The 56161-nt window shown below is 61.0% G+C and carries 55 protein-coding genes (2 of these 55 only partly in view); 23 read left to right on the top strand and 32 right to left on the bottom strand.

All coding sequences use genetic code 11. The annotated features are described in order from the left end of the window. Positions 1 to 1911, top strand: the 3' portion of a protein-coding gene (gene pta / locus ABTV87_RS04530; RefSeq protein ID WP_007959085.1) for a phosphate acetyltransferase. 189 nt of this gene lie to the left of the window's left edge; the window shows 1911 of its 2100 coding nt (coding positions 190–2100); its start codon lies beyond the left edge, outside the window; its stop codon occupies positions 1909 to 1911. Between the two features lie 4 nt (positions 1912 to 1915). Continuing rightward, positions 1916 to 2821, top strand: a complete 906-nt coding sequence (locus ABTV87_RS04525) for an acyltransferase (RefSeq protein WP_433899050.1) — start codon at positions 1916 to 1918, stop codon at positions 2819 to 2821. 468 nt (positions 2822 to 3289) lie between these two features. Here ABTV87_RS04525 and cysN read toward each other — a convergent pair whose 3' ends face one another. The 3 genes from cysN to ABTV87_RS04510 form a co-directional block, all read right to left on the bottom strand. Continuing rightward, positions 3290 to 5188, bottom strand: a complete 1899-nt coding sequence (gene cysN, locus ABTV87_RS04520; protein ID WP_085666894.1) for a sulfate adenylyltransferase subunit CysN — start codon at positions 5186 to 5188, stop codon at positions 3290 to 3292. Between the two features lie 9 nt (positions 5189 to 5197). After that, the gene (gene cysD / locus ABTV87_RS04515; RefSeq protein ID WP_007953546.1) at positions 5198 to 6115 is read right to left on the bottom strand and encodes a sulfate adenylyltransferase subunit CysD; all 918 of its coding nucleotides are present in this window, start codon (positions 6113 to 6115) and stop codon (positions 5198 to 5200) included. Between the two features lie 148 nt (positions 6116 to 6263). Then, positions 6264 to 7022 (bottom strand): Nif3-like dinuclear metal center hexameric protein, encoded by a 759-nt coding sequence (locus ABTV87_RS04510; RefSeq protein ID WP_085608085.1) that lies wholly within the window; start codon positions 7020 to 7022, stop codon positions 6264 to 6266. A 103-nt stretch (positions 7023 to 7125) separates the two neighbouring features. Between ABTV87_RS04510 and algW the strand changes: the two genes are divergently transcribed. From algW to ABTV87_RS04495, 3 genes are all read left to right on the top strand, one after another. Further along, entirely contained in the window at positions 7126 to 8283 is a 1158-nt protein-coding gene (gene algW, locus ABTV87_RS04505; RefSeq protein WP_085608084.1) for a Do family serine endopeptidase AlgW, read from the top strand. 87 nt (positions 8284 to 8370) lie between these two features. Continuing rightward, entirely contained in the window at positions 8371 to 10476 is a 2106-nt protein-coding gene (locus ABTV87_RS04500; protein ID WP_433899049.1) for a TonB-dependent siderophore receptor, read from the top strand. 12 nt (positions 10477 to 10488) lie between these two features. Further along, positions 10489 to 11208, top strand: coding sequence for a DUF4198 domain-containing protein (locus ABTV87_RS04495; RefSeq protein WP_433899048.1), 720 nt, complete (start codon positions 10489 to 10491; stop codon positions 11206 to 11208). A 48-nt stretch (positions 11209 to 11256) separates the two neighbouring features. On the opposite strand, the gene hisC is transcribed toward ABTV87_RS04495, so the two are convergent. The 10 genes from hisC to ABTV87_RS04445 all read right to left on the bottom strand — a co-directional run bounded on the left by hisC (position 11257) and on the right by ABTV87_RS04445 (position 19208). After that, complete coding sequence (gene hisC / locus ABTV87_RS04490; RefSeq protein ID WP_433899047.1) at positions 11257 to 12309, bottom strand: histidinol-phosphate transaminase; 1053 nt, start codon at positions 12307 to 12309, stop codon at positions 11257 to 11259. Positions 12310 to 12311: 2 nt separating this feature from the next. Next, entirely contained in the window at positions 12312 to 13637 is a 1326-nt protein-coding gene (hisD, locus tag ABTV87_RS04485; protein WP_433899046.1) for a histidinol dehydrogenase, read from the bottom strand. A gap of 124 nt (positions 13638 to 13761) precedes the next feature. Continuing rightward, on the bottom strand, positions 13762 to 14397 hold the full coding sequence (gene hisG, locus ABTV87_RS04480; protein WP_007953554.1) for an ATP phosphoribosyltransferase: 636 nt from the start codon (positions 14395 to 14397) through the stop codon (positions 13762 to 13764). A 127-nt stretch (positions 14398 to 14524) separates the two neighbouring features. Next, positions 14525 to 15790, bottom strand: coding sequence for a UDP-N-acetylglucosamine 1-carboxyvinyltransferase (murA, locus tag ABTV87_RS04475; RefSeq protein WP_007953555.1), 1266 nt, complete (start codon positions 15788 to 15790; stop codon positions 14525 to 14527). Positions 15791 to 15812: 22 nt separating this feature from the next. Then, positions 15813 to 16052, bottom strand: coding sequence for a BolA family protein (locus ABTV87_RS04470; protein ID WP_007953556.1), 240 nt, complete (start codon positions 16050 to 16052; stop codon positions 15813 to 15815). 115 nt (positions 16053 to 16167) lie between these two features. Then, positions 16168 to 16473, bottom strand: coding sequence for an STAS domain-containing protein (locus ABTV87_RS04465; protein WP_007953557.1), 306 nt, complete (start codon positions 16471 to 16473; stop codon positions 16168 to 16170). Next, positions 16470 to 17120, bottom strand: a complete 651-nt coding sequence (locus ABTV87_RS04460) for an MlaC/ttg2D family ABC transporter substrate-binding protein (RefSeq protein WP_085608079.1) — start codon at positions 17118 to 17120, stop codon at positions 16470 to 16472. The genes ABTV87_RS04465 and ABTV87_RS04460 overlap by 4 nt, the downstream gene beginning before the upstream one ends. 11 nt (positions 17121 to 17131) lie before the next feature. Beyond that, positions 17132 to 17599 (bottom strand): outer membrane lipid asymmetry maintenance protein MlaD, encoded by a 468-nt coding sequence (gene mlaD, locus ABTV87_RS04455; protein ID WP_007953559.1) that lies wholly within the window; start codon positions 17597 to 17599, stop codon positions 17132 to 17134. Next, entirely contained in the window at positions 17599 to 18396 is a 798-nt protein-coding gene (gene mlaE, locus ABTV87_RS04450; RefSeq protein ID WP_007953561.1) for a lipid asymmetry maintenance ABC transporter permease subunit MlaE, read from the bottom strand. Before mlaE ends, mlaD begins: the two co-directional genes overlap by 1 nt. Then, entirely contained in the window at positions 18396 to 19208 is an 813-nt protein-coding gene (locus ABTV87_RS04445) for an ATP-binding cassette domain-containing protein (RefSeq protein WP_007953564.1), read from the bottom strand. The genes mlaE and ABTV87_RS04445 overlap by 1 nt, the downstream gene beginning before the upstream one ends. 276 nt (positions 19209 to 19484) lie before the next feature. Between ABTV87_RS04445 and ABTV87_RS04440 the strand changes: the two genes are divergently transcribed. The 10 genes from ABTV87_RS04440 (at position 19485) to ABTV87_RS04395 (ending at position 26511) form a co-directional block, all read left to right on the top strand. Then, positions 19485 to 20459 (top strand): KpsF/GutQ family sugar-phosphate isomerase, encoded by a 975-nt coding sequence (locus tag ABTV87_RS04440; protein WP_007953565.1) that lies wholly within the window; start codon positions 19485 to 19487, stop codon positions 20457 to 20459. Next, complete coding sequence (locus tag ABTV87_RS04435; RefSeq protein ID WP_433899045.1) at positions 20460 to 20984, top strand: KdsC family phosphatase; 525 nt, start codon at positions 20460 to 20462, stop codon at positions 20982 to 20984. It begins immediately after the preceding gene. Between the two features lie 8 nt (positions 20985 to 20992). Beyond that, on the top strand, positions 20993 to 21565 hold the full coding sequence (lptC, locus tag ABTV87_RS04430) for an LPS export ABC transporter periplasmic protein LptC (protein ID WP_007953568.1): 573 nt from the start codon (positions 20993 to 20995) through the stop codon (positions 21563 to 21565). Further along, entirely contained in the window at positions 21552 to 22097 is a 546-nt protein-coding gene (lptA, locus tag ABTV87_RS04425; RefSeq protein ID WP_007953570.1) for a lipopolysaccharide transport periplasmic protein LptA, read from the top strand. The genes lptC and lptA overlap by 14 nt, the downstream gene beginning before the upstream one ends. Then, on the top strand, positions 22097 to 22822 hold the full coding sequence (lptB, locus tag ABTV87_RS04420; protein ID WP_007953572.1) for an LPS export ABC transporter ATP-binding protein: 726 nt from the start codon (positions 22097 to 22099) through the stop codon (positions 22820 to 22822). Before lptA ends, lptB begins: the two co-directional genes overlap by 1 nt. 186 nt (positions 22823 to 23008) lie before the next feature. Further along, positions 23009 to 24502, top strand: a complete 1494-nt coding sequence (locus ABTV87_RS04415) for an RNA polymerase factor sigma-54 (RefSeq protein WP_011332472.1) — start codon at positions 23009 to 23011, stop codon at positions 24500 to 24502. A 73-nt stretch (positions 24503 to 24575) separates the two neighbouring features. Beyond that, positions 24576 to 24884 (top strand): ribosome hibernation-promoting factor, HPF/YfiA family, encoded by a 309-nt coding sequence (gene hpf / locus ABTV87_RS04410; RefSeq protein WP_007953578.1) that lies wholly within the window; start codon positions 24576 to 24578, stop codon positions 24882 to 24884. An 11-nt stretch (positions 24885 to 24895) separates the two neighbouring features. Continuing rightward, positions 24896 to 25360 (top strand): PTS IIA-like nitrogen regulatory protein PtsN, encoded by a 465-nt coding sequence (ptsN, locus tag ABTV87_RS04405; RefSeq protein WP_433899044.1) that lies wholly within the window; start codon positions 24896 to 24898, stop codon positions 25358 to 25360. Between the two features lie 2 nt (positions 25361 to 25362). Beyond that, positions 25363 to 26220 carry an RNase adapter RapZ gene (rapZ, locus tag ABTV87_RS04400; RefSeq protein WP_007953582.1) on the top strand — a complete coding sequence of 286 codons (858 nt, stop codon included), beginning with the start codon at positions 25363 to 25365 and terminating at the stop codon, positions 26218 to 26220. 15 nt (positions 26221 to 26235) lie between these two features. After that, a complete protein-coding gene (locus ABTV87_RS04395) occupies positions 26236 to 26511 on the top strand; it encodes an HPr family phosphocarrier protein (protein ID WP_007953585.1) in 276 nt (91 codons plus the stop codon). A 39-nt stretch (positions 26512 to 26550) separates the two neighbouring features. Here ABTV87_RS04395 and ABTV87_RS04390 read toward each other — a convergent pair whose 3' ends face one another. The 6 genes from ABTV87_RS04390 to pmbA all read right to left on the bottom strand — a co-directional run bounded on the left by ABTV87_RS04390 (position 26551) and on the right by pmbA (position 31829). Next, positions 26551 to 27444: a ZIP family metal transporter gene (locus ABTV87_RS04390; RefSeq protein WP_085608078.1), complete on the bottom strand. Its 894-nt coding sequence runs from the start codon at positions 27442 to 27444 to the stop codon at positions 26551 to 26553. 30 nt (positions 27445 to 27474) lie between these two features. Then, positions 27475 to 28086, bottom strand: coding sequence for a superoxide dismutase (locus ABTV87_RS04385; RefSeq protein WP_045121714.1), 612 nt, complete (start codon positions 28084 to 28086; stop codon positions 27475 to 27477). A gap of 1 nt (position 28087) precedes the next feature. After that, a complete protein-coding gene (locus ABTV87_RS04380; RefSeq protein WP_007953590.1) occupies positions 28088 to 28528 on the bottom strand; it encodes a hypothetical protein in 441 nt (146 codons plus the stop codon). A gap of 27 nt (positions 28529 to 28555) precedes the next feature. Beyond that, a complete protein-coding gene (locus ABTV87_RS04375; RefSeq protein ID WP_007953592.1) occupies positions 28556 to 29932 on the bottom strand; it encodes a class II fumarate hydratase in 1377 nt (458 codons plus the stop codon). Further along, the gene (locus ABTV87_RS04370) at positions 29913 to 30320 is read right to left on the bottom strand and encodes a FagA protein (RefSeq protein ID WP_433899043.1); all 408 of its coding nucleotides are present in this window, start codon (positions 30318 to 30320) and stop codon (positions 29913 to 29915) included. Before ABTV87_RS04370 ends, ABTV87_RS04375 begins: the two co-directional genes overlap by 20 nt. 162 nt (positions 30321 to 30482) lie before the next feature. Beyond that, on the bottom strand, positions 30483 to 31829 hold the full coding sequence (gene pmbA / locus ABTV87_RS04365) for a metalloprotease PmbA (protein WP_039769277.1): 1347 nt from the start codon (positions 31827 to 31829) through the stop codon (positions 30483 to 30485). A gap of 108 nt (positions 31830 to 31937) precedes the next feature. On the opposite strand from pmbA, the gene yjgA reads away from it, so the two are divergent. Continuing rightward, positions 31938 to 32462 (top strand): ribosome biogenesis factor YjgA, encoded by a 525-nt coding sequence (yjgA, locus tag ABTV87_RS04360; RefSeq protein ID WP_007953598.1) that lies wholly within the window; start codon positions 31938 to 31940, stop codon positions 32460 to 32462. A 51-nt stretch (positions 32463 to 32513) separates the two neighbouring features. Here the strand turns inward: yjgA and tldD are convergent, their stop codons facing one another. The 8 genes from tldD to mreB form a co-directional block, all read right to left on the bottom strand. After that, positions 32514 to 33956, bottom strand: a complete 1443-nt coding sequence (gene tldD / locus ABTV87_RS04355) for a metalloprotease TldD (protein ID WP_007953601.1) — start codon at positions 33954 to 33956, stop codon at positions 32514 to 32516. Between the two features lie 5 nt (positions 33957 to 33961). After that, positions 33962 to 34822, bottom strand: a complete 861-nt coding sequence (locus ABTV87_RS04350; protein ID WP_433899042.1) for a carbon-nitrogen hydrolase family protein — start codon at positions 34820 to 34822, stop codon at positions 33962 to 33964. 58 nt (positions 34823 to 34880) lie between these two features. Further along, complete coding sequence (locus tag ABTV87_RS04345) at positions 34881 to 38684, bottom strand: YhdP family protein (RefSeq protein WP_433899041.1); 3804 nt, start codon at positions 38682 to 38684, stop codon at positions 34881 to 34883. A 75-nt stretch (positions 38685 to 38759) separates the two neighbouring features. Further along, a complete protein-coding gene (gene rng / locus ABTV87_RS04340; RefSeq protein WP_007953605.1) occupies positions 38760 to 40217 on the bottom strand; it encodes a ribonuclease G in 1458 nt (485 codons plus the stop codon). Between the two features lie 57 nt (positions 40218 to 40274). Further along, the gene (locus ABTV87_RS04335; protein ID WP_085608074.1) at positions 40275 to 40871 is read right to left on the bottom strand and encodes a Maf family protein; all 597 of its coding nucleotides are present in this window, start codon (positions 40869 to 40871) and stop codon (positions 40275 to 40277) included. Positions 40872 to 41073: 202 nt separating this feature from the next. After that, positions 41074 to 41565: a rod shape-determining protein MreD gene (gene mreD, locus ABTV87_RS04330; protein WP_007953608.1), complete on the bottom strand. Its 492-nt coding sequence runs from the start codon at positions 41563 to 41565 to the stop codon at positions 41074 to 41076. Then, positions 41565 to 42653 carry a rod shape-determining protein MreC gene (gene mreC / locus ABTV87_RS04325; RefSeq protein WP_240664978.1) on the bottom strand — a complete coding sequence of 363 codons (1089 nt, stop codon included), beginning with the start codon at positions 42651 to 42653 and terminating at the stop codon, positions 41565 to 41567. The genes mreD and mreC overlap by 1 nt, the downstream gene beginning before the upstream one ends. A 176-nt stretch (positions 42654 to 42829) precedes the next feature. Continuing rightward, positions 42830 to 43867: a rod shape-determining protein MreB gene (mreB, locus tag ABTV87_RS04320; protein WP_002555108.1), complete on the bottom strand. Its 1038-nt coding sequence runs from the start codon at positions 43865 to 43867 to the stop codon at positions 42830 to 42832. A 211-nt stretch (positions 43868 to 44078) separates the two neighbouring features. Between mreB and gatC the strand changes: the two genes are divergently transcribed. From gatC to ABTV87_RS04290, 6 genes are all read left to right on the top strand, one after another. Then, entirely contained in the window at positions 44079 to 44366 is a 288-nt protein-coding gene (gene gatC / locus ABTV87_RS04315; protein WP_007953612.1) for an Asp-tRNA(Asn)/Glu-tRNA(Gln) amidotransferase subunit GatC, read from the top strand. Between the two features lie 16 nt (positions 44367 to 44382). Next, complete coding sequence (gene gatA / locus ABTV87_RS04310; RefSeq protein WP_221533394.1) at positions 44383 to 45834, top strand: Asp-tRNA(Asn)/Glu-tRNA(Gln) amidotransferase subunit GatA; 1452 nt, start codon at positions 44383 to 44385, stop codon at positions 45832 to 45834. A 10-nt stretch (positions 45835 to 45844) separates the two neighbouring features. Then, on the top strand, positions 45845 to 47290 hold the full coding sequence (gatB, locus tag ABTV87_RS04305) for an Asp-tRNA(Asn)/Glu-tRNA(Gln) amidotransferase subunit GatB (RefSeq protein WP_102686864.1): 1446 nt from the start codon (positions 45845 to 45847) through the stop codon (positions 47288 to 47290). Between the two features lie 149 nt (positions 47291 to 47439). Continuing rightward, positions 47440 to 47814 (top strand): septal ring lytic transglycosylase RlpA family protein, encoded by a 375-nt coding sequence (locus tag ABTV87_RS04300; RefSeq protein ID WP_201819026.1) that lies wholly within the window; start codon positions 47440 to 47442, stop codon positions 47812 to 47814. A gap of 46 nt (positions 47815 to 47860) precedes the next feature. Beyond that, the gene (locus ABTV87_RS04295) at positions 47861 to 48922 is read left to right on the top strand and encodes a calcium/sodium antiporter (RefSeq protein WP_433899040.1); all 1062 of its coding nucleotides are present in this window, start codon (positions 47861 to 47863) and stop codon (positions 48920 to 48922) included. Next, the gene (locus tag ABTV87_RS04290; RefSeq protein ID WP_007953619.1) at positions 48919 to 49299 is read left to right on the top strand and encodes a carboxymuconolactone decarboxylase family protein; all 381 of its coding nucleotides are present in this window, start codon (positions 48919 to 48921) and stop codon (positions 49297 to 49299) included. Before ABTV87_RS04295 ends, ABTV87_RS04290 begins: the two co-directional genes overlap by 4 nt. Positions 49300 to 49308: 9 nt before the next feature. Here ABTV87_RS04290 and ABTV87_RS04285 read toward each other — a convergent pair whose 3' ends face one another. The 5 genes from ABTV87_RS04285 to kdgD all read right to left on the bottom strand — a co-directional run bounded on the left by ABTV87_RS04285 (position 49309) and on the right by kdgD (position 55868). Then, positions 49309 to 50250 (bottom strand): AEC family transporter, encoded by a 942-nt coding sequence (locus tag ABTV87_RS04285; RefSeq protein WP_007953620.1) that lies wholly within the window; start codon positions 50248 to 50250, stop codon positions 49309 to 49311. A gap of 179 nt (positions 50251 to 50429) precedes the next feature. Continuing rightward, a complete protein-coding gene (gene garD, locus ABTV87_RS04280) occupies positions 50430 to 51983 on the bottom strand; it encodes a galactarate dehydratase (protein ID WP_433899039.1) in 1554 nt (517 codons plus the stop codon). A gap of 11 nt (positions 51984 to 51994) precedes the next feature. Further along, positions 51995 to 53356 (bottom strand): MFS transporter, encoded by a 1362-nt coding sequence (locus tag ABTV87_RS04275; RefSeq protein ID WP_221534373.1) that lies wholly within the window; start codon positions 53354 to 53356, stop codon positions 51995 to 51997. 99 nt (positions 53357 to 53455) lie between these two features. Beyond that, entirely contained in the window at positions 53456 to 54895 is a 1440-nt protein-coding gene (locus ABTV87_RS04270; protein WP_221534374.1) for an aldehyde dehydrogenase family protein, read from the bottom strand. Positions 54896 to 54956: 61 nt separating this feature from the next. Continuing rightward, positions 54957 to 55868 carry a 5-dehydro-4-deoxyglucarate dehydratase gene (gene kdgD, locus ABTV87_RS04265; RefSeq protein WP_007953624.1) on the bottom strand — a complete coding sequence of 304 codons (912 nt, stop codon included), beginning with the start codon at positions 55866 to 55868 and terminating at the stop codon, positions 54957 to 54959. 236 nt (positions 55869 to 56104) lie between these two features. On the opposite strand from kdgD, the gene ABTV87_RS04260 reads away from it, so the two are divergent. Beyond that, a protein-coding gene (locus ABTV87_RS04260) for a phospholipase (RefSeq protein WP_258712911.1) crosses the window boundary here: on the top strand, positions 56105 to 56161 show its beginning. Its footprint extends 1242 nt past the window's final position; only the first 57 of its 1299 coding nucleotides appear in the window; its start codon is at positions 56105 to 56107; the stop codon falls past the right edge of the window.

The raw sequence follows: 56161 nt of genomic DNA, 5'->3' as shown, positions 1-56161 counted from the left end.
CCGCCGCAACCCTTGGGCCTGGCCCACGTCGAGCGGATGCTCGGCGATGGTCAGCTCGACGAGTTGCTCGAAGAAATCATCACCCTCTACCAGCAGGCCGCCATCGGCAAAGACGTGCTGGTCGTCGAAGGCATGGTGCCGACCCGCAGCGCCAGCTACGCCGCGCGGGTCAATCTGCACCTGGCCAAGAGCCTGGATGCCGAGGTGATTCTGGTCTCGGCCCCGGAAAACGAAGTGCTGACCGAACTGTCCGGCCGCGTCGAGTTGCAGGCGCAACTGTTCGGCGGACCGAAAGACCCGAAAGTCCTCGGCGTGATCCTCAACAAGGTCAAGACCGACGAAAGCATGGACGCCTTCGCCGCGCGCCTGAAAGAGCATTCGCCGTTGCTGCGCACCGGTGATTTCCGCCTGCTCGGCTGCATTCCGTTCCAGCCCGAACTCAACGCCCCGCGCACCCGCGACGTCGCCGACCTGATGGGCGCCCAGGTGCTCAACGCCGGCGACTACGAAACCCGGCGCATGACCAAGACCATCATTTGCGCGCGCACCATGCGCAACACCGTGGACCTGCTCAAGCCCGGCGTGCTGGTGGTGACCCCCGGCGATCGCGACGACATCATCCTCGCCGTCAGCCTCGCGGCCATCAACGGCGTACCGCTGGCCGGCCTGCTGCTGACCAGCGACACGCTGCCCGATCCGCGCATCATGGACCTGTGCCGTGGCGCCTTGCAGGCTGGCTTGCCGGTGCTGTCGGTGAGCACCGGCTCCTACGACACCGCCAACCTGCTCAACGGCCTGAACAAGGAAATTCCCGTCGACGACCGCGAGCGCGCGGAGATCATCACCGATTTCGTCGCCAGTCATCTGGATGCCAACTGGCTGCACCAGCGCTGCGGCACGCCACGGGAAATGCGCCTGTCGCCGGCGGTGTTCCGTTATCAATTGATTCAACGCGCCCAGGCCGCCAACAAACGCATCGTCCTGCCCGAAGGCAGCGAGCCGTTCACCGTGCAAGCGGCGGCGATCTGTCAGGAGCGCGGGATTGCCCGTTGCGTGTTGCTGGCCAAACCGGCAGACGTCGAAGCCGTCGCCCGTGCCCAGGGCATCGTCCTGCCGCCGGGGCTGGAAATCCTCGATCCGGATCTGATCCGCGAACGCTACGTCGAACCGATGGTCGCCCTGCGCAAGAGCAAAAGCCTCAACGCGCCGATGGCCGAGCAGCAACTGGAAGACACTGTGGTGATCGGCACCATGATGCTGGCGCTGGATGAAGTCGACGGTCTGGTCTCCGGCATCATCAACACCACCGCCAACACCATCCGCCCTGCGCTTCAGCTGATCAAGACGGCGCCGGGCTGCACGCTGGTGTCGTCGGTGTTCTTCATGCTGTTTCCCGAGGAAGTACTGGTCTACGGCGACTGCGTGATGAACCCGCACCCGAGCGCCAGCGAACTGGCGGAGATCGCCCTGCAAAGCGCCGACTCGGCCGCCGCATTCGGCATCACCCCACGCGTGGCGATGATCAGCTACTCCAGCGGCGAATCGGCCACCGGCGAGGAAGTCGAAAAAGTCCGCGAAGCCACCCTGCTCGCCCACGAACAACAGCACTCGCTACTGATCGACGGCCCGTTGCAATACGACGCCGCCGCCAACGAAACCGTCGCCCGGCAACTGGCGCCGAACAGCCAGGTGGCCGGTCGCGCCACGGTGTTCGTATTCCCCGACCTCAACACCGGCAACACCACCCACAAAGCCGTGCAGCGCAGCGCCGATTGCGTCAGCCTCGGCCCGATGCTGCAAGGCCTGCGCAAACCGGTGAACGATCTGCCGCGCGGCGCGCAGGTCGACGACATCGTCTACACCATCGCCCTGACCGCGATTCAGGCTGCCAACCGACCTCTGGATATCTGACCCGATGCTGGCTTTCCTCCCTGCCACCCTGCGCGGCGTGATCGCCGCGCTGCTGCTGGCGCTGAACACGATCCTGCTGTGCTCGTTCCTGTTTCTTGTGGCGCTGATTAAAGTGCTGCCGTTCGACCTCGCACGCCGCGCCTCGCGCTGGCTGATGAGCCACACCCACGAAGCCTGGATCAGCAACAACAAAGGCTGGATGAACCTGGTCCGCCGCACCCGCTGGCACCTCAGCGGCCTGCAAGGCCTGGACTATCAACACTCGTACCTGATCACCAGCAACCACCAGAGCTGGGTCGACATTCTGGTACTGCAATACGTACTCAACCGACGCATTCAGCCGCTGAAGTTCTTCCTCAAACAGGAACTGATCTGGGTGCCAGTCATCGGCCTGGCGTGGTGGACCCTGGGCTTCCCGTTCATGAAACGCTATTCAAAAGCCTATCTGGAAAAACACCCGGAAAAGAAAGGCAAAGACCTCGAAACCACCCGCAAGACCTGCGCGAAATTCCGCGACAACCCGGTAGGCATCTTCAACTTCGTCGAAGGCACACGCTTCACCGAAGGCAAACACGCGCAGCAGCAATCACCGTTCAAATACCTGCTCAAGCCCAAGGCCGGCGGCATTGCCTTCGTACTGGATGCGATGGGCGAACAGCTGGAATCGATCGTCAACGTCACCATCCACTACCCCGGCGGACGCCCTGGCTTCTGGGACCTGCTGTGCGGCAACGTCCGAGACGTAGTAGTGCACTTCGAAGAACTGAAAATCCCGCCGCAGTTCATCGGCAAAAACTACGACCAGAACGGCGAATACCGCCTGCAATTCCAGGGCTGGATCAACCAGCTGTGGCAAGACAAGGATGCGCTGCTCGAGCAGATGCACCGCGAATATCCCAACCGACGCTGATCTTCCGTGTGGGAGCGCCTGACGGTGGTTGGCTGTCAGGTGCTCCCCCGGAAGAGCAAAGCCCCCCTTCCCGCACCTGCTCTTCACCACTCAACACAATGAGCGTTAGCTCGAGTACCGCTCTTGACGTGCCGGCCCCTTCGGCCGGCTGAGTGGAGGGATTTATCCGGGGGTGGGAGCGCAGCGACCGTGCGGCGAAGCCGCATGCATCGAGAGGAGGTGCAGCGAAGCAAACCGTAGGCGATGCCCCCGGATGAATCCCGGAACGAAGGAACACCGAGCCAAAGCGAGGTGCCGAACGCCGGGGCCCAGCCTTTTGGTTACTTTTTGGCGTTTGAAAAAGTGACCCGCTGTAAGAGCGGAACCGCCAGCAGCAACACCCGCAGAAACGGATATTCACCCCAAACAACTCAAAAAAAAACCGCCGATAATCACTCATCGGCGGGCTTTTTCATTCGCAGCTAACGCTTAAATCGCGCCACGCTTACGCAACAGATCCAACACCTGCTTCACACTTTCATCCAGCGACAACGACTGGGTATCAATCACCAGATCAGCATCCAGCGGCACGTCATACGGGAACGACTCACCCGGAATGTTATCGCCACCCGCAGCATACAACCCTTGCGGATCACGCTCGGCGCAAACAGTCGGCGAAGCCTGAACATAAACCGTCAGCAAACGCTCCTTGCCAATCAGATCCTTCGCCTGCTCACGACCTTCAGCACTCGGCGCCACAAACGCCGCAAGCGTCAGCAGACCCGCCTCGTTGAACTGACGCGCCACATGCGCGGCACGACGCCAGTTCTCGGTGCGACCCGCGCGATCCTGCGGCAGCCCCTTGTTGAGGTCATGACGCAAATTCTGACCATCCAGCACAAACACCGCACGCCCCAGATCGAACAGCTTGCGCTCGACTGCATACGCCAAGGTGCTCTTGCCCGCGCCGGACAGGCCGCTGAACAGCACGGTAGCCGGTTGCTGACCGAAACGCTGAGCGCGCTCTTCGGTCGCTACATGGGCCAGTTTGCCGTGATGCGTAGCCGTACCGTGGGTCACCGGCTGAGCGACGATCATGCCGGCGCCGACGGTGCCGTTGGTCAAACGGTCAATGACGATGAACGCGCCAGTGGTGCGGTTGCTGTCGTAACCGTCGAGGGCGATCGGCGCGTCGAGCGCGATCTTCACCTTGCCGATTTCGTTGAGCTGCAACGCGCTCGCCGGGCCTTCTTCGAGGGTGTTGACGTCGACCTTGTTGACGATGCTGGCAATCGAGCCCGGCACGTAACTGGTGGCGCGCTTGATGTCGTATTTCTTGCCCGGCAGCATCGGCTCTTCAGCCATCCACACCAGCATCGCTTCGAAGCTGTCGGTCACTGGCGGAACGTTGTCGGCATGGACCAGCAGGTCGCCACGGGAGATGTCGATTTCGTCTTCCATGGTCAGCGTTACCGCCTGACCCGGGCCTGCGTGTTCCAGCTCACCTTCGAAAGTGACGATGGATTTCACGCGGCTGCTCTTGCCCGACGGCAGGACCACGACTTCGTCGCCCTTCTTGACGATGCCGCTGGCCAGGGTGCCGGCGAAACCGCGGAAATTCAGGTTCGGACGGTTGACGTACTGCACCGGGAAACGCAGATCGGTGAAGTTGCGATCGCCCGCCACTTCCACGGTCTCGAGAATTTCCATCAGCGACTGGCCGGTGTACCACGGCGAGCGCTCGGACTTGTTCACCACGTTGTCGCCCTTCAGAGCGGACATCGGCACGAAGTGCATGCTCGTCGGCTTCATCTTCAAGCCTTCGGCGAACTTCAGGTAGTCGGCCTTGATCGACTCGAACACGCCCTGATCGAAGCCTTTGAGGTCCATCTTGTTGATGGCGACAACGATGTGCTTGATGCCCAGCAGGGATGCGATAAAGCTGTGGCGGCGGGTCTGGGTCTGCACGCCGTAACGGGCGTCGACCAGGATGATCGCCAGGTCACAGGTGGACGCACCGGTGGCCATGTTGCGGGTGTACTGCTCATGGCCGGGGGTGTCGGCGATGATGAATTTGCGCTTGGCGGTGGAGAAATAGCGGTAGGCGACATCGATGGTGATGCCCTGCTCGCGCTCGGCCTGCAGGCCGTCGACCAGCAATGCCAGGTCGATGTCGTCACCGGTGGTGCCGACTTTCTTCGAATCGCGGGTGATGGCTTCGAGGTGATCTTCGTAGATCATCTTTGAGTCGTGCAGCAGGCGCCCGATCAGGGTGCTCTTGCCGTCATCGACGTTACCGCAGGTCAAAAAGCGCAGCAGCTCTTTACGTTCGTGCTGGCCCAGGTAGGCGAGGATGTCCTCGCTGATCAAATCAGATGCGTGCGACATGACAACCCCTTAGAAATAACCCTGACGTTTCTTGTCTTCCATCGAGCCTGCGCCATCGTGGTCGATGACCCGGCCCTGGCGCTCGGAAGTTCGCGTCAGGAGCATTTCCTGAATGATGTCCGTCAGGCTTTCGGCCTCGGACTCCACCGCGCCCGTCAACGGGTAGCAGCCAAGGGTACGGAAACGCACTTTCTTTTTGACGATGCGCGCCTTGTCCTCGTCGGACAGGTGCTCGAGGATGCGCTCGTCGTCGATCATGATCAGCGTGCCGTTCTTCTCGATCACTTCGCGTTCAGCCGCGAAGTACAGCGGTACGATCGGGATGCCTTCGAGGTAGATGTACTGCCAGATGTCCAGCTCGGTCCAGTTCGACAACGGGAACACACGAATGGATTCGCCCTTGTTGACCTTGCCGTTGTAGACGTTCCACAGCTCCGGACGCTGGTTCTTCGGGTCCCAGCGGTGTTTGCTGTCACGGAACGAGTAGACGCGCTCCTTGGCGCGGGACTTCTCTTCATCGCGACGGGCACCGCCGAAAGCGGCGTCGAAACCATGCTTGTCGAGCGCCTGCTTCAGGCCCTCGGTTTTCATGATGTCGGTGTGCTTGGCGCTGCCGTGGGTGAACGGGTTGATGCCCTGCGCAACGCCATCCGGGTTGACGTGGGTGATCAGGTCCAGGCCCAGTTCTTCGACCATCTTGTCGCGGAACTTGTACATCTCCTGGAATTTCCAGCGGGTGTCGACGTGCATCACCGGAAACGGCAGTTTGCCCGGGAAGAACGCCTTGCGTGCCAGATGCAGCATCACGGCGGAGTCTTTACCGATGGAGTACAGCATCACCGGGTTGTCGAACTCGGCGGCCACCTCGCGGATGATGTGGATGCTTTCCGCCTCCAGCTGTTTCAGATGCGTCAGTTTGTCGACCATGGCTACTCACGAAAGCTTTCTTATGAACGGCCAGCGGGCCGTGTTCGAGCGAGGAATCCTAGCACAGCGACCTCTTCTAATCAGGACGCCAACTAGATCGAAAGGGTATATGAATATGCCCGCCCGTTCGGGTGCTTTCAGGCAAAAGTCAGATCGGATTCGGGCAGTCGATGAAGATGTGCTCAAGGGCAAAACGCTTCGCCAGATAGTCGCCCAGCGCCTGTACGCCATAGCGTTCGGTGGCGTGGTGGCCGGCGGCGATGAAGCTGATGTCGTTTTCACGGGCGCTGTGGAACGTCTGCTCGGAGGCTTCGCCGCTGAGGAACAGATCGACGCCGGCGGCGATGGCGTTGTCGATGTAACCCTGACCGCCACCGGTGCACCAGCCGACCCGGCGGATCATCGCGCTGCCTTCGACCAGCAGTGGCTCGCGGCCCATGACTTCCTGCACTTTGCGGGCGAAGTCACGCGGGGTCATCGGCTCGCTCAGCGAACCGACCAGACCGACAATCTTAAGATTGTCCGGATCCAGCGGCCCTTCGACGGTGATTTCCAGCTGACGGGCCAGTTGCACGTTGTTGCCGACGTCCGGGTGCAGATCCAGCGGCAGGTGATAACCGAGCAGACTGATATCGTGCTTGAGCAGCGTCTTCAGACGGCGCTGCTTCATGCCGGTGATGCACGGGTTCTCGCCCTTCCAGAAATAACCGTGATGCACCAGCACCAGATCGGCTTCGGCCTCGACAGCGGCATCGAGCAGCGCCTGGCTGGCGGTGACGCCGCTGACGATGCGCATCACCTGCGGACGGCCTTCGACCTGCAGGCCGTTGGGGCAATAATCGGCAATTTTCGCACTGCCGAGGTAACGGTCGGCTTCTTCGACCAGGGTGCTCAGGGCGACGGCCATGAAAGACTCCTAAATATCCCGTTCAGAGGCACGCGCGGCCTCGTATAATGCGCGACATTATGGGCGGTCTGACCCCGCCTGCAACTTTTCCAGGACGTGCTTAATGCTCAAGGCGCTGCGTTTTTTCGGCTGGCCGCTGTTGGCCGGCGTGCTTATCGCTCTGTTGATTATTCAGCGTTACCCGCAGTGGGTCGGGCTTCCGAGCCTCGACGTCAACCTGCAACAGGCCCCGCAGACCACCAGCGTGCAGCAGGGGCCGGTGTCCTATGCCGACGCGGTGAGCATCGCCGCGCCGTCGGTGGTGAACCTCTACACCACCAAAGTCATCAATAAACCAAGCCATCCGCTGTTCGAAGACCCGCAGTTCCGCCGCTTCTTCGGTGACAACTCGCCGAAGCAGAAGCGCATGGAATCGAGCCTCGGCTCCGGCGTGATCATGAGCCCGGAAGGCTACATCCTGACCAACAACCACGTCACCAGCGGCGCCGACCAGATCGTCGTGGCGCTCAAGGACGGTCGCGAAACCCTGGCCCGAGTGATCGGCAGCGACCCGGAAACCGACCTCGCAGTCCTGAAGATCGACCTGAAAACCCTGCCTTCGATCACCGTCGGCCGTTCCGACAACATCCGCATCGGCGACGTCGCACTGGCCATCGGCAACCCGTTCGGCGTCGGCCAGACCGTGACCATGGGCATCATCAGCGCCACCGGCCGCAACCAACTGGGGCTGAACAACTACGAAGACTTCATCCAGACCGACGCGGCGATCAACCCGGGCAACTCCGGCGGTGCGCTGGTCGACGCCAACGGCAACCTCACCGGCATCAACACCGCGATTTTCTCCAAGTCCGGCGGCTCGCAAGGCATCGGCTTCGCGATTCCGGTGAAACTGGCTATGGAAGTGATGAAGTCGATCATCGAGCACGGTCAGGTCATTCGCGGCTGGCTGGGCATTGAAGTGCAACCGCTGACTCAGGAACTGGCCGAATCGTTTGGCCTGTCCGGACGTCCGGGAATCGTGGTGGCGGGGATTTTCCGCGACGGCCCGGCCCAGAAGGCCGGCCTGCAACTGGGTGACGTGATCCTGAGCATTGACGGCGAACCGGCCGGTGATGGCCGCAAATCGATGAACCAGGTGGCGCGGATCAAGCCGACCGACAAGGTCACGATTCAGGTGATGCGCAATGGCAAGGAGTTGAAGCTGACCGCTGAAATCGGCTTGCGTCCGCCGCCAGCGCCGGTGAAGGAAAAAGAAGAGTAAGCCTTTGTTCGCGTCATTGGCGCGAATAACAGACATTCTCAACAGGCATGTTATATTGTTTCAATTAACACATTGGAACAACATAACATGTCGTCTCGAAAAAAGGCCTCCCTCCTCGGCCTGACCCTTGGCCTGCTTGGCGATCCCGCGTTTGCCGATGAACCGCAAACGCTCGAACTCGACGCCATCAGCGTCACCTCCGATTACGAATCCCCTACCGGTCCGGTCAAAGGCTACCGCGCTACCCGCTCGTCCAGCGCCACCAAAACCGACACCGCAATCCGCGATATTCCGCAGGCCATCAGCGTGGTGCCCGCCAGCGTACTCAAGGATCTGGGCAGCACCAGCGTCGAACGCGCGCTGGATTTCGCCGGTGGCGTTTCAAAACAAAACAACTTCGGCGGCCTGACGCTTTACGAATACAGCGTGCGCGGCTTCACCACCTCCGAGTTTTACCAGGACGGCTTCAGCGCCAACCGTGGTTACCCGAGCACACCCGACGCCGCCAACATCGAGCGCATCGAAGTGCTCAAAGGACCGGCCGCCAGCCTGTACGGCCGAGGCGATCCGGGTGGCACGGTGAACATCGTCACCAAGAAACCGCAGCCCGAAGCTTTCACTACCCTGCAAACCAGTGCCGGCAGTTGGGATCGTTATCGCACCGCGCTGGACGTCAACACGCCGCTGGATGATCAGGGTGATGTGCTGTCGCGAATCAACCTCGCGGTCGAGGACAACAACAGCTTTCGCGATCACGTCGACAGCAAACGCGTCTTCGTCGCCCCCTCTTTCAGTTGGCAGTTGAACCCGGACACCAGCCTGCTGGTGGAGAGCGAATTCGTGCGTCATAGCTCGACTTTCGACCGCGGCATCGTTGCGCCAAACAATAAATGGAGCGGCGTCTCGCGCTCGACATTCCTGGGCGAACCGAACGACGGCAACATCGACAACCACAACAACAGACTGCAAGCCACGCTTGAGCACCACCTCAACGATGCCTGGAAACTGCGCCTGGCCAGCCATTACAAGGAAGGCAAACTGTGGGGATTCGCCTCCGAAAACCGTCCTTTGAATGCCGATGGCCACACAATCAACCGCCGCTATCGCGAGCGCGATACCAACTGGCACGACAGCATCACCCAGCTGGAACTGCGCGGCCTGTTCGACCTCGGTACCTGGCAGCACGAACTGCTGATCGGCAGCGAGTACGAGAACTTCCGCAAGAACGAGCGCGTCACCACCATCGCCGGCGGGCCTTACGCCATCGATATCTATAACCCGGTGTACGGCCAGCCCAAACCCAACGGCGCACGCTCCGGCACAGACTTTTTCGAACACGTCGAAAGCCATGCGCTGAACCTGCAGGATCAAATCGTCTTCAGCGAAAAACTGCGCGGGATGATCGGTGCGCGCTTCGAGCATTTCGACCAAAACATCGATGACCACAGCCGCAACACCACCAGCCGTCAGACTCACGACGCGCTCACCCAACGTGCCGGCCTGCTCTATCAACTGACACCGGACACCGGCCTGTTCGCCAACGCCTCGACCTCATTCAAACCGAACAACGGCCTCGATGCGGCTGGCAAATCCTTCGATCCGGAAGAAGGCGTGGGTTACGAAATCGGCATCAAGAACGAACTGTTCGATGAACGGTTAAGCAGCACCCTCGCCTTCTTCCATATCGACAAGGAAAACGTCCTCGCCCTCGACCCGGGCACCGACACCAGCCGCGCCATGGGCAAGGCCCGCAGCCGGGGTTTCGATCTGCAAGTCACCGGGCAAGTCACCGACGCCGTCAGGGTGATCGGCGCATTCGCCTGGATCGACGCCGAAGTCACCAAGGGTGATGCCGCGATTCCTGCCGGTAGCCGCATCCTCGGGGTGGCCAAACGCAGCGGCAGCCTGCTGGGTGTCTACGAGTTTCAGGACAGCCGCTTGCGCGGCTCGGATATCGGCGCGGCGTTCACCTACGTCGGTGATCGCTCAGGTGAGTCCGGCAGCGATTTCGAGCTGCCGGCCTATCACACCGTCGACCTGCTGACCCATTACAAGGCCAGCGATACCGTCACTCTCGGCCTGAACCTGAACAACCTGTTCGACGAAAAATACTACGAGCGCTCGTACAGCAACTACTGGGTCAACCCCGGCGAGCCGCGCAATTTCACGGTCAGCCTGACACTCAACCTGTAAAAGGACGTCACCATGCATTACGGCAAATCCCTGCTGCTCATCGCCGCGCTGTTCGCCACTCACGCCTCGGCCCACGGTTTGTGGACCGAACAACGACGCGGCAATATCGAAGTCGTCTACGGCCACGGTGCCGAGGACAATGCGTTCAAACCACAAAAAATCAGCGGGGCGTGGGCCTTTGACGCGAGCGGCAAGATGATTCCCGTCAGTGTGCAGCGCCTGGCGGATCACGCCCGCCTGCAACCGTTGAAACCGCCAGCGGTGTTGGCCGTGGCCCTGAACAACGGCATGTGGTCGCAAACCGCCGACAAGAAATGGATCAACGAGGGGCGCAGCAAAGTCCCGGGCGCCATAGAGTCGACCGAGACACTCAAGTACAGCCTGGCGATTTATCAGCCGGGAGCGAAGCTGCCTAAACTGGATCAGATCAAATTGCTGATTTTGCCGGAGGTCGATCCGCTGACCGTCGGGCCGGGGAAATCATTGCCGGTGCGTGTGTTGCTGGATGGCAAACCGGCCGCGGGCGTGAAGTTGATCGGTGACTACCGCAGCGCGCCGAATACCTTGAGCACTGAAACCGACAAGGACGGCCGCGCGCAGGTGCTGGTGCGTAATGAGGGATTGAATGTGATTGCGGCGCAGGTGGAAGTGCCGGTGAAGGACAGTTCAGAAGTGAGCAGCAGAGGGTTGTTCAGTTCGTTGACGTTCCTTGGCGAACCGCATCACGAATAAACCAGCGCTGATCCCTGCGGGACAAAACCCACAGGGATCAGCGTCGTTTCAGAGTTCGCCCAGACCGTCGATCAACGCCTGATTCTGCTCCGGCGTGCCGATCGAGATCCGCAGGAACTGGGCAATCCGCTCCTGCTTGAAGTGGCGCACGATCACGCCCTGTTCACGCAGTTTGGCTGCCAGCCCTGCCGCATCGTGTTGCGGATGCCGGGCGAAGATGAAGTTCGCGGCCGACGGCAGCACTTCAAAGCCCTTGGCCTGCAACTGCGCAACCACCCATTCGCGACTCTCGATCACCAGTGCGCAGGTCTTGTCGAAGTACTCGCGATCTTCGAACGCCGCCGCCGCGCCGACATTCGCCATGCGATCGATCGGGTAGGAGTTGAAGCTGTTCTTGATCCGCTCCAGCGCCTCGACCAGGTCCGGGTGGCCGACCGCCAGACCGACCCGCAGGCCCGCCAGCGAACGGGACTTGGACAGAGTCTGGGTGACCAGCAGGTTCGGATAACGGTCCACCAGGCTGATCGCGGTCTCGCCGCCGAAGTCGATGTAGGCCTCGTCGACCACCACCACCGAATCCGGGCTGGCCTTGAGGATCTGCTCGACCGCTTCCAGTGCCAGCAGGCAACCGGTCGGTGCGTTCGGGTTGGGGAAGATGATCCCGCCGTTCGGCTTGGCGTAGTCCGCCGGGTTGATCTGGAACTGCGCATCCAGCGGCACCGCATCGAAATCGATGCCGTAGAGGCCACAGTAGACCGGATAAAAGCTGTAGCTGATGTCCGGGAACAGGATCGGCTGATCGTGTTGCAGCAGGCCGTGGAAGATGTGCGCCAGCACTTCGTCCGAACCGTTGCCGAGGAACACCTGATTGCTTTGTACGCCGTAATACTTGGCGACGGCGTTCTTCAGCAGGTCACTGTTCGGATCAGGGTATAGACGCAGGTTGTCGTTGAGTTCGGTCTGCATCGCCGCCAGGGCTTTTGGCGACGGGCCGTACGGGTTTTCGTTGGTGTTGAGTTTGACCAGACGGGTCAGCTTCGGCTGCTCGCCAGGCACATACGGCACCAGATCCTTGACGAACGGGCTCCAGAATTTACTCATGTTCAGTTCCCCTTCACTTCGTCTTTGATGCGGTATTCGGCGCTGCGCGCGTGGGCGCTCAGCGATTCGCCACGGGCCAGGATCGATGCGGTCTTACCCAGATCGGAAGCACCGGCCTCGGAGCAGAAGATGATCGACGAACGTTTCTGGAAGTCATACACGCCCAGCGGCGAAGAGAAACGCGCGGTGCCGGACGTCGGCAGCACGTGGTTCGGACCTGCGCAGTAGTCGCCCAGCGCTTCGGAGGTGTGGCGGCCCATGAAGATCGCGCCGGCGTGGCGGATCTGCGGCAGCCAGGCCTGCGGGTCGGCGACCGACAGCTCAAGGTGCTCCGGGGCGATGCGGTTGGCGACTTCGATGGCCTGGGCCATGTCGCGCACGTGGATCAGTGCACCACGGCCATTAATCGAGGTTTCGATGATGGTCGCGCGATCCATGGTCGGCAGCAGTTTGTCGATGCTGGCGGCGACCTTGTCGAGGAACTCGGCGTCCGGGCTGACCAGAATCGCCTGGGCGTCTTCGTCGTGTTCGGCCTGGGAGAACAGGTCCATGGCGATCCAGTCCGGATCGGTCTGGCCGTCGCACACCACGAGGATTTCCGACGGGCCGGCGATCATGTCGATGCCGACCTGACCGAATACGTGACGTTTGGCAGTGGCGACATAGATGTTGCCCGGGCCGACGACCTTGTCCACCTGCGGCACGCTTTCGGTGCCATAGGCCAATGCGGCAACGGCTTGCGCACCACCGATGGTGAAAACGCGGTCGACGCCGGCGATGCACGCCGCCGCCAGCACCAGCTCGTTGACTTCACCGCGCGGGGTCGGCACCACCATGACCACTTCGGTCACGCCGGCGACCTTGGCCGGAATCGCGTTCATTAACACCGACGACGGGTACGACGCTTTGCCACCCGGCACGTACAGACCGGCGCGATCCAGTGGCGTGACTTTCTGGCCCAGCACCGTGCCGTCGGCTTCGGTGTAGCTCCAGGAGTCCTGCTTCTGTTTTTCGTGATAGCTGCGCACGCGAGCGGCGGCTTTTTCCAGTGCTTCGCGTTGCGGGACAGTGATGCGGGTCAGGGCCAGTTCCAGACGCTCGCGCGGCAGGATCAGGTCCGCCATCGAAGCGACTTCGAGGCCGTCGAACTTCTGGGTGAACTCGACCAGTGCCGCGTCACCGCGCTCGCGCACAGCCTTGATGATGTCCAGCACCCGCTGATTGACCGAGTCGTCAGACACACTTTCCCAGCTCAGCAGATGATCCAGATGATGCGCGAAATCCGGGTCAGCAGCGTTGAGTCGGCGAATTGCAGTCGGTGCGGTCATAGCGAGAGCCTCATAGGAATGGCAAAAACTCAGGCGCCCGAAACTACCATTCGATCCGCTTGGGCACCTGAGATTCTGGCTATGAGGCGGATAGACGGCGCAACCTGAAGGTCGCGCAGGTAAATCAGCCGCGGTGTCGAGACTCCACTGCCTTGCGCAGGGTGTCGATCAACGCCTGGATTCGGGCGTGTTGCATTTTCATCGAAGCCTTGTTGACCACCAGACGCGAGCTGATCGTGGCGATCAGCTCCTGAGGTTCCAGGCCGTTGGCGCGCAGGGTGTTGCCGGTGTCGACCACGTCGATGATCTTGTCGGCCAGGCCGATCAGTGGCGCCAGCTCCATCGAGCCATACAGCTTGATGATGTCGACCTGACGACCCTGCTCGGCGTAGTAACGCTTGGCAACGTTGACGAATTTGGTGGCGACGCGCAGGCGGCCCTTGGGCTCGACCGCGCCGACCTTGCCGGCGGTCATCAGCTTGCACTGGGCAATCTGCAGATCCAGCGGCTCGTACAGGCCCTGGCCGGTGTATTCCATCAGCACATCTTTACCGGCAACGCCGAGGTCGGCCGCGCCATGCTCGACATAGGTCGGCACGTCGGTGGCCCGCACGATCAACAGGCGAACGTCTTCCTGGGTCGTGGGGATGATCAGCTTGCGGCTCTTGTCCGGATTCTCGGTCGGCACGATGCCCGCTTCGGCGAGAAGCGGCAGGGTGTCGTCAAGGATGCGGCCCTTGGACAGTGCGATGGTCAACATGGGAAACGTCAGTCCTTATCAAAGTACTCATGTCCGGTCGCAATCGGCGCCGGACATACATCGAGGGCGTTGCCACCCCCGATCAAAACGAATTCAACGGACACTTCCCTGTGTCCAGATGCAGCGATCAGCCCGGAACGCGACGGATCTTGGCGCCCAGCATCTGCAGTTTTTCCTCAATGCACTCGTAACCACGGTCGATGTGGTAGATGCGGTCGATCAGGGTATCGCCCTGTGCCACCAGCGCCGAAATCACCAGGCTCGCCGAAGCACGCAGGTCGGTTGCCATCACTGGCGCGCCCTTGAGTGTTTCGATGCCGGTCACGATGGCGGTGTTGCCTTCGACCTGGATATGCGCGCCCATGCGGTGCAGTTCGTACACGTGCATGAAGCGGTTTTCGAAGATTGTCTCGATGACCGCGCCAGTACCTTCGGCAATGGCGTTGAGCGAAATGAACTGCGCCTGCATGTCGGTCGGGAACGCCGGGTACGGCGCAGTGCGCACGTTGACCGCTTTCGGGCGCTTGCCGTGCATGTTCAGCTCGATCCAGTCTTCACCACAGGTGATTTCTGCGCCGGCTTCACGGAGTTTTTCCAGAACGGCTTCGAGAATGGTCGGATCGGTGTCCTTGACCTTCACGCGGCCACCGGTGACCGCAGCGGCCACCAGGTAGGTACCGGTTTCGATGCGGTCAGGCATGACTTTGTAGAAAGCCGAACCCAGACGCTCGACGCCATCGATGGTGATGGTGTCGGTGCCAGCACCGGACACCTTGGCGCCCATGGCGTTGAGGAAGTTCGCCAGGTCGACCACTTCAGGTTCACGGGCGGCGTTCTGCAACACGCTGCGGCCCTTGGCCAGAGCGGCAGCCATCATGATGTTCTCGGTACCGGTCACGCTGACGGTATCGAAGAAGAAGTGCGCGCCGCGCAGGCCGCCTTCAGGCGCCTTGGCCTTGATGTAGCCGCCTTCGACGTCGATGACCGCGCCCATGGCTTCCAGGCCACGGATGTGCAGGTCGACCGGACGCGAACCGATGGCGCAACCGCCAGGCAGTGCGACTTCGGCTTCACCGAAACGCGCAACCATCGGGCCCAGCACCAGGATCGAGGCACGCATGGTTTTCACCAGTTCGTACGGAGCGATCAGGGTCTTGATGGTGCGCGGGTCGATTTCGACGCTGAGCTTCTCGTCGATCACAGGCTCGATGCCCATGCGACCGAACAGCTCGATCATGGTGGTGATGTCGTGCAGGTGCGGCAGGTTGCCAACGGTAACCGGGCCATCGCACAGCAGGGTGGCAGCCAGGATCGGCAGGGCGGAGTTCTTCGCCCCGGAGATGCGGATCTCGCCATCAAGACGAGCGCCACCGGTAATAATCAATTTATCCATAAGAATCTCGACGCCCTAGGGCTCAGGTGCGCTCGGCCCAGGCCGCGCTGCTGAAAAATTTCATAGTGACCGCGTGGATGCTGCCATCGGCGATCCAAGGGTTCAAATGGGCATAGATGCTTTGCTGACGCTTGACCGGGCTCAACGCCGCCAGTTCATCACTAATCACGTTCAGCTGAAAGTTGCAGCCTTCGCCTTCAACTTCCACCTGCGTTCCTGGCAGCTTTCCTTCAAGGAAGCTCTTCACTTCTACGGCCTGCATGCTCAACCTCAATCGGCGCCCTGTGCGCACGGGTCGGACATCATACAAAAAAGCCCCGCGCCTGCGAACCCCGCTGCGCAGGACTCTGACGGGGGGCTTCTCTATAGATGCGGGTTCAGGGTTGCGCCAACAGCTCGGTCAGTTCGCTGACCTGAGCAATTTCGCGCATGTCTTCGGGCATCCCGCGAATGCTGACCGCCTTGCCGGCGGCCTTTGCATCGCGAATGAAGCACAGCAGCAGCGACAGACCGACGCTGCTGGACTTCTCCACCGCCGAGCAATCGATCACCAATGCCGGGGCATTGCACGACTTGATCAGCGCCCGGCCCTGCTCGCGCAGATCAGGGCCGGTGCGGTAATCCAGCACGCCACTGAGCTGCAGCTCACTGGCTTCGTCCAGACGAATGGCCGACTCGGTCATTGGGCTGGCTTCTCGTTCTGCTCGGCCGACTGCTTGGCCTTGGCGACTTCACCGGCCCAGCCATTGATGGTCTTGTCCAGGTCGTTGCCATTGCGCTGCATGGCGTCGGCGAACTGGTCACGGAACAGCTTGCCGATGTTGATGCCGTTGATGATCACGTTACGCAGTTTCCACTCGCCGTTGATCTTCTCCAGGGTGTACGACACCGGATAGATCGCGCCGTTGTTGCCCTTGACGGTCATGCCGACGCTGGTGCGGTCGCCCGACTCATCCTTGGGAGCATCAACGGTGATGCCCTGGTTGTTGTACTCGAGCAGCGCGTTGCCGTAGAACTGGAACAGGCCGCGCTTGAAGTTTTCCTCGAAGGTCTTCATCTGCGCCGGGGTTGCCTTGCGCGAATACTTGACCGTCATGATGCTCTTGGAAATGCCCTCGGCATCCACGACCGGCCCGACGATGGTGTTCAACGCGGTGTAGAAGTCCTGCGGATCCTGCTTGTACTTCTCTTTGTTGGCCGACAGATCGGCGAGCATCCGGTTTGTGGTGTCCTGAACCAGATCGTGCGCCGATTGTGCCGCCACGGCGTTAGCCACCAGCGGCAGTGCCGCAAGCAACACCAACAGGCCACGTCGCAAGGTAGAGATCATTCAAAAGCTCCTCATTTGGCGTCTTTGCTAACGGTATTGAGCAGGAATTTACCGATCAGGTCTTCCAGTACCAGAGACGACTGTGTGTCGTGGATGGTTCCACCATCCTTCAGGCGGGTGTCTTCCCCGCCCACGCTGATACCGATGTATTTCTCGCCCAGCAGACCCGCTGTCAGGATAGATGCTGTGGAGTCGGTCGGCAGGTTGTCGACGCTTTTATCCACTTGCAGGGTCACCCGACCGGTGAAGCTGTCGCGGTCCAGATCGATCGCGGTGACCTTGCCGATGGTCACACCCGCCATGGTCACTTTGGCTCTGACCGTCAAACCGGCGATATTGTCGAAATAGGCGTAAAGCTTGTAGGTATCGGTGGTCGAAGTCGGAGACAGGCCACTGACCCGCAGGGCGAGCAGCAACAAGGCCAGGATCCCTGCCAGCAGGAACAGGCCGACACCGATTTCCAGGGTGCGGTTTTGCATCAGAAATCTCCAAACATCAAAGCGGTCAGAATAAAGTCCAGGCCGAGTACTGCCAGCGAGGCGTAAACCACGGTCTTGGTGGTGGCACGGCTGATCCCCTCGGAAGTGGGTTCGCAGTCATAGCCTTGAAATACGGCGATCCAGGTGACGACAAAAGCGAATACTGCACTTTTGATGATGCCGTTGAGCACATCGTCACCGAAGCTCACGCTGTTCTGCATGTTCGACCAGTAGGAACCTTCGTAGACGCCCAGCCAGTCGACGGCGACCCACGAACCGCCCCAGATGCCGACCACGCTGAAGATCATCGCCAGCACTGGCAGGGAAATGAAGCCGGCCCACAGACGCGGGGCAATGATGTACTTGAGCGGGTCGACCCCGATCATTTCCAGGCTGGACAACTGTTCGGTGGATTTCATGTTGCCGATTTCCGCCGTCAGCGCCGAACCTGCACGCCCGGCGAACAGCAGCGCAGTCACCACCGGCCCCAGCTCACGCAACAGGGTCAGTGCCACCATCTGGCCGACAGCCTGCTCCGAGCCATAGCTCGAAAGGATGTTGAAGCCCTGCAGCGCCAGCACCATGCCGATGAAGATCCCGGACACCACGATGATCACCAGCGACATCACGCCGACGGAATGCAGCTGCTTGACCAGCAGGCCGAAACCGCCGCCGATGCCACCACGCCCGAGCAAGGCATGAAACAGGAACAGGGTCGAACGCCCGAACACTGCGACGCTGTCGATTCCGGCGAGACCGAAACGACGCACACGCTCCATTAATGTAATTCTGCGCATCAGCGGCGCTTCCCCAGAAGATCGGCGCGGTAATCCGGCGCTGGAAAGTGATACGGCACCGGGCCGTCGGGTTCACCGGTCATGAACTGGCGGATACGCGGATCGTCCGAGCTCATCAGTTCGTCCGGCGTGCCCTGCCCCAATACCTGGCCATCACCGACCACATAGATGTAGTCGGCGATGCTCGCGGTTTCGGCGAGGTCGTGGGAGACCACGATGCTGGTAATCCCCAGGGCATCGTTGAGCAGACGGATCAGGCGAACCAGAACGCCCATGGCGATCGGATCCTGGCCGACGAACGGTTCGTCGTACATGAGGATCTGCGGATCGAGGGCAATGGCCCGGGCCAGTGCGACACGGCGTTTCATGCCGCCGGACAGCTCGTCGGGCATCAGTTCGATCGCACCGCGCAGCCCCACCGCCTGCAATTTGAGCAGCACGATGTCGCGGATCATCTCGTCCGGCAGGTCTGTATGAACGCGCAGCGGAAAGGCGACGTTCTCGAACACATCGAGATCGGTGAACAGCGCACCGCTCTGAAACAGTACGCCCATGTGCTTGCGCGCATCGAACAGATCGCTGCGCGACAGCTTCGGCAGGTTCTGGCCGTTGACCCAGACCTCGCCCTTGGATGGCCGCAACTGGGCGCCCATCAGGCGCAACAGCGTGGTCTTGCCACACCCGGAAGGCCCCATGATGCCGGTGACCTTGCCGCGCGGGATGCGGATATCGACGTTATTGAAAATGCTCCGCGCACCGCGCTTGAAGGAGACTCCCTTCAGCTCGACCGCGTAGGCGTTATCGGCACTCATCTAAACTCCTTGCGATGCAGCCTCTCACTCGGACGCCTGGCTTCCTGGAAGAAAGCCCCTACATCCCGGGCAGGCCGAACTGGCGGCGAACTATATCACTGCAAAGGGCAAGCGCCCAAGGCCTGCACCGGCCCGCATTCGGCGAGTTGAAGGGCTTGAAGCCTTATTTACAGAGTTTTGGTAACGAGGAATGACAAAGCACGACGAACTTGCGTGAGGCTTTTCAACATAACCGCTATAATCGCCGCCTTTTCATCGGGCTATACGATTTCTGACATGAGCCAAACCAGCGACCTGATTCAATCGGCACAACGCACCATCCGCCTCGAAGTGGAAGCCGTACAAGGCTTGTTGCCCCATATCGACGCCGATTTCGTACGCGCTTGCGAGATGATTCTGGCCAGCAAGGGCCGTGTTGTCGTAGTCGGCATGGGCAAGTCCGGGCACATCGGCAACAAGATTGCCGCGACCCTGGCCAGCACCGGCACCCCGGCGTTTTTCGTGCATCCGGCCGAGGCCAGCCACGGCGACATGGGCATGATCACCCGTGACGACGTGATTCTGGCCCTGTCGAACTCCGGCTCCACCAACGAAATCGTCACCCTGCTGCCACTGATCAAACGCCTGGGCATCCAGCTGATCAGCGTCACCGGCAACCCGCAATCGCCGCTGGCCAAGGCCGCCGAGGTCAACCTGAACGTTCACGTCGAGCACGAAGCCTGCCCGCTGAACCTGGCACCGACCTCCTCGACCACCGCCGCGCTGGTCATGGGCGACGCCCTGGCCGTGGCGCTGCTGGAAGCGCGCGGTTTCACCGCCGAAGACTTCGCCTTTTCCCACCCGGGCGGCGCACTGGGCCGACGCCTGCTGCTGAAAGTGGAAAATGTCATGCACGCCGGCCAGGAACTGCCGCAGGTACAGCGCGGCACCCTGCTCAAGGACGCGTTGATGGAGATGACCCGCAAGGGTCTGGGCATGACCGTCATTCTTGAAGCGGACGGCAAACTGGCCGGAATCTTCACTGACGGCGACCTGCGCCGCACCCTGGATCGCAGCATCGATATCCACAGCGCCACCATCGACCAGGTGATGACCGTGCACGGCAAGACCGCCCGCGCCGAAATGCTCGCTGCCGAAGCCCTGAAAATCATGGAAGACCACCGAATCAACGCACTGGTTGTCGTGGATGAAGAAGATCGCCCGGTCGGCGCCTTCAACCTCTCCGACCTGCTGCGCGCAGGAGTGATGTAAATGAGCAACGATCTGCTGCAACGCGGCAAAGCCATCAAACTGGCGGTTTTCGACGTCGACGGCGTCCTCACCGACGGGCGCCTGTACTTCCTTGAAGACGGCAGCGAGTTCAAGACTTTCAATACACTCGACGGTCAGGGCATCAAGATGCTGATGAACGCCGGCGTCCAGACCGCCATCATCAGCGGTCGCAAGACCCCGGTGGTCGAGCGTCGGGCAAAAAACCTGGGCATCCCGCACCTGTTTCAGGGTCGCGAAGACAAACTCGTCGTTCTCGACGGTCTTCTGGAGCAACTGGGCCTAAGCTATGAACAAGTGGCCTATCTCGGCGACGACCTGCCGGATCTGCCGGCGATCCGCCGTGTGGGGCTGGGCATGGCCGTGGCCAACGCCGCCGCCTTTGTGCGCGAGCACGCTCATGGCGTGACCCAGGCCCGTGGCGGCGAAGGTGCCGCCCGCGAATTCTGCGAACTGATCCTGCGCGCCCAAGGCAGCCTCGACGCCGCCAACAACGCGTACCTGTGAGTCCAACCATGTTTAGCAAAAAGTTTCGCAACATCCTGCTGTTCGGTTGCATCGCAGCGATTTTCGGTGCGGTCGGCTACTGGAACATCAGCCCGGAACGCTTCCTCGACAAACCGCCGGTTTCGGCAGAGGAAAGCCCGATCGACTGGTATGCGACCAATACCCACACGATCCAGTACCTCGAAGACGGCAAAGTGCAATACGAAATGACGTCCGACAAGGCTGAGCACGTCAAGGCGACCGACATTACACTGGTCACCAAACCCGATCTGAACATGTTCCGTGGCACCGATTTCCCATGGCACGTGACCAGCGAGCGCGGTGAAGTGAACTCCGGTGGCACCGAGGTCGAGCTGATCGACTCGGTACGCGTCAAGCGCACCGACGAAAAGAACCGCGACACCCTGATCACCTCCACTCGCATGACGGTGTTCCCGCAGCAGCAATATGCGCAGACCCAGCAACCCGTTAGAATCGACGGCGCTGGCGGTGTATCGACTGGCGTAGGAATGAAAGCGTATTTGAAGGAAAGCAGGATACACCTGCTATCGAACGTAAGAGGACAGTATGAGGCTCGTTAAAACCCTCCCTATTTTGCTCAGTCTGGGCGCAGCACTGGGAAGCGTGAGCGCCTGGGCTCTGCCGAACGATCAAGAGCAGCCAATCCGCATTCAGGCCGACGATGCCCAGCTGGACGACAAGAACGGCGTTGCCACCTACAAAGGCGACGTGATCATCACCCAGGGTTCGATGATCGTCAAAGGCAACACCGTGACCATGACCCGTGCGCCTAACGGCGATATCGACGTCGTGACTTCGGTGGGCAACCTCGCCTACTTCGAACAGTTGCAGACTGCTGGCGACACCAAACCCGTTCAGGGCTGGGGTGTGACCATTCAGTATCACGCGGCGCAAAACCGCGTTGTATTGATCGACAAGGCAAAAGTCGTCGACAAGGACAACAACACCACTCAGGGCGAGAAAATCGTCTATGACACGGTGAAGAAACTGGCCAGCGCCGGTCGAGCCACTGGCAGCAAGGTCACCGAAGCGCGTCCGCGCATCGACATGGTGATCCAGCCGAAGAAGAAAACCGACGAGAAAACCCAGTAATGGCAACTCTGAAAGCTCAGCACCTGGCCAAGGCCTATAAAAGCCGCCAGGTCGTGCGCGACGTCAGCCTGTCGATCGACAGCGGTCAGATCGTTGGCCTGCTCGGCCCGAACGGCGCCGGCAAGACCACCTGCTTCTACATGATCGTTGGCCTGGTCCAGGCCGATCAGGGTCGCGTACTGATCGACGACCTGGACGTCAGCCACCAGCCGATGCACGGTCGCGCCAAGGCCGGTATCGGCTATCTGCCGCAAGAAGCGTCGATCTTCCGCAAACTGTCGGTGGCCGACAACATCATGGCCATCCTCGAGACTCGTCAGGAGCTCGACAAGGCCGGCCGTCGCAAGGAGCTGGAAAGCCTGCTGCAGGAATTCCACATCAGCCACATCCGCGACAACCTCGGCATGAGCCTGTCCGGTGGTGAGCGCCGCCGCGTGGAAATCGCCCGCGCACTGGCCACGGCACCGAAGTTCATCCTGCTCGACGAACCGTTCGCCGGTGTCGACCCGATCTCCGTGGGCGACATCAAGCAGATCATTCACCACCTCAAGGCCAAGGGCATCGGCGTTCTTATCACCGACCACAACGTCCGTGAGACCCTGGATATCTGCGAAACCGCCTACATCGTCAACGACGGCCAGTTGATCGCCGAAGGCGACTCCGCGACCATCCTCGCCAACGATCTGGTGAAGGAAGTCTATCTGGGTCACGAGTTCCGCCTGTAAGCACGACGGCATTCGGCCAGCCGTCCGGGTGCTGTAACGTTGAAGCGCCTTTTTATACGCTTTTATTGTTACAGCGCTCTAGGCAAACACGACAGTTTCAGGCATATAATTTGCTTAAGTTTGGCGCTCCGGCGCCCTGTAGTGGATGGCGCATAGCGCCGGCGAATAAGGTGTTAAGCCCCTGCCATGAAACCATCGCTAGTCTTGAGAATGGGCCAGCAGCTGACGATGACACCGCAGCTGCAACAGGCCATCCGCCTGCTCCAATTGTCGACCCTGGATCTGCAACAGGAAATCCAGGAGGCTCTGGAATCCAATCCGATGCTCGAACGCCAGGAAGACGGCGACGACTTCGACAACTCCGATCCCATGGCCGACAACGCCGAACAGAAGCCCAACACCGAGATCCAGGAACCCTCCTATCAGGAGACCGCGCCGACAGTCGATAACCTCGAAGACGGCGAATGGAACGAGCGAATCCCCAACGAACTGCCCGTCGACACCGCCTGGGAAGACGTCTACCAGACCAGCGCCAGCAGCCTGCCCAGCAGCGACGATGACGAGTGGGACTTCACCACCCGCACCTCCGCCGGCGAGAGCCTGCAAAGCCACCTGCTGTGGCAGTTGAACCTGGCACCGATGTCCGACACCGATCGCCTGATCGCCGTCACCCTGATCGATTGCATCAACAATCAGGGCTACCTCGACGAAACCCTCGAAGAAATCCTCGACGCCTTTGATCCGGAGCTCGACATCGAGCTGGACGAGATCGAAGCCGTCCTTCACCGCATTCAGCAATTCGAACCGGCCGGCATCGGCGCACGCAACCTGGGCGAATGCCTGCTGCTGCAATTGCGCCAGCTGTCGGCCAAGACCCCTTGGCTGGCCGAGGCCAAGCGCCTGGTCACCGATTACATCGACCTGCTCGGCAGCCGCGATTACAGCCAGCTGATGCGCCGCATGAAGCTCAAGGAAGACGAGCTGCGCCAGGTCATCGAACTGGTGCAGAGCCTCAACCCGCGCCCCGGTTCGCAAATTGAATCCACCGAAGCCGAGTACGTGGTGCCTGACGTCATCGTGCGCAAGGACAACGAGCGCTGGCTGGTCGAGCTGAATCAGGAGTCGGTGCCGCGTCTGCGAGTCAACGCCCAGTACGCCGGTTTCGTGCGCCGCGCCGACACCAGTGCCGACAACACCTTCATGCGCAATCAGTTGCAGGAAGCCCGCTGGTTCATCAAGAGCCTGCAGAGCCGCAACGAAACCCTGATGAAAGTGGCTACCCAGATCGTCGAGCATCAGCGCGGCTTTCTGGAGTACGGCGACGAAGCCATGAAGCCGCTGGTGCTGCATGACATCGCTGAAGCCGTGGGCATGCACGAGTCGACGATTTCCCGCGTGACCACGCAAAAATTCATGCATACCCCACGGGGCATATATGAACTGAAATACTTTTTCTCCAGCCATGTGAGCACCTCCGAAGGCGGTGAATGCTCGTCCACGGCGATCCGCGCGATCATCAAGAAACTGGTTGCCGCGGAAAATCAGAAAAAGCCGTTGAGTGACAGCAAGATCGCTGGTTTACTGGAGGCACAAGGCATTCAGGTGGCTCGCCGCACCGTCGCCAAGTACCGCGAATCCCTCGGGATCGCGCCTTCGAGCGAACGCAAGCGGTTGATGTAAGCCACGTTACAGCGTTCCAGTGGCAGGCTCTTCGGCCTGCCGCTTTATGCACTGGCAACGAAGGAGAAGCTGTATGCAAGTCAACATCAGTGGACACCAACTGGAAGTTACCCAACCTCTCCGTGAGTACGTTGAGCAAAAGCTCAAGAGGCTTGAGGGACATTTCGACAAGATCACCAACGTGCAAGTCACGATGTGCGTCGAAAAGCTGAAGCAGAAAATCGAAGCCACGCTGCATATTCCCGGCAACGAGGTCGTCGCAAACGCGGAACATACCGATATGTACGCTGCGATCGACGCGCTGACCGACAAGCTTGATAAACAACTCAAAAAGCATAAGGAAAAGACCCAGAGCCTGCTTCAGGGCGCTACCGGTCGATAACCCCCACCCCCATGATCCGACTTGAAAGTATCCTGACCCCCGGCCGTTCCATGGTGAACGTGCCGGGCGGCAGTAAAAAGAAAGCCCTCGAACAAATTGCCAACCTGATCGCCCGGGAAGTCCCGGATCTGGAGATGCAAGATGTCTTCGAGGCATTGATTGCCCGTGAAAAACTGGGTTCCACCGGTTTTGGCAACGGCATCGCCATTCCTCACTGCCGCCTCAAGGGCTGCGAAGCGCCGATCAGTGCGCTGATGCACCTTGATGCTCCTATCGATTTCGACGCTATCGACGGCGCGCCTGTGGACCTGCTGTTCGTCCTGCTGGTGCCGGAAGCCGCCACCGATGCGCACCTGGAACTGTTACGCCAGATCGCCAGCATGCTCGACCGCAAGGACGTGCGCGACAGACTGCGCAGCGCGCCAAGCAACGAAGCGTTGTACCAGGTTGTACTGGAAGAACAGAACAGGCCGTAACCATGCGCTTGATCATTGTCAGTGGCCGTTCCGGCTCGGGTAAAAGTACCGCCCTGGATGTCCTTGAGGACAACGGCTACTACTGCATTGACAACCTGCCGGCCGGCTTGCTGCCAGATCTCGCCGAGCGCGCGCTGGTCCACACCGAAATGCTCCAGCCGCTGGTTGCCGTCTCGATCGATGCGCGCAACCTGCCGAGCCACCTGTCGCGGTTTCCCGAGCTGCTTGAGGAAGTCCGCAGCCGGCATATCCAGTGCGATGTCCTGTACCTGGATGCCGATGACGAAACATTGCTCAAGCGTTTTTCGGAAACCCGTCGTCGTCACCCGCTCAGCAATGCCAACCGTTCTCTGGCCGAAGCCATCAACGATGAAACCGCTCTGCTGGGCCCGATCGCCGATCTGGCCGATCTGAAGGTCAACACCACCAACCTCAATCTCTATCAGCTGCGCGACACCATCAAACTGCGCCTGTTGAACCAGCCGGAGCCGGGCACGGCGTTTCTGGTGGAGTCGTTCGGTTTCAAACGCGGCATGCCGGTGGATGCGGATCTGGTGTTCGATGTACGCTGCCTGCCGAACCCGTACTGGAAACCGGAGCTGCGCGCGCAATCCGGTCTCGATCAGCCGGTCGCCGAATATCTGGCGGCGCAGCCGGAGGTCGAGGAGATGTACCAGGACATTTACGCGTATCTGTACAAATGGTTGCCACGCTTTGCGGCGAGCAACCGCGCTTACGTCACCATTGCCATCGGCTGCACCGGCGGGCATCACCGTTCCGTTTACCTGACCGAACGTCTTGGCCAGGCGCTGCAGAAGACCCTGAAGAACGTCCAGGTTCGCCACCGCGACCTCAGCTAAAGGATTCACACCGCGATGCCTGCTCGTGAAATCGAAATCATCAACAAGCTGGGCCTGCACGCCCGCGCATCGGCAAAATTCGTCGGAGTGGCGGGCCAGTTTCCCGATTGCACGATCAGAGTGGGCCGCACCCCGGAAACCACGGTTGACGGTAAAAGCATCATGGCGATGATGATGCTCGCAGCCGGCAAGGGCACCAAGATCCACCTGAGTACCGATGGCCACCAGGAACAGGAAGCCATGGACGCGCTGGTGACCCTGATCAACAACTACTTCGACGAAGGTGGTTGAAAACGCTTGAAGCGAGGGAGCATGCTCCCTCCTCCCGGTTCATCCCAACGCGGTATCCATCACCATCATCAGACAGAAGCCGATCAGCAATCCCAGGCTTGCCAGCTTCTCGTGACCATTGCGTCGCGACTCCGGAATGACCTCGTGAGTCACCACCAGCAGCATGGCGCCTGCCGCCAACGCCAATCCCAAAGGCAGCAACAACTCGGCAAGACTGACCAGCCAAGCGCATAGCAGCGCGAACACCGGCTCGACCAGACCTGACGCGGCACCAATCAAAAACGCCTTGACCCGCGACATCCCGGCACCGGCCAGTACCAGTGCAATCACCAGCCCTTCCGGCACATCCTGCAAGGCAATGCCCATCGCCAGACTGTCTGCGTCCGGCATCCCACCACCCGCCGAGACGCCGACCGCCATGCCTTCCGGGATGTTATGGGCAATGATGGCGAACACGAACAACCAGATCCGTGGCGGAATCACCGGATGCTCGACAGTGCCGATGAGCATTTCCGGCGAGGCACCCGACACCCGGCGATCAACCAGATACAGGCCGAACGCCCCGAGCATGATGCCGAAACAGATCAGGCCGCTGGCGCCCCACGGGCTCAGACCCAGACTTTCGGCGGCGGCGATTCCCGGCACGATCAGCGAAAACGCGGTTGCCGCCAGCATCACGCCGGCGCCAAAACCCAGCAGCGTATCGCCCAGCGCCTGGGGCATGTTGCGGATCACCAGCACCGGAACCGCGCCGAGGGCGGTGCCGAGGGCGCAGATCGCGCCGCCCTGTAACGCTCGCGACAGCCTCGGTTCCAGATTCAGCCATTCCAGTCCGTGGGCGACCAGCAAGGTCATGCCCGCCAACAGCAATAGCGATCCAATTGCGTAACGAAACATACGCCCACTTCCGATCGCCAGTGTTTCAGTGCCCATAGTCAGCCTTGGATTGTTTTTATAGGAGACTTAAACCAGCGCGGCCTGATAGCGCGCAGCGACTTCTGGCCAGTTGATCACGTTGTAGAACGCGCTGATGTATTCCGGCCGACGGTTCTGATAGCGCAGATAGTAGGCGTGCTCCCACACGTCGAGGCCGAGAATCGGCGTGTTGCCGTTCATCAGTGGGCTGTCCTGGTTACCGCTGCTTTCCACCACCAGTTTCTTTTCCGGGGTGACGCTGAGCCAGGCCCAGCCACTGCCGAAGCGGGTCAGTGCGGCTTTGGTGAAGGCCTCTTTGAAGCTGTCGAGGCCACCCAGTTGCTCATCGATCGCCTTGGCCAGCGCGCCGTCCGGCTTACCGCCACCGCCGGGCACCATCACTTCCCAGAACAGCGAATGGTTGGCGTGACCGCCGCCCTGATTGATCACCGCCGCGCGGAGTTTTTCCGGCAGTTGCTGAACACTGGCAACCAGTTTCTCCACCGGCCATTCCGCGAACTCGGTGCCCTCGACCGCAGCGTTCAGGTTATTGATGTAGGTCTGGTGATGCTTGGTGTAGTGGATCTCCATGGTTTGCGCATCAATGTGCGGCTCCAGTGCGTCATAGGCGTAAGGCAAGGCTGGCAGGGTAAAAGCCATTTCAATGGACTCCATGGTGATGTGGGGCAGGCGCGCGGCGCGCATTGCCGGTATCCGGGTGCAGCAAACGCTGGGTGCGCGGGTATTCGCCGTGTTCGCTGATGAAATTGAGCAGCTCGACGTAGGTCTTGCTGCTCTGGCGAAGGGCTGCTTCACGCAGCGCCGGGCGCAGGCGCTCGTCCTGCATGGTCTGCAACAGGCGCTGGTGGATCGCGCAGAGGTATTCGGCGCTCTCCTCCGGCTGATTCAGGCGCAGATGCAGATCCGCCAGGTTGTGGTGGGAGATGACGCAGGCCGCCACCGCTTCGTCGGCATCGGCCCAGCGCTCGAACAACACCTGTGCCAGGGCCAATGCTTGCAGGTAGGCCTCGCGGGCATCGATCAGCTCGCCCAGCATGAAGCAGCGATTGGCCCGTTCGATCGTGCGTTTCCAGTGCTCCATGGTGAACCTCCAAAGCGGTTGCGGTGCTTACACGCCGCCGGCGGTGAGCTTCTCGGGATTGAGCAACTCTTCCAGCTGGCTGCGCGACAGGTCGGTGTGTTCCAGCGCAACGTCGATCACCGGGCGACCCTGTTTGTAGGCCTGCTTGGCGATTTCGGCGGCTTTCTGGTAACCGATGATCGGGTTGAGCGCAGTGACCAGAATCGGGTTGCGCGACAGCGCTTCCTTGAGGCGCGACTCGTTGACCTTGAAGCTGGCAATCGCCTTGTCACCCAGAAGACGGCTGGAGTTGGCCAGCAACTCGATGCTGCTCAACAGGTTCTGGGCGATGATCGGCAGCATTACGTTCAGTTCGAAATTGCCCGACTGCCCGGCGATGGTGATCACCGAGTCATTGCCGATCACTTGCGCGGCGACCATGGCGGTGGCTTCCGGAATCACCGGATTGACCTTGCCCGGCATGATCGACGAGCCCGGTTGCAGGCCTTCCAGTTCGATTTCACCGAGACCGGCAAGCGGGCCGGAGTTCATCCAGCGCAGGTCGTTGGCGATTTTCATCAGCGAAACGGCAGTGGCCTTGAGCTGCCCCGACACGGCTACAGCAGTGTCTTGTGAGCCGATCAGGGCGAACAGATCCTTGCCCGGTGTGAACTGGACGTTGGTCAACTGGCTCAATTGGCGGCTGAAACGCGCAGCGAATTCCGGATGCGCATTGATCCCGGTGCCGACCGCCGTGCCGCCCTGGGCCAGGGATTGCAGGCTTGGCAGCAAATCCTGCAGGTGACCGATATTGGCCTTGAGCTGCTGCGCCCAACCGTTGAGCACCTGGCTCATGCGCACCGGCATGGCGTCCATCAAGTGGGTGCGGCCGGTCTTGACGTGGTGATGGACTTGCTCGGACTTGCGTTCGATCACTTGCACCAGATGCAGCAGCGCTGGCAGCAGTTGTTCATGCAAGGCCAGCGCGGCGCTGACGTGGATGGTGGTCGGAATGATGTCGTTGCTGCTCTGCCCGCAGTTGACATGGTCGTTGGCGTTCACCGGCTCTTCGAGCAGACGGCTGGCCAGGGTGGCGATCACTTCGTTGGCGTTCATGTTGGAGCTGGTGCCGGAGCCTGTCTGGAATATATCCACCGGAAAATGCTGCATGAAGTCGCCTTCCAGCAGACCTTGGGCGGCATCGCTGATGGCTTTGCCTTGCGCGGCGCTGAGCTGGTTAAGTTCGACGTTGGCGCGGGCGGCGGCCGCTTTCGCCAGAATCAGGGCGCGGATGAACTGGGTCGGCATCGGTTTGCCGCTGATCGGGAAGTTATCCACTGCGCGCTGGGTCTGCGCGCCGTAGAGAGCGTCCACCGGCACCTGCAGTTCGCCCATGCTGTCGCGCTCAATACGTGTCTTGGTCATCGGTAAATCCTTGGACTAATTCAATGAGAGGAATCGAGGGTTGCAACTCGCAGGTGGCAAGCTGCCAGGTGTAGCTTTGCCAGCGTTTGAGCCGGCATTGGCACAGTGACAGGCGCTCCATTTCACGCAGCGGGCGCCAGGCTTGATCGAGGCAGAGGCTGCGCCAGTGCCACGGCAACGCGATGTCGGTGGCCGTGTCGAGCAGCAGACGGAAAGAGGTTTCGGCGACCGTCCAGGGCGAGGTCGCCGTGCAGCAGGCCAGGTATCGACCTTCGGCCAGGTAGTGTTCGATCAGGCGCGGTTCGTCGGGATCCATCGCGCAACGGATCTGGCGACTCATCCAGCGCCAGCTTTCGAGATACGGCTGCTCGTGCAAGGCAGAACTCATGATCCTGGGCTCATCCGATAATGAGATTTATTATTAGATGATAATGAGAACCAAAACAAGAGCGGCTTTTTTGCTGCCTTCACCAACCCGAAAAATTTGCGAACACAAAAAAAGGCGCGCCACCCAATCGGGTGGCGCGCCTTTTTTGTAACTGCCTGCGGCTTAGCTGCCCGCGACAGTCATCTTCTCGATCAACACCGAACCGGTGCGAATGTTGCTGCGCAGCTCCAGATCGTTACCCACCGCGACGATCTGCTTGAACATATCGCGCATGTTGCCGGCGATGGTCACTTCCTGCACCGCGAACTGGATTTCACCGTTCTCGACCCAGAAACCCGCCGCACCGCGCGAGTAATCACCGGTCACCATGTTCAGGCCATGGCCCATCAACTCGGTGACCAGCAGTCCACGCCCCATGCGCCGCAGCAAGGCAGCCTGGTCTTCATCGCCATGGGTGACGAACAGGTTATGCACGCCGCCCGCGTTGGCGGTGCTCGGCATGCCGAGTTTGCGACCGGAATAAGTGCCAAGGATGTACGAAACCAGCTCGCCTTTCTCGACGAACGGTTTGGCATAGGTCGCCAGGCCGTCACCATCGTAGGAAGCACTGCCCATGGCACGCATCAGGTGCGGACGCTCGTCGATAGTCAGCCATTCCGGGAACAGCTTCTGCCCCAGGGTGCCTTCGAGGAACGACGATTTGCGATAGAGACTGCCGCCGGAAATCGCCGACAGGAAGCTGCCGAACAACCCACCCGCCAGTTCCGCCGAAAACAAAACCGGCACTTCGCAGGTCGGCACCGGACGCGCACCCAGACGGCTCGCCGCCCGCTGTGCCGCACGCTGACCAATGCTCACCGGATCCGCCAGCAAGCTGCCCTGACGGTTCACGTCATACCAGTAATCGCGCTGCATCTGGCCATCGGCTTCTGCAATCATCACGCAGCTCAGGCTGTGTCGGGTCGAAGCGTAACCACCGATGAAACCGTGGCTGTTACCGTACACGCGGCAGCCCTGATGGGTGCTCAACGTGGTGCCATCGGCATTCTTGATGCGCGCATCGGCGTCGAACGCGGCGGCTTCGCAGAGGAGTGCCTTCTCGATGGCCTGTTCCGGAGTGATGTCCCATTGGTGGAACAGGTCGAAATCCTGAATATCCCGGGCCATCAGCGCGGCATCGGCCAACCCCGAGGCTTCGTCTTCGGAGGTGTGCTTGGCAATCGCCAGCGCCGCAGCAACGGTCTCGCGAATCGCATCCGGTCCAGTGGCGGAGGTGCTGGCCGAGCCCTTGCGCTGGCCGACATACAACGTGATGCCAAAACCCTGATCGCGGTTGAACTCGACGGTTTCGACTTCACGTTGACGCACCGACGTCGACAGCCCCTGCTCCAGCGACACCGCTACTTCGCAGGCACTGGCGCCCTGACGCTTGGCTTCGGCGATGATCTGCTCGACCTGTTCCTGCAGTGCCGGCAATGCCTGTGGGCCGACGCTTTCAACTGCACTCATGCTCATCTCCACTCAAATTCTGCTTTCGGCTGGGGCCTTCGAGCGACCGGGCCGGACAAGTGGCCCCCGACTGGTTATCATGGCGGCGTTTCTTTGCGGACTGCCACCATGGTTGATTCTTACGACGACTCCCTCGATACGGGAGAAAAAAGCAAATCCCAGGTCAAACGCGAGCTGCATGCTCTGGTTGACCTTGGCGAGCGCCTTACAACGCTCAAGCCCGACTTGCAGGCAAAACTGCCATTGACCGACGCATTGCGCCGGGCCCTGGCCGATGCGCCCAAGCACACCGCGAACATCGCGCGTAAACGGCATTTGCAGTTCATCGGCAAACTGATGCGCGATCAGGACACTGACGCGATTCTCACCCTGCTCGATCAACTCGATGCCTCTACCCGTCAGTACAACGAGCGTTTCCACAACCTCGAACGCTGGCGTGACCGCCTGATCGCCGGTGACGATGCCGTGCTGGAGAAATTCGTCGTCGATTACCCGGACGCCGACCGCCAGCAACTGCGTTCCCTGATCCGTCAGGCCCAGCACGAGGTTGCGCAAAACAAACCTCCTGCCTCAAGCCGCAAGATCTTCAAGTACATCCGTGAGCTGGACGAGACTCAACGCGGTCTGCGTTGATATTCGCCACCGGGTGGCCGCACCGCGCGCCACCCGAAGCTCCATCCCTTCTTACGCGCCCGTGCCACCCACGGTGATCGCATCGATTTTCAGGGTCGGCTGACCGACACCCACCGGCACCGACTGCCCGTCCTTGCCGCAAGTCCCCACACCGCTGTCCAGCGCCAGGTCGTTACCGACCATCGACACCCGGCTCATCGCTTCCGGACCGTTGCCGATCAACGTTGCGCCTTTGACCGGCGCAGTGATCTTGCCGTCTTCGATCAGATAAGCCTCGCTGGTGGAGAACACGAACTTGCCGCTGGTGATGTCGACCTGACCGCCGCCGAGGTTGGCGCAGTAGATGCCCTTTTTCACCGAGGCGATGATTTCCGCCGGATCGCTCTGGCCGCCGAGCATGTAAGTGTTGGTCATCCGAGGCATCGGCAAGTGTGCGTAGGATTCGCGACGACCGTTGCCTGTGCGGGCCACGCCCATCAGCCGCGCATTGAGCTTGTCCTGCATGTAACCCTTGAGCACGCCGTTTTCGATCAGCGTAGTGCACTCGGTCGGGGTGCCTTCGTCGTCGACGCTCAGGGAACCGCGACGACCGCTCAGGGTGCCGTCATCGACGATAGTGCAAAGCTTGGATGCAACCATTTCGCCCATGCGACCGCTGTAGGCGGAACTGCCCTTGCGATTGAAATCGCCTTCCAGACCGTGGCCGACCGCTTCGTGCAGCAGCACGCCGGACCAGCCCGAACCCAGAACAACCGGCAAGGTGCCGGCCGGTGCCGGAATCGCTTCCAGATTCACCAGCGCCTGACGCAGCGCTTCACGGGCATAACCCATGGCGCGGTCTTCAGCGAGGAAATAACGGTAGTCGGTACGCCCGCCGCCGCCATGGCCACCACGCTCGCGACGGCCGTTCTGCTCGACGATTACGCTGACGTTGAAGCGCACCAGCGGACGCACATCGGCAGCCAGGCCACCGTCGGTCGAAGCTACCAGAATCCGTTCCCAGACCCCGGCCATGCTTACGCTGACCTGTTGGATACGCGGATCGAGGGCGCGGGTCGCAACGTCGATGCGCTTGAGCAGTTCGACTTTTTCAGCGCGGCTCAGGACTTCCAGCGGGTTATCCGGCGCGTACAACTGGGCAACGTCCTGGGTACTGAACGCCTGCACCGTGCCGTTCTGCCCGGCGCGGGAAATCGAACGGGCCGCACGGGCCGCTGCGCCGAGGGCTTCGAGGGTGATCGCGTTGCTGTAGGCGAAACCGGTTTTCTCACCGGACTGCGCCCGCACGCCGACACCCTGGTCGAGGTTGAAACTGCCTTCCTTGACGATGCCGTCTTCCAGCGACCAGGACTCGGAAATCTGCCCCTGGAAATACAGGTCGGCCGCATCGATGCCTGGACCCGCCAGATCACCGAGCACGCCTTGCAGGCTCTCGATCGTCACGCCGCCGGGCGCCAACAGGTGATCACTGACTGAGGACAACAACTCGCTCATAGGTTTTACGCCTTAAATTCGTGTTCTGAAGCAGGTCGCTGTGCGCCCTGCGAAAAAAACCGCCGATGACCCGTCACCGGCATTCGCGCCCGGATGGACGCTTGTTCATTGCTGTCGCGTTCGGCCAGCAACACGGCTTCGCCTTGTTCCTGCTGCGCCAGCACGCGGCCCCACGGGTCGACAATCGCCCCGTGGCCAAAGGTTTCACGCGGCCCCGGATGCGTCCCGCCCTGGGCTGCCGCCAGCACGTAACACTGGGTTTCAATGGCCCGCGCGCGGATCAGTACATCCCAGTGCGCCGCCCCCGTCACTGCGGTGAAGGCCGACGGTGCGGTAATCAGTTCAGCCCCGGCTGCGCGCAATTCGCTGTACAGCTCCGGGAAGCGCAGGTCGTAACACACTGTCAGGCCCAATCGCCCCACAGGCGTGTCTGCGACCACCACGCCACTGCCATAAGCATAGTCATCGGATTCGCGGTAACGGCCGCGATTGTCCGCTACGTCTACATCGAACAGGTGCAACTTGTCATAGCGTGCAACGATTTCGCCCTGATCGTTCACCAAGAGCGAGCAGGCATGGGACTTGGCCTCGGGCTGCCCCTCCGGCGGTAACGGCAAGGTGCCGGCCACAATCCATAACCTGAGGTCGCGGGCGGTCTGTTTCAACCACGGCAGTATCGGGCCTTCGCCGAGCGCTTCGGCGCGGCCGATATCGGCGATGTCGCGACGGCCCATGGCGGCGAAGTTTTCCGGCAGCACGGCCAGCTTCGCACCGGCGCTGGCTGCTTGTTCGAGCAAACGTCGGGCATCGCGCAGATTGGCCAGCACATCGCTCTGGCTGACCATTTGAATCACCGCTAAAGACATGGCGCACTCCGCAAGAGGTATGCGGCCATGCTACTCCATCGGTTCAGGGGCTGGCTGTTCAAAAAGGCTTGTCGAAGGTGATTTTCGGCTCTTTCCATGGGCCTTTGACGGTGTATTTGACGCTGGCGAACCGCGCCACGCGATCGCCGATCAGCTTGTCGATCAGGAACAATGCACCGCCGACTGCCGGCGCGCCGACAATCAGCGCGGCAATTGGCAGGTTGTTGGTCACCGGCAAAGTCACCAGCAATTTGGCATCCACCTTGTCGCCCACCAGATCCAGCGTGCCGTCCAGTTCCAGGTTGCTCGAAGGACCGGTCAACTTGATCGGTTCTTTCGTCACATAAACGCCGTTGGTCGCCTCCAGCAATCCCTTGACCCGGTCATAGCTGAGGCCCTTGCCGAACAGGTCGGAGAAGTCGAGGCGCAAACGCCGGCCAATCGAGTTGAAGTTGAGCAGACCAAACACGCGCAATGCCTGAGCGCCGCCCTCCACTTCAACAAATTGGCCTTTGTTGAGGGACGCATCGAGGGTGCCGGAGAAGCGCTTGGTCGCCAGCCACGCCGGCGAGCCCGGCCAGCGGCCGTCGACATCCATGTGGAATTCTTCGCTGGTGACGCTCGGTGCAAAACCCCAGCCCTTGAGCACATCGGCGAGGTTCTTGCCGCCGATCCGCCCCTTGTACCAACTGGTCGTGGCACCGGGTGTGCCTTCCCAGCCGCCGCTGCCCTGCAGGAGGATGCCCTTGAGGCCCAGATCGAGGTTGTTCAGGGCGATGCCCTTGGCGGTCGGCCGAACCTTGAGCGACCAGCCGCCGACCAGATCCTGGCCCTGGAACAATTGATTGATCGTGATATCCAGCGCCGGAATTTTGCTCGGATCGACCGAGGCCAGCGGATCCGGCGCGTTCTCGTCGGCCTGCACCGTCGGGTCCGGTGCCGGCAACCGCACGTATTGCAGGTTCACCGCAATCGGCGCGCCCTTGGCGTCGGGAATGCCGGCCGTGCCTTTGGCCTGCTGACTGTCGAGGGCCAGAGCCCAGGCGCCGGGCTTGCGATTGACCTGCACTGCCGCCTGATCCAGCGTGGTGCCGAAGGCCGTGAGCTTGCCGATCTTGAAGTCCGCGCTGCTGAGCAACTGCTTGGCGTTGCCGCCCGGGTCCTGACCAGCATACTTGTCCAGCAGATCCTGCCAGGGTTTGACGTCCAGCTCGGACAACACGCCGCGTATCCGCAGGCCTTTGTTACCCGGCAATACGGCTTCGCCAGCGCCGAGGAACAACTCGCCCCGGCCATCGGCAAAATTGCCCGGTGGCGCAGCGAAGGTGAAGTTGGCCAGTTGATCGTAATTGACCCAGTAACGCCGCTCCTGTCCCTGCAAGGTCATGCGGAACACCGTGTCACGCCCGACATCGGCCGCCATGCCGAACGGCGCCGGCAGATCCACCGCCACGCCCTTCAGACTGGAGCTGACCATCAATTGACTGTCGGCGCCGTCCAGATTCACCTGCAACTGGTAAGGGATGGTTCCGGACACCGGCAACGGCTGAGTCACGCCCAGCCAGTCGGTGAGCTTCTTGACTTCGACCTGCCCCGACGCTGCCACTCTTGTCTTGAGCTTGCCGGGGCCGCCGTCGGCGAAGATCTGCGCAGTGACCGGTTTGTCGAAGGCCCGGGCACTGATGTTCTGCCCGCTCAGGCCCTTGGCGCTGTCGAAGCGGAAATCGCCCTTGAGCTGGCTCAGTTCGAGCTTCGGCTCCGCCAGCTTCAATCGCGCATTGGCGGTTTTGAAGTCGACGAGGATTTTCGGCTGATCGCCCTTGGCCAACGGCACATCGAGTTTGAGCTTGCCTTGCAGATCACCGTCGCCTTCCCAGCCGGCGAAGGTGTCGGCGGTGCCGATCGGCGCCTCCTGAAGAATCTTCAGGCCATCGCCCAAGCCACCCGCGAAGGTGCCGTCGAGGAACATATGGCTGTGCTCGCCGCTCGGCACATGGGGGATATTGACGAAGACATCGCTGACCTGGGTGTCGAGCAACTGCCCCTTGCTGGCCAGAATCCGCACGCCGCTGTCTTCGATAAAAACGTCACCGCTGACCTTGCTCACGTGCGGCCAGCCCGGCTGGAACGCCAGCTCGGCGTCGTGCACCTTGAAGAACAGACTGATGCTGCGATCCGCTTCCCCGGCGTTCTTGTTCAGCGAGCCCTGATACTGGAAGAAGCCTTGATCCACCGCGCCCTTGAGAATCGCCGTGCGCAGCCATTCGTCGAGGGCCGGGCTCAGGACTTCCGGCAGGTACTTGGCGGTGTAACGACCGTCGCCGTCCACCAGGCCGACCCGCAGGTCCATGTAGTCTTCCTGGCTGTGATCGAAATGCAGGCGGATCAGAAAGTCGCCGGCAATCTTGCCTTCCTCGCCGAGCACCTTCAGGTACGGTGCGATCAGGGTGAAACCTTCTTTATCGAGCTTCCAGGTCAACCGCGCGTTGGCCTGAATGTATTGCCACGGCTTGGCGAAAATCGGATCGAGGTGCAGGACGAAATCCTTGCTGTCCATACGCAGCTCGCCGCCGCCGAGGTTGCCGCTGAGACTGCCGCTGACATTCCGCGCGGCCGGCGCGCCGTGATAGGCGTCGAAACCGACCTGGTCAAGGTTGGCGGCGAAGCCAAATTTGCTGTCATCGGTGGCGTTCGGCCGGAAATCCAGCAGCACGTTACGCAGCCCGCCGGTCACTTTCAGGCGCTCGACCACGGTCGCGAAGCCTTGGGGTAACGGGCCGAGGGCATTGAGCAAAGGGGTGATTGGCGTCAGGTCGAGCCGATCGGCCTGCAGATGCCAGAGTTCTTCGTTCTTGTCGGTGGCGGCAGTCTGTTTGATCTGCACATGCGATTCCCAACGGGTTTCGCCGAAATTCATCGCCAGCGAATCAAGCGTGACAGTGGCCCCCTCGGGACCGCGCTGGAAGTAGCCATTGAGCGCCAGATTGTTGATCTGGATCGGCTTGCGTTCGGCGTAGGCACCGGTCAGTTGCGGCGCGTTGAGACGAATCGCAGCACTCTGCAACGCCCCCTCGCGCCAGTTGACCCACAGCTCGCCACCGGCCTTGATCTCGGAGAAATTCCATTGCTGGGTCACGCGCTCGGGCAGCCATTTCGACCAGTCGCTCTGCGGCAGGCTGACGTAACCTTCCACTTCGCTGCCCTGCCACTGACTCGGACGAATCCGCGTGCGCAGGCTCAGCGCCACGGGCTGGCCGTCAGGCAGTGTCAGTCGTGCATCGAGGCGCTGACGGCTGGTGCCGGTCTTGAGATTGAGGCCGACATACGTGAGGGTTAGCGGTGCCTGTTCCCGCGGTTGCAAGGTCACCTGACTGTCGAGCACCGACAGTTGCTGAATCATTTGCATGCGGTTGAACAGTTGCTCGGGATCCATGGGCTGATCCTGCTGCACCGGCAAGCCTTCCAGCGCCCACTTTCCGTCTTCGCCTTCCTTGAGGCTGATCTTCAGACCGTTGAGTTCAAGGTGGGCGATGCGCACTTCGCGGGCCATCAGGCTGGCCCACAGATCCGGCACCGCACGCACCCGATCCAGGCGCAAGGCATTGGCGCCGCTGCCGACCATCACGTCATGGGCCAGCAGGATCGGCGCGAATCCACTCCAGTTGCCTTCCAGCTCGCCGATCTGCAGCGGCATGCCCAAGGCGGCACTGGCCTTGTCTTCGATATCGGTGCGGTATTCGGCCACCAGTGGCGTGAGTTCCCGGCCGAGACTGACGTACAACGCCATCAATACCAGAACCAACGCGCACAGGCCCAGACCCCAGCGGGTCAGTGCGGCCAAAATGCGTGTCAGACGTTCCATGTCAGTTGGCTCCCATGGCAAAAATACTGCAAAAAGCTGAGGCCAGCCGTTTCAGGAAAAGGGTGACGCAGGGGTTCAGAGCAGCACCACGTCATATTGTTCCTGGGAATACATGGTTTCTACCTGGAAGCGTATGGTGCGCCCGATGAAACCTTCAAGTTCGGCCACGTTACCGGACTCTTCATCGAGCAGGCGATCCACCACTTTCTGGTTCGCCAGCACCCGATAACCCTCGGCCTGATAGGCCCGGGCTTCACGCAGGATCTCGCGGAAAATCTCGTAGCAAATGGTTTCCGGGGTTTTCAGCTTGCCCCGGCCCTGACAACTGCTGCACGGTTCGCACAGCACCTGCTCGAGGCTTTCGCGGGTGCGCTTGCGCGTCATCTGCACCAGGCCCAACTCGGTGATGCCGATGATGTTGGTCTTGGCGTGATCGCGCTCCAGTTGTTTCTCCAGGGTACGCAGCACCTGACGCTGGTGCTCTTCGTCTTCCATGTCGATGAAGTCGATGATGATGATCCCGCCCAGATTGCGCAGGCGCATCTGCCGGGCAATCGCGGTCGCGGCTTCGAGGTTGGTCTTGAAGATGGTTTCTTCGAGGTTGCGATGACCGACGAACGCACCGGTGTTCACATCGATGGTGGTCATGGCTTCCGCCGGATCGATCACCAGATAGCCGCCGGACTTCAGCGGTACCTTGCGTTCCAGGGCTTTCTGGATTTCGTCTTCGACGCCATACAGGTCGAAAATCGGTCGTTCACCCGGGTAGTGTTCCAGACGGTCGGCGATTTCCGGCATCAGTTCGGCGACGAACTGCGTGGTTTTCTGGAAGGTTTCCCGGGAGTCGATACGGATTTTCTCGATCTTCGGGCTGACCAGATCGCGCAGGGTGCGCAGCGCCAGGCCTAAGTCTTCGTAGATCACGCTCGGTGCACCGATGGTTTTGATCTGTTCGTTGATCTGATCCCACAGGCGGCGCAGGTAGCGGATGTCCATCAGGATCTCATCGGCCCCGGCACCTTCGGCGGCGGTACGCAAAATGAAGCCGCCAGCCTCCTTGATGCCTTCTTTGGCCACGCAATCGCTGACCACCTGCTTGAGGCGTTCGCGCTCGGCTTCGTCTTCGATCTTCAGGGAAATACCGACGTGGGCGGTGCGTGGCATGTACACCAGATAGCGCGACGGGATCGACAGTTGCGTGGTCAGCCGCGCACCTTTGGAACCGATCGGATCCTTGGTGACCTGCACCACCAGGCTCTGGCCTTCGTGCACCAGAGCGCTGATGCTTTCTACCGCCGGGCCTTCGCGCAGGGAGATTTCCGAAGCATGAATGAAGGCTGCGCGATCCAGACCGATGTCGACGAATGCCGCCTGCATGCCCGGCAGGACTCGCACCACCTTGCCTTTATAGATGTTGCCGACGATCCCGCGTTTTTGCGTACGCTCGACGTGCACTTCTTGCAGCACACCGTTTTCGACCACCGCCACGCGCGATTCCATCGGCGTGATGTTGATCAGAATCTCTTCACTCATGGCAGGGTCTCGTTCAGGCATGTTCACGATAATGGCCGCATCTTGTCCGTTCGACGCTTATTGCGCGTTCAGGGTTTGCCAACAGGGTATGCCGAAATGGCCGAGCAGTTCTGCGCTTTCGCACACCGGCAAGCCGACGACCGCCGAGTAACTGCCATTGAGGCCGGCGACGAACACCGCGCCGAGCCCCTGAATGCCGTAGCCACCCGCCTTGTCCCGGGGTTCGCCGCTGGCCCAGTAGGCGGCGGCTTCTTCGCGACTGATCGACCGGAACCGCACCAGACTGCGCACCACCCGCGACTCGCAGCGCTCGCCGTCGAGCACGGCAATTGCTGTCAGCACTTCATGCTCCTTGCCGGACAACATCATCAGCATGGCGCATGCGTCGGCTTCGTCCACCGGTTTGCCAAGAATTTTGCCGTCCAGCACCACAGCGGTGTCGGCGCCCAGTACGCAAAACGCTACGTCGCAAACGACGGTGCGCCGCCCGGCCTCGGCCTTGCCGCGCGCCAGGCGCTCGACGTAGGCCGATGGGGATTCATTGGCGAGAGGGGTTTCATCGATATCCGCGCTGATGGCGGTAAACGGAATGCCGATCTGCGTGAGCAACTCACGCCGACGCGGCGACCCTGAGGCGAGGTAAAGCTTTTCCATCAAGACATCTCCCTGTTTGGTGCCCTGCCTCACAAATGCTGTTCCCTTTGGTCGGCGTCTGGTGTTGCCATACTGCGTTGCCGTTCCTCGCCATAGCACGCTATGACTCGTCACGGCGCCTTGTCTGGCAACAACAGCCACTCGCCCAAAAAGAACTTCATTTGCGAGGCAAGGCACTGGTTTGGGCAAATGCCTGACCGAATCAGTTGATTTTGTAGCGCCGGCGCAATCCACGCAAAGCGAAGCTGACCCATGGCCAGAGCAAGGCACTGACCAGTGCCGGCAGTACCAACGCGAGGGTCGGCTGACGGTTGCCGGTCAAGGCACTGAGCCAAAGCTGTACGAGCTGGGCGAGGCCGAAGATCACCAGGACGACCAGGCTCTGCTGCCACATCGGGAACATTCGCAGGCGTTGCTGCAACGACAGCACCAGGAACGTGATCAGTGTCAGGATCAAGGCATTCTGACCGAGCAGATCGCCCTGCAGCACGTCTTCGGCCAGCCCCAGGCAGAAGGCCGTGACCATGCCGACGGTGTGCGGCAGATACAACGCCCAGAAAGTCAGGAGCAAGGCCAGCCACAGCGGGCGCAGGATTTCCATGAAAATGGGCAATGGCGACACACTGAGCAGAATGCCGACGATAAACGTCAGCCATACAATCCAGCCGTTACGCGATGCGGTAGCCCCGACCATTATTCTTGCCTCCCGGTGGTCGCCGGCGCAGTGACTGGCGGTTTGGCCGCTGGTCGAGCCGCCGGCTGATTCGCCGGCGGTTTGCTGGCCGCTGGTGTGGCTGCAGGCGGTTTGCTTGCAGCGGGTTTGGCCGGCGTGGTGCTGGCGGCAGGCGCAGCCGGCGGCGTCGCCGTGGCTGGAGTTGCTGCTGCGGCAGGCGGGGTAACGATTTTCGGTACCGTGGACGGAATCACCGGACCACCACCAAAGGCATCAAGGTTTTCCTGAGCCTGCGCGGCATCATTGGCACGTTCTTCGGCGGTGCGGTTGTCACTGAATACCAGCAGCAGGTAACGGCTGCGGTTCAGTGCGGCGGTCGGCACGGCGCGAACAATGGCGAATGGCTGGCCGGAATCGTGGATCACTTCCTTGACCGTCGCCACCGGATAACCAGCCGGGAAACGCTGACCGAGTCCGGAGCTGACCAGCAGATCGCCTTCCTTGACGTCGGCAGTGTCCGCCACGTGGCGCAGTTCCAGACGCTCGGGGTTACCGGTGCCGCTGGCAATCGCCCGCAGACCGTTACGGTTCACCTGCACAGGAATGCTGTGGGTCGAGTCGGTCAGCAGCAACACACGAGAGGTGTACGGCATCAGTTCGACCACCTGCCCCATCAGGCCGCGAGCATCGAGCACCGGCTGACCGAGCACCACGCCATCACGCTCACCTTTATTGATGATGATGCGATGGGTGAAGGGGTTGGGGTCCATGCCGATCAGCTCGGCCACTTCGACCTTCTCGTTGACCAGCGCGGAAGAATTGAGCAACTCTCGCAGACGGACGTTCTGCTCGGTGAGGGCGGCAAGCTTCTGCATGCGACCCTGCAACAGCAGGTTCTCCGACTTGAGTTTTTCATTTTCGGCGACGAGCTCGGTGCGACTGCCGAACTGGCTGGCGATACCTTCCCACAACCGTCCGGGCAGGTCAGTGATCCAGTAGGCGTCCATCAGCACCAGCGAGGCCTGGCTGCGTACGGGTTTAAGCAGGCTGAAGCGCGCGTCAACGACCATCAGCGCGACCGACAGTACGGCCAGCACCAACAAGCGCACGCCCAGTGAGGGGCCCTTGGCGAAAAGCGGTTTAATAAGCCGCTCCTCCCAGGCAAATGTTCTGTTTATTCATACGGCATCAAACCGGCCTGGATGAAGACTGACAGAAGATAAACGCCAACAGGCAGCACTGCAAAGTGCTGCCTGTGCGCTCACCCACGTATTGCACCCGGCGATTATTCGCTGGAGAGCAGGTCCATGGTGTGCTTGTCCATCATTTCCAATGCACGGCCACCGCCGCGAGCGACGCAGGTCAGCGGATCTTCGGCAACGATCACCGGCAGACCGGTTTCCTGGGCCAGCAGCTTGTCGAGGTCACGCAGCAGCGCGCCACCACCGGTCAGCACAAGGCCACGCTCGGCGATGTCGGAAGCCAGTTCCGGCGGCGATTGCTCCAGGGCGCTTTTCACGGCCTGAACGATGGTTGCCAGGGACTCTTGCAGAGCTTCCAGCACTTCGTTGGAGTTCAGGGTGAATGCGCGCGGAACGCCTTCGGCCAGGTTGCGACCGCGAACGTCGACTTCGCGAACTTCGCCGCCCGGGTAGGCCGTACCGATTTCCTGCTTGATGCGCTCGGCGGTGGATTCGCCGATCAGGCTGCCGTAGTTGCGGCGCACGTAGGTGATGATCGCTTCGTCGAAGCGGTCGCCGCCAACGCGTACGGATTCGGCATAGACCACACCGTTCAGGGAGATCAGCGCGATTTCGGTAGTACCACCACCGATATCCACGACCATCGAGCCGCGTGCTTCTTCAACCGGCAGGCCGGCACCGATCGCAGCGGCCATCGGCTCTTCGATCAGGAACACTTCACGGGCACCGGCACCAAGGGCCGATTCACGGATGGCACGACGCTCAACCTGGGTGGATTTGCATGGAACGCAGATCAGCACACGAGGGCTGGGCTGCAGAAAGCTGTTTTCGTGAACCTTGTTAATAAAGTATTGCAGCATCTTTTCGCAGACGCTGAAGTCGGCGATCACGCCGTCCTTCATCGGACGAATGGCAGCAATGTTGCCCGGCGTACGGCCGAGCATGCGCTTGGCCTCGGTGCCGACAGCGACGACACTTTTCTGGTTACCGTGTGTCCGAATGGCCACAACCGATGGCTCATTCAGGACGATACCGCGCTCGCGCACGTAAATAAGGGTGTTGGCAGTGCCCAGGTCAATGGAAAGATCGCTGGAAAACATGCCACGCAGTTTCTTGAACATGGGAAAGGGACCCTAGGCAACGCGTGGGTAAAAAAGTGCGGCAAACTCTAACAACGACAGGGATTTTGGGCAAGGCGCCAATATGTTAAATTGGCCGCTTTTCTGTGCACCAAGCCCCACAATCGCGGCCTTATGACCGTAGAAGTGCGGTAGTGTTCCGACAATCTAACACACGGACGCCGTCCGTCCTGTTTTCCACTGGAGAAACCCGATGGCGCTAGAACGCTCCGACGTGGAAAAAATCGCTCATCTGGCCAGCCTTGGCCTGAATGACGCCGATCTTCCACACATCACTTCGGCCCTCAACAGCATTCTCGGGCTGGTCGACGAAATGCAGGCGGTCAATACCGACGGTATCGAGCCGCTGGCCCACCCGCTGGAAGCCAGTCAGCGCCTGCGCGCCGACGTCGTGACCGAAAGCAATAACCGCGAGGCTTATCAGTCCATCGCACCAGCGGTCGAAAACGGCCTGTACCTGGTTCCGAAAGTCATCGACTAAAGGGAAAGAGCCTGCAATGCATCAATTGACTCTGGCCGAGATCGCCCGCGGTCTCGCCGATAAAAAGTTTTCTTCCGAAGAGCTGACCAAAGTCCTGCTGGCGCGCATTACCCAGCTCGATCCGCAGCTCAACAGTTTCATCAGCCTCACCGAAGAGCTGGCCCTCGAGCAGGCGAAAGCCGCCGACGTGCGCCGGGCCAATGGTGAGAGCGGCGCGCTGCTGGGTGCGCCGATCGCCCACAAAGACCTGTTCTGCACCCAAGGCATTCGCACCAGCTGCGGCTCGAAGATGCTCGACAACTTCAAGGCTCCGTACGACGCCACCGTGGTGTCGAAGCTGGCCGCCGCCGGCACCGTGACTCTGGGCAAGACCAACATGGACGAATTCGCCATGGGTTCGGCCAACGAGTCGAGCTGGTACGGCGCGGTGAAAAACCCGTGGAACCTGGAACACGTACCGGGCGGTTCGTCCGGTGGTTCGGCGGCGGCGGTTGCCGCTCGTCTGTTACCAGCCGCAACGGCCACCGACACCGGTGGTTCGATCCGTCAGCCGGCCGCGTTCACCAACCTCACAGGCCTGAAACCGACCTACGGTCGCGTGTCGCGCTGGGGCATGATCGCTTACGCCTCCAGCCTCGATCAGGGCGGCCCACTGGCTCGCACTGCCGAAGACTGCGCGATTTTGTTGCAAGGCATGGCCGGCTTCGATCCGAACGACTCCACCAGCATCGATGAACCGGTGCCGGACTACGCCGCCGGTCTGAACGGTTCGCTGCAAGGCCTGCGCATCGGCGTGCCGAAGGAATACTTCGGCGCCGGTCTTGACCCGCGCATCGCCGACCTGATCCAGAACAGCATCAAAGAGCTGCAGAAGCTCGGTGCCGTGATCAAGGAAATCAGCCTGCCGAACATGCAGCACGCGATTCCTGCGTACTACGTGATCGCCCCGGCAGAAGCCTCCTCCAACCTCTCGCGTTTTGACGGCGTGCGCTTCGGCCACCGCTGCGAAGATCCGAAGAACCTGGAAGACCTGTACAAGCGCTCCCGTGGCGAAGGCTTTGGTGCCGAAGTGCAGCGCCGGATCATGGTCGGTGCCTACGCACTGTCCGCCGGTTACTACGACGCCTACTACCTGAAAGCGCAGAAGATCCGTCGCCTGGTGAAGAACGACTTCATGGCTGCCTTTAATGAAGTCGACATCATCCTCGGCCCGACCACGCCAAACCCGGCCTGGAAACTCGGCGCCAAGAACAGCGACCCGGTCGCTGCCTACCTGGAAGACGTCTACACCATCACCGCCAACCTCGCGGGCCTGCCGGGCCTGTCGATGCCAGCCGGTTTTGTCGATGGTCTGCCGGTTGGCGTGCAACTGCTCGCTCCGTATTTCCAGGAAGGTCGCCTGTTGAACGTTGCCCACCAGTATCAGTTACACACTGACTGGCACACCCGCACCCCAACCGGCTTCTGAGGAGACACACATGCAATGGGAAGTCGTGATCGGGCTGGAGATTCACACCCAGCTCACCACCCGGTCGAAAATCTTTTCCGGTAGTTCCACCACGTTCGGCTCCGAGCCGAACACCCAGGCCAGCCTGATCGACCTGGGCATGCCCGGCGTGTTGCCGGTGCTGAACCAGGAAGCGGTGCGCATGGCGGTGATGTTCGGTCTGGCGATTGACGCCGAGATCGGTCAGCACAACGTGTTCGCGCGTAAAAACTATTTCTACCCGGATCTGCCGAAGGGCTACCAGATCAGCCAGATGGAATTGCCGATCGTCGGCAAGGGCCACCTGGACATCGCGCTGGAAGACGGCACGGTCAAACGCGTCGGCATTACCCGCGCGCACCTGGAAGAAGACGCCGGCAAGAGCCTGCACGAGGAATTCAGCGGTGCCACCGGCATCGACCTGAACCGTGCCGGCACGCCGCTGCTGGAAATCGTTTCCGAGCCTGACATGCGCAGCGCCAAGGAAGCCGTGGCTTACGTCAAGGCGATCCACGCGCTGGTACGTTACCTGGGCATCTGCGACGGCAACATGGCCGAAGGCTCGCTGCGTTGCGACTGCAACGTGTCGATCCGTCCGAAAGGCCAGGTTGAATTCGGCACCCGCTGCGAGATCAAGAACGTCAACTCGTTCCGTTTCATCGAGAAGGCGATCAACTCCGAAATCCAGCGTCAGATCGACCTGATCGAAGACGGCGGCAAAGTGATCCAGCAGACCCGTCTGTACGATCCGAACAAGGACGAAACCCGTCCGATGCGCAGCAAAGAGGAAGCCAACGACTACCGTTACTTCCCCGATCCGGACCTGCTGCCGGTGGTCATCGAGGACTCGTTCCTTAATGACGTGCGCGCCACCCTGCCGGAACTACCACCGCAAAAACGCGAGCGCTTCCAGAGTGCTTTCGGTCTGTCGGCCTACGACGCCAACGTGCTGGCTACCAGCCGTGAGCAGGCGGATTACTTCGAGAAAGTCGCAGCCATCGGCGGCGACGCCAAACTGGCGGCGAACTGGGTGATGGTCGAGTTGGGCAGCCTGCTCAACAAGCAGAACCTGGACATCGAGGATTCGCCGGTTTCGGCCGAGCAACTGGGCGGCATGCTGCAGCGCATCAAGGACAACACCATCTCCGGCAAGATCGCCAAGGTGGTGTTCGAAGCGATGGCCAACGGCGAAGGCAGCGCAGACGAGATCATCGAAAAGCGCGGCCTGAAGCAGGTTACCGACACCGGTGCGATTTCGGCGGTGCTGGACGAAATGCTCGCGGCCAACGCCGAGCAGGTCGAGCAATACCGCGCGGCAGACGAAGCCAAGCGCGGCAAGATGTTCGGCTTCTTCGTCGGCCAGGCCATGAAAGCCTCCAAAGGCAAGGCCAACCCGCAGCAAGTGAACGAACTGCTGAAAAGCAAGCTCGAAGGCTGACCACAATGGAGCCAGATCCAAAGCCTGGCTCCATTCCCTGTGGGAGCGGGCTTGCTCGCGAAAGCGGCGTAACAGTCAGCAGATATGTTGAATGTGAGTCCCCCTTCGCGAGCAAGCCCGCTCCCACATTGTTATTTGGGAGCTTTTGAATGAAACGTCTGCTCGGCGCCTGCGCCCTGCTCTCTTTGCTGGCCGGTTGCGCCAGCACCGATGTCATCGACCCGCACGGTTACGACCAGACCGGCGTCGCCTCCTATTACGGTGCCAAGCACCACGGTAAACGCACCGCCAGCGGCGAAGCGTTCAACCAGAATTCCCTGACCGCCGCCCACCGCCAGTTGCCGTTCGGCACGCGGGTGAAGGTCACCAACCTGAAAAACGATGAATCCGTCGTGGTCCGCATCAACGACCGCGGCCCGCACACCCGTGGCCGCCTGATCGATGTTTCACGTGCGGCGGCCGAACAGCTCGGTATGCTGCGCAGTGGAACCGCACGGGTCAGGATCCAGGCCCTCGACGACTGATGGAGCGTCCACCATTTTCGGACTGACCGACTTACCCCTGATCAGCGTGATCGAATTGCTCAGCGGGCTGTTCCTGCTGATCGCCGGCGCCGAGCTGATGGTGCGCGCCGCGGTGCGCCTGGCCGCGCGCCTGCATGTACGACCGCTGATCATCGGCCTGACCATCGTCGGCCTCGGCAGCAGCGCCCCGCAAATGGCCGTCAGCCTGCAAGCCGTGCAGGCGCACACGCCGGACATCGCCGTCAGCAGCGTGATCGGCAGCAGCATTTTCAACATTCTTGTCACCCTCGGCCTGTCGGCGCTGATCATTCCGCTGCGGGTGTCGCGGCAACTGGTGCGTCTCGACATCCCGTTGATGATCGGCGCCAGCCTGCTGGTGTTCGTGCTGGCGTGGAATGAAGAGCTCGGGCGCTTCGACGGCATTCTGTTGCTCGGTGCCCTGACGCTTTACCTCGGATTGTTGCTGCGCCAGTCGCGGCACTCGGCCCGCCCGCATTCCGATCAACCGCATGATCCGCAGGCGCCGTGGTTCACCAGCCTGCTGATGATTGTCGGCGGTCTGGGCATGCTGGTGTTCGCCGGGCACTTGCTGCTGGGTGCAGCCGTGGTCGTCGCCACTGACCTGGGATTCTCCGAACGGGTGATCGGCCTGACCGTGGTCGCGGTCGGCACCTCGCTGCCGGAGCTCGCCACCTCACTGATCGCAGCGCTGCGCGGTCAGCGGGACATTGCAGTCGGCAACGTGATCGGCGCCAACCTGTTCAACCTGCTCGGGGTGCTGGGCCTCACCGCACTGATCGCGCCGACGCCGTTGTCGGTCTCGCCGAACGCGCTGGATTTCGACCTGCCGGTGATGCTCGGCGTCGCTGCGCTGTGCCTGCCGGTGTTCTATTCCGGTTATCGCGTGACACGGGCCGAAGGTTTGCTGCTGTTGGGTTTGTATCTGGCGTACGGGCTGCATGTGGTGTCGTTCACCACCGGCATGCCACTGGCCGGCAAACTCGAGCGATTGATGCTGTTTTATGTACTGCCGACGCTGCTGACGTTTCTGTTTTTCACGTCCGTGCGCGCCTGGCGCCGCCAACACCACAAGAAGGATGTGCCATGACCGAATCGAAGAAATCCGGGGTTGAAGTCCGCCGTCAGGTAATGGGCGACGCGTTTGTCGACCGCGCGCTGGGCAACGCTACCGAGTTCACCCAACCGTTGCAGGATTTCGTCAACGAACACGCCTGGGGCGGCGTGTGGAATCGCGAAGGTCTGCCACTGAAGACCCGCAGCCTGATCACCCTCGCCGCATTGACAGCACTGAAGTGCCCGCAGGAATTGAAAGGTCACGTGCGCGGTGCGTTGAACAATGGCTGCACGATCGATGAGATCCGCGAAGCGCTGCTGCATTGCGCGGTGTATGCCGGCGTGCCGGCGGCGATCGATGCGTTCCGCGCGGCGCAGGAAGTGATCGACAGTTACCAGAAGCCCGAGTAACCGCCGGCCCTAGATCCACCCGCCCCATTGCAAGAAAAAGATCCCGATGTTGGTGGTGATCGCCGCCATCAACGTGGTCAGCACGATGATCGCCGCCGCCAGTTCATGATTGCCCTGGGCCGCACGGGCCATGACAAAACTGGCGGCGGCGGTCGGGCTGCCGAAGTACAGAAACAGAATCCCCAGCTCCGCCCCGCGAAAGCCCCACAGCCATGCGCCCAGCGTGGCGATCACCGGCAGGCCGACCATCTTCACCAGACTCGAACTGAGCGCCATGTTGCCGCTCTTGCGCAGTGCCGCCAGCGACAGCGTGCCGCCAATGCAAATCAGGGCCAGCGGCAACGTGGTCTGCGCCAGGTACTGACCGGAGGTTTCCAGCCAGCCCGGCAGACCGATCTTGAAATAAGCGAACGGCGCTGCCGCGATCACGCTGATGATCAATGGATTGCTGACCACGCTTTTGCAGATGCTCCACGGGTCGGACTTGATCACCGGGCTGTAGACCGCCAACACGATGGTCGACAGGGTGTTGTAGAAGAGGATCACCAGCGCCGCGAGAATCGCCCCGAGGGAAATCCCGTAGTCGCCATACATGCTCGCCGCCAGCGCCAGGCCGATCACCCCGTTGTTGCCGCGAAACGCGCCCTGGGTGTAGATACCGCGATCTTCACGCGGACAACGGAAAATCGCCCAGCCCCAGGCCACGGCAAAACTGACCAGCGTGGCCAGTGCGAAATAGATCAGCAGCGCCGGTTGCAGCGCGGCGTGCAGGTCAGCGTGCAGAATGCCGAGAAACAGCAGCGCCGGCATGGTGACGTTGAACACCAGCGACGATGCCGTGTGGATGAAGTTGTCGTTGATCCAGTCGATGCGCTTGAGCAGCACACCGAGAAACAGCATGGCAAACACCGGCGCGGTGATGTTCAGGGTTTCGAGGAAAATTGCCAGCATGCCGGGGAGCCTTGGAGGTGAGCGTCGTTAGGGGGCTAATGATAAGCCACTTTCACCCTGATCGTTCCCACGCTCTGCGTGGTAACGTCTCCTGTGACGCTCCGCGTCACGCTGTTGGGACGCGGAGCGTCCCCGGCTGCATTCCCACGCGGAGCGTGGGAACGATCAACGGGGTGGTCTCAGGTGATAGGCGCCGGATTGAACAACGTAATGTCGTTATGCAGCTTGTGCTTCTCCGCCCACGTCTGCTGCTTGCCGCTCGCCACATCCAGGTAGTAGTGGAACAACTCCCAGCCCAGTTCCTCGATGGACGCACGCCCGGTAGCAATCCGCCCGGCATCGATGTCGATCAGATCCGGCCAGCGCTGCGCCAGCTCCGTACGGGTCGAAACCTTCACCACCGGCGCCATGGCCAAGCCGTAAGGCGTGCCACGACCGGTAGTGAACACATGCAGGTTCATCCCCGCCGCCAGTTGCAACGTACCGCAGACGAAATCACTCGCCGGCGTTGCACAGAAAATCAAACCCTTCTGCTTGAACCGCTCACCCGGGCCGAGCACACCGCTGATCGCGCTGCTACCGGACTTCACGATCGAGCCCAACGACTTCTCGACAATGTTCGACAACCCGCCCTTCTTGTTGCCCGGCGTGGTGTTGGCGCTGCGATCCGCTTCACCCTTGGCCAGATAACGGTCGTACCAGTCCATCTCGCGCACCAGTTCCTCGGCAACGGTTTTGGACTGCGCCCGTGAAGTCAGCAGGTAAATCGCATCGCGCACTTCGGTGACTTCGGAAAACATCACCGTCGCGCCCGCCCGCAGCAGCAAGTCCGAGGCGTAACCCAGCGCGGGGTTGGCGGTAATGCCGGAAAACGCATCGCTGCCACCGCACTGCATGCCGAGGATCAGCTCGGACGCCGGCACGGTTTCCCGTCGGCGTTGGTCGAGTTTCTTCAGCCGGACCTCGGCCAGTTCCATGATCTGCTCGATCATCTCGGTGAAACCGTGACTGGAATCCTGCAAGCGATACAGCCACGGCTCGCTCAGATCTACAGAAGCATCGTCCTCGTGCATCACCTGCCCGGCCTGCAATTTCTCGCAGCCCAGACCGATGACCAGCGCCTCGCCACCGAGGTTCGGGTTGCGCGCCAGATTGCGCACGGTGCGGATCGGGATGTAGGCGTCGGTGGCCGTGATGGCCACGCCGCAACCATAACTGTGGGTCAGCGCCACCACGTCATCGACGTGCGGGTACCTGGGCAAGAGCTCATCCTTGATCCGCTTCACTGCGTGATCCAGCACCCCGGTGACGCATTGCACGGTGGTGGTGATCCCGAGGATGTTGCGCGTGCCGACGGTGCCGTCGGCATTGCGATAACCCTCGAACGTGAAGCCTTCCAGCGGTGCCTGCGCGGCCGGCACATCGGTGGACAGCGGCAGGCTGTCCAGCGGCGGCGCAGTCGGCATGCGCAGTTGATCTTCCCTGACCCAACTGCCACGGGGAATCGGCTGCAACGCGTAGCCGATGATCTGGCCATAGCGAATCACCGTGCCGCCCTCGGGGATGTCCACGAGGCTGACCTTGTGACTCTGCGGTACAAAATCCACCGTCACCAGGCCATCGGCAAATGCGGTGCCCGCCGGTACGCCTTGGTCGTTGACCACTACCACTACGTTGTCCCGCTCGTGCAGGCGGATGTAGCGCGGCGAGTCGGAATGTTCAATCAACTGCATGACGCCGCTCCTCAGGAATGCGCTTGAGACAACTTACCAGCCGCTTCGGAACCGCCATTGGTTGGCGGCTCTTTCAAAACCACACGCTTGATCGGGCCGACGATCACCAGATAGCTGAACACCGCCACCAGCGCGTTGGCGCCGACGAACACCAGCGCCCATTTGAACGAACCGGTGGAGCTGATGATGTAGCCGATGACGATCGGGGTGGTGATCGAGGCGATGTTGCCGAAGGTGTTGAACAGGCCGCCACTCAGACCGGCGATCTGTTTCGGCGAGGTGTCGGACACCACCGCCCAGCCCAGCGCGCCCACGCCTTTGCCGAAGAACGCCAGGGCCATGAAGCCGACCACCATCCATTCAACGTCGACATAGTTGCAGGCCACGATGCTGCTCGAAACCAGCAGACCGGCAATGATCGGCGCCTTGCGGGCGAAGGTCAGCGAATGGCCCTTGCGCAGCAGGTAATCGGAAATCACCCCGCCGAGGACACCGCCGATAAAGCCGCAGATCGCCGGCAACGAGGCAATGAAACCGGCCTTGAGGATGGTCATGCCGCGATCTTGCACCAGGTACACCGGGAACCAGGTCAGGAAGAAATAAGTGATGCCGTTGATGCAGTACTGGCCCAGGTACACGCCGAGCATCATGCGGTTGGTCAGCAACTGGCGGATGTAATCCCATTTCGGCCCGTCGGATTTTTTGCCTTTCTGGTCCATGTCGACCATGCCGCCGTTGTCAGCGATGTGCTTGAACTCGGCATCGTTGATGCGCGGGTGTTCACGCGGGCTGTAGATCACTTTCAGCCAGACCAGCGAGAAGATGATGCCGAGGATACCCATGACGATGAACACGTGCTCCCAGCCAAAGGAGAACACGATCCAGCCCATCAGCGGTGCGAACAGCACGGTCGCGAAGTATTGCGCGGAGTTGAAGATCGCCGAAGCGGTACCGCGTTCAGCGGTCGGGAACCATGCCGCGACGATACGGGCGTTGCCGGGGAACGATGGCGCCTCGGCCAGACCGACCAGGAAGCGCAACATGAACAGCGCGACGATGGCCGTGGACATGCCGAACTCACCGACGAAGCCTTGCAGCACGGTGAACAGCGACCAGGTGAAAATGCTCAGGGCATAGACTTTTTTCGAGCCGAAGCGATCGAGCAGCCAGCCGCCGGGAATTTGCCCGGCCACGTAGGCCCAACCGAAAGCAGAGAAGATGTAGCCGAGGGTGACCGCGTCGATGCCGAGGTCTTTTTGCAAACTGGAACCGGCGATCGCGATGGTGGCGCGGTCGGCGTAGTTGATCGTGGTCACCAAAAACAGCATGAGCAGGATCAAATAGCGGACGTGAGTCGGCTTGGACGATTGCATGTAGATGTACTCCCACTGATTATTTTTATGCGGGTAAAACATTCTTTGGTCTTGTGCCGCGCAGGGCCTCAGGCGAAGGCCCGGCGCGGGTGCAGCGATTTACGAACCGATGTAGCTGGTCTTCACGACCGTGTAGAACTCTTGCGCATAGCGGCCTTGCTCACGTGAGCCATAGGATGAACCCTTACGGCCACCGAACGGAACGTGGTAATCGACACCGGCGGTCGGCAGGTTGACCATCACCATCCCGGCCTGGGAATGACGCTTGAAGTGGTTGGCGTACTTCAGCGACGTGGTGGCGATACCCGCCGACAGACCGAATTCGGTGTCATTGGCCATGGCCAGTGCAGCGTCGTAATCGGCTACGCGGACGATGTTGGCCACCGGGCCGAAGATCTCTTCGCGGCTGATGCGCATCGACGCCTCGCTGTCGGCAAACAGGGTCGGCGCGAGGAAGTAACCCTCGGTGTCACAGGTCACCAGACCGCCGCCGCTGACAACACGTGCACCTTCGGACTGACCGATGTCGATGTATTTCAGGTCCTGTTCAAGCTGCGCTTGCGAGACCACCGGACCGATGTCGGTACCGGCCTTCAGCGCGTGGCCGACCTTGATCGACTTCATGCGCTCGGCCATGGCTTCGACGAACTTGTCGTGAATCCCGGCGGTAACGATCAAGCGGCTCGACGCGGTGCAACGCTGGCCGGTGGAGTAGAACGCACTCTGCACCGACAGCTCCACCGCCTGCTTGAGGTCGGCGTCGTCGAGAATGATCTGCGGGTTCTTGCCGCCCATTTCCAGCTGAACCTTGGCCTGGCGCGACACACAGTTGACCGCGATCTGACGGCCCACACCGACGGAGCCGGTGAAGCTGATGCCGTCGACTTTCGGGCTGTTGACCAGCGCTTCACCGACCACGCGGCCACTGCCCATCACCAGGTTGAACACGCCGGCCGGGAAGCCTGCGCGGGAGATGATTTCGGCCAGCGCCCAGGCGCAACCCGGCACCAGATCCGCCGGCTTCAACACCACGCAGTTGCCGTAGGCCAGGGCCGGAGCGATTTTCCACGACGGGATGGCAATCGGGAAGTTCCACGGGGTGATCAAGCCGACCACACCGAGCGCTTCGCGAGTGACTTCAACGTTGACGCCCGGGCGCACCGACGGCACGTAGTCGCCGGACAGACGCAGGCATTCACCGGCGAAGAACTTGAAGATGTTGCCGGCGCGGGTCACTTCGCCGATGGCTTCGGGCAGGGTCTTGCCCTCTTCCCGGGCCAGCAGGGTGCCGAGTTCTTCGCGGCGGGCGAGGATTTCAGTACCGACTTTGTCCAGCGAGTCGTGACGGGCCTGAATGCCCGAAGTCGACCACGCCGGGAACGCGGCGCGCGCGGCGTCGATGGCGGCGTTGACCTGAGCCAGGTCAGCCTTGGCGTAATCGCCGATGGTGTCGCTCAGCTCGGACGGGTTGATGTTGACCGAGTAATCGTTGCCGGCGACCCATTCACCGTTGATGTAGTTGTCATAGCGCTTGGTCACGAATCATTCTCCTGACGCAAAAGGCCGCTGATCGCTCAGCGGCCTTGTTTATAGAGTTGTGTTACTGCGCACCTTGCTTGTCGATCAGCGCGGCGAGCATTTCGTACTCTTCGCGGGTCAGGTCGGTCAGCGGCGCCCGCACCGGGCCTGCGTCATAGCCGGCGATCTTGGCGCCTGCCTTGACGATGCTCACGGCGTAACCGGCCTTGCGGTTGCGGATGTCCAGGTACGGCAGGAAGAAGTCGTCGATGATCTTGCCGACAGTGGCGTGATCTTCGCGGGCAATCGCGTGGTAGAAGTCCATCGCGGTTTTCGGGATGAAGTTGAACACCGCCGACGAGTAGACCGGCACGCCCAGGGCCTTGTAGGCCGCGGCGTAGACTTCGGCGGTCGGCAGACCACCGAGGTAGCTGAAGCGATCGCCGAGACGACGACGGATCGACACCATCAGTTCGATGTCGCCCAGACCGTCCTTGTAACCGATCAGGTTCGGGCAGCGCTCGGCCAAACGTTCCAGCAGCGGCGCGGTCAGGCGGCAGACGTTGCGGTTGTAGACCACCACGCCGATGTTGACCGATTTGCACACCGCTTCAACGTGGGCGGCAACGCCGTCCTGGCTGGCTTCGGTCAGGTAGTGCGGCAGCAGCAACAGACCTTTGGCGCCCAGACGCTCGGCTTCCTGAGCGTATTCGATGGCCTGGCGGGTCGAACCGCCGACACCGGCGAGGATCGGCACGCTGCTGGCGCAGGTGTCGACGGCAGTCTTGATGATTTCCGAGTATTCGCTGGCAGCCAGGGAGAAGAATTCACCGGTGCCACCGGCGGCGAACAGGGCTGAAGCACCGTACGGGGCCAGCCATTCCAGGCGTTTGATGTAGCCAGCGCGGTTGAAATCGCCCTGGGCATTGAAATCGGTCACCGGGAACGACAGCAGGCCGGCGGAGAGGATGGACTTCAGTTCTTGTGGATTCATTATTCGAACACCCTGGTAGCAACGTTTTTTTGTGAGTGGACCGTTCAGCCTTCGCCGAAGTTGTAGGTCATCGTACAACTTAAAAGATAACCGTCAACTGCATTTCATCGCTGGAGGGCATTTTTTGTCGGACAAGATTTCTTTTTGACGTAGGAGATTTCTCGACTAGGCTCGATTTAACTGTATATGCATACAGTTAAATAAGAATCCACCGACGACATATCAAGGAGAAAGAAATGTCCGGTCTACAAACAAAATGCCTTGAAAAACCCTCACCGGTCATCGCCCGATTC

The sequence above is a fragment of the Pseudomonas sp. PSE1(2024) genome (assembly GCF_050990555.1).
Taxonomy (GTDB): Bacteria; Pseudomonadota; Gammaproteobacteria; order Pseudomonadales; family Pseudomonadaceae; genus Aquipseudomonas; species Aquipseudomonas aphyarum.
Note: the sequence above shows the minus strand (reverse complement) of the source record. Positions and strands in the feature narration are given on the sequence as shown.

What these genes read in the sequence shown, in the direction of transcription:
- ABTV87_RS04415 (WP_011332472.1), top strand. Translation starts at nt 23,009, where the DNA reads ATGAAACCATCGCTAGTCTTGAGAATGGGCCAGCAGCTGACGATGACA.
- ABTV87_RS04390 (WP_085608078.1), bottom strand. Translation starts at nt 27,444, where the DNA reads ATGGGCACTGAAACACTGGCGATCGGAAGTGGGCGTATGTTTCGTTAC.
- ABTV87_RS04300 (WP_201819026.1), top strand. Translation starts at nt 47,440, where the DNA reads ATGAAACGTCTGCTCGGCGCCTGCGCCCTGCTCTCTTTGCTGGCCGGT.
- ABTV87_RS04470 (WP_007953556.1), bottom strand. Translation starts at nt 16,052, where the DNA reads ATGCAGGCCGTAGAAGTGAAGAGCTTCCTTGAAGGAAAGCTGCCAGGA.
- mlaE (WP_007953561.1), bottom strand. Translation starts at nt 18,396, where the DNA reads ATGCGCAGAATTACATTAATGGAGCGTGTGCGTCGTTTCGGTCTCGCC.
- ABTV87_RS04510 (WP_085608085.1), bottom strand. Translation starts at nt 7,022, where the DNA reads ATGGCCGTCGCCCTGAGCACCCTGGTCGAAGAAGCCGACCGTTACCTC.
- garD (WP_433899039.1), bottom strand. Translation starts at nt 51,983, where the DNA reads ATGCAGTTGATTGAACATTCCGACTCGCCGCGCTACATCCGCCTGCAC.
- ABTV87_RS04495 (WP_433899048.1), top strand. Translation starts at nt 10,489, where the DNA reads ATGCATTACGGCAAATCCCTGCTGCTCATCGCCGCGCTGTTCGCCACT.
- ABTV87_RS04525 (WP_433899050.1), top strand. Translation starts at nt 1,916, where the DNA reads ATGCTGGCTTTCCTCCCTGCCACCCTGCGCGGCGTGATCGCCGCGCTG.
- ABTV87_RS04380 (WP_007953590.1), bottom strand. Translation starts at nt 28,528, where the DNA reads ATGGAGCACTGGAAACGCACGATCGAACGGGCCAATCGCTGCTTCATG.
- lptA (WP_007953570.1), top strand. Translation starts at nt 21,552, where the DNA reads ATGAGGCTCGTTAAAACCCTCCCTATTTTGCTCAGTCTGGGCGCAGCA.
- algW (WP_085608084.1), top strand. Translation starts at nt 7,126, where the DNA reads ATGCTCAAGGCGCTGCGTTTTTTCGGCTGGCCGCTGTTGGCCGGCGTG.
- ABTV87_RS04370 (WP_433899043.1), bottom strand. Translation starts at nt 30,320, where the DNA reads ATGAGTTCTGCCTTGCACGAGCAGCCGTATCTCGAAAGCTGGCGCTGG.
- rng (WP_007953605.1), bottom strand. Translation starts at nt 40,217, where the DNA reads ATGAGTGAAGAGATTCTGATCAACATCACGCCGATGGAATCGCGCGTG.
- ABTV87_RS04285 (WP_007953620.1), bottom strand. Translation starts at nt 50,250, where the DNA reads ATGCTGGCAATTTTCCTCGAAACCCTGAACATCACCGCGCCGGTGTTT.
- hpf (WP_007953578.1), top strand. Translation starts at nt 24,576, where the DNA reads ATGCAAGTCAACATCAGTGGACACCAACTGGAAGTTACCCAACCTCTC.
- mlaD (WP_007953559.1), bottom strand. Translation starts at nt 17,599, where the DNA reads ATGCAAAACCGCACCCTGGAAATCGGTGTCGGCCTGTTCCTGCTGGCA.
- ABTV87_RS04345 (WP_433899041.1), bottom strand. Translation starts at nt 38,684, where the DNA reads ATGGAACGTCTGACACGCATTTTGGCCGCACTGACCCGCTGGGGTCTG.
- ABTV87_RS04500 (WP_433899049.1), top strand. Translation starts at nt 8,371, where the DNA reads ATGTCGTCTCGAAAAAAGGCCTCCCTCCTCGGCCTGACCCTTGGCCTG.
- ABTV87_RS04435 (WP_433899045.1), top strand. Translation starts at nt 20,460, where the DNA reads ATGAGCAACGATCTGCTGCAACGCGGCAAAGCCATCAAACTGGCGGTT.
- ABTV87_RS04275 (WP_221534373.1), bottom strand. Translation starts at nt 53,356, where the DNA reads ATGCAATCGTCCAAGCCGACTCACGTCCGCTATTTGATCCTGCTCATG.
- ABTV87_RS04335 (WP_085608074.1), bottom strand. Translation starts at nt 40,871, where the DNA reads ATGGAAAAGCTTTACCTCGCCTCAGGGTCGCCGCGTCGGCGTGAGTTG.
- ptsN (WP_433899044.1), top strand. Translation starts at nt 24,896, where the DNA reads ATGATCCGACTTGAAAGTATCCTGACCCCCGGCCGTTCCATGGTGAAC.
- ABTV87_RS04395 (WP_007953585.1), top strand. Translation starts at nt 26,236, where the DNA reads ATGCCTGCTCGTGAAATCGAAATCATCAACAAGCTGGGCCTGCACGCC.
- gatA (WP_221533394.1), top strand. Translation starts at nt 44,383, where the DNA reads ATGCATCAATTGACTCTGGCCGAGATCGCCCGCGGTCTCGCCGATAAA.
- yjgA (WP_007953598.1), top strand. Translation starts at nt 31,938, where the DNA reads ATGGTTGATTCTTACGACGACTCCCTCGATACGGGAGAAAAAAGCAAA.
- lptC (WP_007953568.1), top strand. Translation starts at nt 20,993, where the DNA reads ATGTTTAGCAAAAAGTTTCGCAACATCCTGCTGTTCGGTTGCATCGCA.
- ABTV87_RS04350 (WP_433899042.1), bottom strand. Translation starts at nt 34,822, where the DNA reads ATGTCTTTAGCGGTGATTCAAATGGTCAGCCAGAGCGATGTGCTGGCC.
- rapZ (WP_007953582.1), top strand. Translation starts at nt 25,363, where the DNA reads ATGCGCTTGATCATTGTCAGTGGCCGTTCCGGCTCGGGTAAAAGTACC.
- gatC (WP_007953612.1), top strand. Translation starts at nt 44,079, where the DNA reads ATGGCGCTAGAACGCTCCGACGTGGAAAAAATCGCTCATCTGGCCAGC.
- gatB (WP_102686864.1), top strand. Translation starts at nt 45,845, where the DNA reads ATGCAATGGGAAGTCGTGATCGGGCTGGAGATTCACACCCAGCTCACC.
- ABTV87_RS04385 (WP_045121714.1), bottom strand. Translation starts at nt 28,086, where the DNA reads ATGGCTTTTACCCTGCCAGCCTTGCCTTACGCCTATGACGCACTGGAG.
- ABTV87_RS04290 (WP_007953619.1), top strand. Translation starts at nt 48,919, where the DNA reads ATGACCGAATCGAAGAAATCCGGGGTTGAAGTCCGCCGTCAGGTAATG.
- mreB (WP_002555108.1), bottom strand. Translation starts at nt 43,867, where the DNA reads ATGTTCAAGAAACTGCGTGGCATGTTTTCCAGCGATCTTTCCATTGAC.
- ABTV87_RS04440 (WP_007953565.1), top strand. Translation starts at nt 19,485, where the DNA reads ATGAGCCAAACCAGCGACCTGATTCAATCGGCACAACGCACCATCCGC.
- ABTV87_RS04375 (WP_007953592.1), bottom strand. Translation starts at nt 29,932, where the DNA reads ATGACCAAGACACGTATTGAGCGCGACAGCATGGGCGAACTGCAGGTG.
- lptB (WP_007953572.1), top strand. Translation starts at nt 22,097, where the DNA reads ATGGCAACTCTGAAAGCTCAGCACCTGGCCAAGGCCTATAAAAGCCGC.
- hisG (WP_007953554.1), bottom strand. Translation starts at nt 14,397, where the DNA reads ATGTTGACCATCGCACTGTCCAAGGGCCGCATCCTTGACGACACCCTG.
- ABTV87_RS04465 (WP_007953557.1), bottom strand. Translation starts at nt 16,473, where the DNA reads ATGACCGAGTCGGCCATTCGTCTGGACGAAGCCAGTGAGCTGCAGCTC.
- hisD (WP_433899046.1), bottom strand. Translation starts at nt 13,637, where the DNA reads ATGACCGCACCGACTGCAATTCGCCGACTCAACGCTGCTGACCCGGAT.
- kdgD (WP_007953624.1), bottom strand. Translation starts at nt 55,868, where the DNA reads ATGAATCCACAAGAACTGAAGTCCATCCTCTCCGCCGGCCTGCTGTCG.
- mreD (WP_007953608.1), bottom strand. Translation starts at nt 41,565, where the DNA reads ATGGTCGGGGCTACCGCATCGCGTAACGGCTGGATTGTATGGCTGACG.
- cysD (WP_007953546.1), bottom strand. Translation starts at nt 6,115, where the DNA reads ATGGTCGACAAACTGACGCATCTGAAACAGCTGGAGGCGGAAAGCATC.
- hisC (WP_433899047.1), bottom strand. Translation starts at nt 12,309, where the DNA reads ATGAGTAAATTCTGGAGCCCGTTCGTCAAGGATCTGGTGCCGTATGTG.
- ABTV87_RS04445 (WP_007953564.1), bottom strand. Translation starts at nt 19,208, where the DNA reads ATGAGTGCCGATAACGCCTACGCGGTCGAGCTGAAGGGAGTCTCCTTC.
- murA (WP_007953555.1), bottom strand. Translation starts at nt 15,790, where the DNA reads ATGGATAAATTGATTATTACCGGTGGCGCTCGTCTTGATGGCGAGATC.
- ABTV87_RS04460 (WP_085608079.1), bottom strand. Translation starts at nt 17,120, where the DNA reads ATGATCTCTACCTTGCGACGTGGCCTGTTGGTGTTGCTTGCGGCACTG.
- cysN (WP_085666894.1), bottom strand. Translation starts at nt 5,188, where the DNA reads ATGTCGCACGCATCTGATTTGATCAGCGAGGACATCCTCGCCTACCTG.
- pmbA (WP_039769277.1), bottom strand. Translation starts at nt 31,829, where the DNA reads ATGAGTGCAGTTGAAAGCGTCGGCCCACAGGCATTGCCGGCACTGCAG.
- tldD (WP_007953601.1), bottom strand. Translation starts at nt 33,956, where the DNA reads ATGAGCGAGTTGTTGTCCTCAGTCAGTGATCACCTGTTGGCGCCCGGC.